At 67.7% G+C, this 54,977-nt stretch carries 55 protein-coding genes and 2 pseudogenes (2 of these 57 cut by a window edge); 30 read left to right on the forward strand and 27 right to left on the reverse strand.

What is annotated here, in order from left to right; genetic code table 11:
* Positions 1–1,180 (forward strand): annotated as a pseudogene (locus VXD91_RS01250) (erythromycin esterase family protein) (its annotated part extends 155 nt beyond the left edge of the window); the annotation flags it as partial.
* A gap of 101 nt (positions 1,181–1,281) precedes the next feature.
* On the opposite strand, the gene VXD91_RS01255 reads toward VXD91_RS01250, so the two are convergent.
* From VXD91_RS01255 to VXD91_RS01270, 4 genes are all read right to left on the reverse strand, one after another.
* Entirely contained in the window at positions 1,282–1,605 is a 324-nt protein-coding gene (locus VXD91_RS01255) for a CD225/dispanin family protein (protein WP_029105914.1), read from the reverse strand.
* A 206-nt stretch (positions 1,606–1,811) separates the two neighbouring features.
* A complete protein-coding gene (locus VXD91_RS01260) occupies positions 1,812–2,426 on the reverse strand; it encodes a hypothetical protein (protein WP_318985280.1) in 615 nt (204 codons plus the stop codon).
* 28 nt (positions 2,427–2,454) lie between these two features.
* Positions 2,455–2,799 carry a heme-binding protein gene (locus VXD91_RS01265; protein WP_212812209.1) on the reverse strand — a complete coding sequence of 115 codons (345 nt, stop codon included), beginning with the start codon at positions 2,797–2,799 and terminating at the stop codon, positions 2,455–2,457.
* A gap of 36 nt (positions 2,800–2,835) precedes the next feature.
* Entirely contained in the window at positions 2,836–3,129 is a 294-nt protein-coding gene (locus VXD91_RS01270) for a hypothetical protein (RefSeq protein WP_064860199.1), read from the reverse strand.
* Positions 3,130–3,369: 240 nt separating this feature from the next.
* On the opposite strand from VXD91_RS01270, the gene VXD91_RS01275 reads away from it, so the two are divergent.
* The 6 genes from VXD91_RS01275 (at position 3,370) to VXD91_RS01300 (ending at position 7,378) form a co-directional block, all read left to right on the forward strand.
* Positions 3,370–3,930, forward strand: a complete 561-nt coding sequence (locus VXD91_RS01275; RefSeq protein WP_346414418.1) for a hypothetical protein — start codon at positions 3,370–3,372, stop codon at positions 3,928–3,930.
* Positions 3,927–4,331, forward strand: coding sequence for a nuclear transport factor 2 family protein (locus VXD91_RS01280; protein WP_346414419.1), 405 nt, complete (start codon positions 3,927–3,929; stop codon positions 4,329–4,331). The genes VXD91_RS01275 and VXD91_RS01280 overlap by 4 nt, the downstream gene beginning before the upstream one ends.
* Positions 4,328–5,662 (forward strand): peroxidase, encoded by a 1,335-nt coding sequence (locus tag VXD91_RS01285; RefSeq protein WP_346414420.1) that lies wholly within the window; start codon positions 4,328–4,330, stop codon positions 5,660–5,662. Before VXD91_RS01280 ends, VXD91_RS01285 begins: the two co-directional genes overlap by 4 nt.
* A gap of 136 nt (positions 5,663–5,798) precedes the next feature.
* Positions 5,799–6,038 carry a CsbD family protein gene (locus VXD91_RS01290; RefSeq protein WP_318985278.1) on the forward strand — a complete coding sequence of 80 codons (240 nt, stop codon included), beginning with the start codon at positions 5,799–5,801 and terminating at the stop codon, positions 6,036–6,038.
* A gap of 27 nt (positions 6,039–6,065) precedes the next feature.
* Positions 6,066–7,052: a TIGR03557 family F420-dependent LLM class oxidoreductase gene (locus VXD91_RS01295; protein ID WP_318985277.1), complete on the forward strand. Its 987-nt coding sequence runs from the start codon at positions 6,066–6,068 to the stop codon at positions 7,050–7,052.
* 179 nt (positions 7,053–7,231) lie between these two features.
* Positions 7,232–7,378: a hypothetical protein gene (locus tag VXD91_RS01300; protein WP_318985276.1), complete on the forward strand. Its 147-nt coding sequence runs from the start codon at positions 7,232–7,234 to the stop codon at positions 7,376–7,378.
* 123 nt (positions 7,379–7,501) lie between these two features.
* On the opposite strand, the pseudogene VXD91_RS01305 reads toward VXD91_RS01300, so the two are convergent.
* A pseudogene (locus VXD91_RS01305) lies at positions 7,502–7,711 on the reverse strand (transglycosylase family protein); the annotation flags it as partial.
* A gap of 613 nt (positions 7,712–8,324) precedes the next feature.
* Between VXD91_RS01305 and VXD91_RS01310 the strand changes: the two are divergent.
* The 3 genes from VXD91_RS01310 to VXD91_RS01320 all read left to right on the forward strand — a co-directional run bounded on the left by VXD91_RS01310 (position 8,325) and on the right by VXD91_RS01320 (position 12,068).
* Entirely contained in the window at positions 8,325–8,555 is a 231-nt protein-coding gene (locus tag VXD91_RS01310; protein ID WP_318985275.1) for a hypothetical protein, read from the forward strand.
* A 69-nt stretch (positions 8,556–8,624) separates the two neighbouring features.
* Positions 8,625–10,127: an alpha/beta hydrolase-fold protein gene (locus VXD91_RS01315; protein ID WP_318985274.1), complete on the forward strand. Its 1,503-nt coding sequence runs from the start codon at positions 8,625–8,627 to the stop codon at positions 10,125–10,127.
* A 144-nt stretch (positions 10,128–10,271) separates the two neighbouring features.
* Positions 10,272–12,068: a hypothetical protein gene (locus VXD91_RS01320; RefSeq protein WP_346414421.1), complete on the forward strand. Its 1,797-nt coding sequence runs from the start codon at positions 10,272–10,274 to the stop codon at positions 12,066–12,068.
* Between the two features lie 14 nt (positions 12,069–12,082).
* Here the strand turns inward: VXD91_RS01320 and VXD91_RS01325 are convergent, their stop codons facing one another.
* The 3 genes from VXD91_RS01325 to VXD91_RS01335 are packed head-to-tail and all read right to left on the reverse strand — an operon-like array spanning position 12,083 to position 14,232.
* The gene (locus VXD91_RS01325; protein WP_318985272.1) at positions 12,083–12,454 is read right to left on the reverse strand and encodes a cupin domain-containing protein; all 372 of its coding nucleotides are present in this window, start codon (positions 12,452–12,454) and stop codon (positions 12,083–12,085) included.
* The gene (locus VXD91_RS01330) at positions 12,451–13,368 is read right to left on the reverse strand and encodes an alpha/beta hydrolase (RefSeq protein ID WP_346414422.1); all 918 of its coding nucleotides are present in this window, start codon (positions 13,366–13,368) and stop codon (positions 12,451–12,453) included. The genes VXD91_RS01325 and VXD91_RS01330 overlap by 4 nt, the downstream gene beginning before the upstream one ends.
* A gap of 54 nt (positions 13,369–13,422) precedes the next feature.
* Entirely contained in the window at positions 13,423–14,232 is an 810-nt protein-coding gene (locus tag VXD91_RS01335) for a helix-turn-helix domain-containing protein (RefSeq protein WP_318985270.1), read from the reverse strand.
* 117 nt (positions 14,233–14,349) lie between these two features.
* On the opposite strand from VXD91_RS01335, the gene VXD91_RS01340 reads away from it, so the two are divergent.
* From VXD91_RS01340 to VXD91_RS01370, 7 genes are all read left to right on the forward strand, one after another.
* Positions 14,350–15,375 carry an alcohol dehydrogenase catalytic domain-containing protein gene (locus VXD91_RS01340; protein WP_346414423.1) on the forward strand — a complete coding sequence of 342 codons (1,026 nt, stop codon included), beginning with the start codon at positions 14,350–14,352 and terminating at the stop codon, positions 15,373–15,375.
* A 5-nt stretch (positions 15,376–15,380) separates the two neighbouring features.
* On the forward strand, positions 15,381–16,280 hold the full coding sequence (locus VXD91_RS01345; RefSeq protein ID WP_346414424.1) for an alpha/beta fold hydrolase: 900 nt from the start codon (positions 15,381–15,383) through the stop codon (positions 16,278–16,280).
* 156 nt (positions 16,281–16,436) lie between these two features.
* Entirely contained in the window at positions 16,437–17,741 is a 1,305-nt protein-coding gene (locus VXD91_RS01350) for a saccharopine dehydrogenase NADP-binding domain-containing protein (RefSeq protein WP_346414425.1), read from the forward strand.
* Positions 17,738–19,024, forward strand: a complete 1,287-nt coding sequence (locus tag VXD91_RS01355; RefSeq protein ID WP_346414426.1) for an FAD-binding oxidoreductase — start codon at positions 17,738–17,740, stop codon at positions 19,022–19,024. Before VXD91_RS01350 ends, VXD91_RS01355 begins: the two co-directional genes overlap by 4 nt.
* A 2-nt stretch (positions 19,025–19,026) precedes the next feature.
* The gene (locus VXD91_RS01360) at positions 19,027–19,716 is read left to right on the forward strand and encodes a transporter (protein ID WP_346414427.1); all 690 of its coding nucleotides are present in this window, start codon (positions 19,027–19,029) and stop codon (positions 19,714–19,716) included.
* Positions 19,717–19,723: 7 nt separating this feature from the next.
* On the forward strand, positions 19,724–20,320 hold the full coding sequence (locus VXD91_RS01365; protein ID WP_346414428.1) for a TetR/AcrR family transcriptional regulator: 597 nt from the start codon (positions 19,724–19,726) through the stop codon (positions 20,318–20,320).
* 2 nt (positions 20,321–20,322) lie between these two features.
* The gene (locus VXD91_RS01370; protein WP_346414429.1) at positions 20,323–21,333 is read left to right on the forward strand and encodes a TIGR03617 family F420-dependent LLM class oxidoreductase; all 1,011 of its coding nucleotides are present in this window, start codon (positions 20,323–20,325) and stop codon (positions 21,331–21,333) included.
* A 56-nt stretch (positions 21,334–21,389) separates the two neighbouring features.
* Here VXD91_RS01370 and VXD91_RS01375 read toward each other — a convergent pair whose 3' ends face one another.
* From VXD91_RS01375 to VXD91_RS01385, 3 genes are read right to left on the reverse strand one after another with little or no spacing between them, the layout of a single operon-like run.
* Positions 21,390–21,860: a DUF5078 domain-containing protein gene (locus VXD91_RS01375; protein WP_020104387.1), complete on the reverse strand. Its 471-nt coding sequence runs from the start codon at positions 21,858–21,860 to the stop codon at positions 21,390–21,392.
* An 18-nt stretch (positions 21,861–21,878) separates the two neighbouring features.
* On the reverse strand, positions 21,879–24,791 hold the full coding sequence (locus tag VXD91_RS01380) for an MMPL family transporter (protein ID WP_346414430.1): 2,913 nt from the start codon (positions 24,789–24,791) through the stop codon (positions 21,879–21,881).
* Positions 24,788–25,219: an MmpS family transport accessory protein gene (locus tag VXD91_RS01385; protein WP_133425868.1), complete on the reverse strand. Its 432-nt coding sequence runs from the start codon at positions 25,217–25,219 to the stop codon at positions 24,788–24,790. Before VXD91_RS01385 ends, VXD91_RS01380 begins: the two co-directional genes overlap by 4 nt.
* 261 nt (positions 25,220–25,480) lie before the next feature.
* On the opposite strand from VXD91_RS01385, the gene VXD91_RS01390 reads away from it, so the two are divergent.
* Positions 25,481–25,816, forward strand: coding sequence for a DUF732 domain-containing protein (locus VXD91_RS01390; protein ID WP_053853988.1), 336 nt, complete (start codon positions 25,481–25,483; stop codon positions 25,814–25,816).
* A gap of 13 nt (positions 25,817–25,829) precedes the next feature.
* On the opposite strand, the gene VXD91_RS01395 is transcribed toward VXD91_RS01390, so the two are convergent.
* Positions 25,830–26,582 carry an SDR family oxidoreductase gene (locus VXD91_RS01395; protein WP_064860214.1) on the reverse strand — a complete coding sequence of 251 codons (753 nt, stop codon included), beginning with the start codon at positions 26,580–26,582 and terminating at the stop codon, positions 25,830–25,832.
* A 72-nt stretch (positions 26,583–26,654) separates the two neighbouring features.
* On the opposite strand from VXD91_RS01395, the gene VXD91_RS01400 reads away from it, so the two are divergent.
* Positions 26,655–27,185 carry a hypothetical protein gene (locus tag VXD91_RS01400; protein ID WP_212812189.1) on the forward strand — a complete coding sequence of 177 codons (531 nt, stop codon included), beginning with the start codon at positions 26,655–26,657 and terminating at the stop codon, positions 27,183–27,185.
* 12 nt (positions 27,186–27,197) lie between these two features.
* Here VXD91_RS01400 and VXD91_RS01405 read toward each other — a convergent pair whose 3' ends face one another.
* Positions 27,198–27,920: an FCD domain-containing protein gene (locus VXD91_RS01405; protein ID WP_346414431.1), complete on the reverse strand. Its 723-nt coding sequence runs from the start codon at positions 27,918–27,920 to the stop codon at positions 27,198–27,200.
* A gap of 117 nt (positions 27,921–28,037) precedes the next feature.
* On the opposite strand from VXD91_RS01405, the gene VXD91_RS01410 reads away from it, so the two are divergent.
* Both VXD91_RS01410 and VXD91_RS01415 read left to right on the forward strand, forming a co-directional pair.
* Positions 28,038–28,538: a gluconokinase gene (locus VXD91_RS01410; protein ID WP_346414432.1), complete on the forward strand. Its 501-nt coding sequence runs from the start codon at positions 28,038–28,040 to the stop codon at positions 28,536–28,538.
* Positions 28,538–29,935, forward strand: a complete 1,398-nt coding sequence (locus VXD91_RS01415) for a gluconate:H+ symporter (RefSeq protein WP_346414433.1) — start codon at positions 28,538–28,540, stop codon at positions 29,933–29,935. Before VXD91_RS01410 ends, VXD91_RS01415 begins: the two co-directional genes overlap by 1 nt.
* Here the strand turns inward: VXD91_RS01415 and VXD91_RS01420 are convergent.
* The 3 genes from VXD91_RS01420 to VXD91_RS01430 all read right to left on the reverse strand — a co-directional run bounded on the left by VXD91_RS01420 (position 29,932) and on the right by VXD91_RS01430 (position 32,785).
* Entirely contained in the window at positions 29,932–30,999 is a 1,068-nt protein-coding gene (locus VXD91_RS01420) for an SAM-dependent methyltransferase (RefSeq protein ID WP_346414434.1), read from the reverse strand. The genes VXD91_RS01415 and VXD91_RS01420 overlap by 4 nt on opposite strands.
* 77 nt (positions 31,000–31,076) lie before the next feature.
* Positions 31,077–31,700, reverse strand: a complete 624-nt coding sequence (locus tag VXD91_RS01425) for an MBL fold metallo-hydrolase (RefSeq protein WP_346414435.1) — start codon at positions 31,698–31,700, stop codon at positions 31,077–31,079.
* Positions 31,697–32,785, reverse strand: a complete 1,089-nt coding sequence (locus tag VXD91_RS01430) for an S-(hydroxymethyl)mycothiol dehydrogenase (protein WP_053853984.1) — start codon at positions 32,783–32,785, stop codon at positions 31,697–31,699. The genes VXD91_RS01425 and VXD91_RS01430 overlap by 4 nt, the downstream gene beginning before the upstream one ends.
* A gap of 113 nt (positions 32,786–32,898) precedes the next feature.
* On the opposite strand from VXD91_RS01430, the gene VXD91_RS01435 reads away from it, so the two are divergent.
* The gene (locus VXD91_RS01435; RefSeq protein ID WP_318985259.1) at positions 32,899–33,717 is read left to right on the forward strand and encodes a serine hydrolase domain-containing protein; all 819 of its coding nucleotides are present in this window, start codon (positions 32,899–32,901) and stop codon (positions 33,715–33,717) included.
* Here the strand turns inward: VXD91_RS01435 and VXD91_RS01440 are convergent.
* A complete protein-coding gene (locus VXD91_RS01440) occupies positions 33,714–35,132 on the reverse strand; it encodes an NCS2 family permease (protein ID WP_346414436.1) in 1,419 nt (472 codons plus the stop codon). The two genes, VXD91_RS01435 and VXD91_RS01440, sit on opposite strands and share 4 nt — an antisense overlap.
* 256 nt (positions 35,133–35,388) lie before the next feature.
* Between VXD91_RS01440 and VXD91_RS01445 the strand changes: the two genes are divergently transcribed.
* Complete coding sequence (locus VXD91_RS01445; RefSeq protein ID WP_318985257.1) at positions 35,389–35,904, forward strand: DUF3145 domain-containing protein; 516 nt, start codon at positions 35,389–35,391, stop codon at positions 35,902–35,904.
* 125 nt (positions 35,905–36,029) lie between these two features.
* Here VXD91_RS01445 and VXD91_RS01450 read toward each other — a convergent pair whose 3' ends face one another.
* The 3 genes from VXD91_RS01450 to VXD91_RS01460 are packed head-to-tail and all read right to left on the reverse strand — an operon-like array spanning position 36,030 to position 39,261.
* Positions 36,030–37,487 (reverse strand): NAD(P)/FAD-dependent oxidoreductase, encoded by a 1,458-nt coding sequence (locus tag VXD91_RS01450; protein WP_346414437.1) that lies wholly within the window; start codon positions 37,485–37,487, stop codon positions 36,030–36,032.
* On the reverse strand, positions 37,487–38,401 hold the full coding sequence (locus VXD91_RS01455) for a patatin-like phospholipase family protein (protein ID WP_346414438.1): 915 nt from the start codon (positions 38,399–38,401) through the stop codon (positions 37,487–37,489). The genes VXD91_RS01450 and VXD91_RS01455 overlap by 1 nt, the downstream gene beginning before the upstream one ends.
* On the reverse strand, positions 38,398–39,261 hold the full coding sequence (locus VXD91_RS01460) for an SDR family oxidoreductase (protein WP_346414439.1): 864 nt from the start codon (positions 39,259–39,261) through the stop codon (positions 38,398–38,400). Before VXD91_RS01460 ends, VXD91_RS01455 begins: the two co-directional genes overlap by 4 nt.
* Positions 39,262–39,397: 136 nt before the next feature.
* Here VXD91_RS01460 and VXD91_RS01465 point away from each other — a divergent pair, with 136 nt between their 5' ends.
* Complete coding sequence (locus VXD91_RS01465) at positions 39,398–40,036, forward strand: TetR/AcrR family transcriptional regulator (RefSeq protein ID WP_318985253.1); 639 nt, start codon at positions 39,398–39,400, stop codon at positions 40,034–40,036.
* A gap of 11 nt (positions 40,037–40,047) precedes the next feature.
* Here the strand turns inward: VXD91_RS01465 and VXD91_RS01470 are convergent, their stop codons facing one another.
* Positions 40,048–40,935: a diacylglycerol kinase gene (locus VXD91_RS01470; RefSeq protein ID WP_318985252.1), complete on the reverse strand. Its 888-nt coding sequence runs from the start codon at positions 40,933–40,935 to the stop codon at positions 40,048–40,050.
* Positions 40,932–42,545: an FAD-binding oxidoreductase gene (locus VXD91_RS01475; protein WP_346414440.1), complete on the reverse strand. Its 1,614-nt coding sequence runs from the start codon at positions 42,543–42,545 to the stop codon at positions 40,932–40,934. The genes VXD91_RS01470 and VXD91_RS01475 overlap by 4 nt, the downstream gene beginning before the upstream one ends.
* Positions 42,546–42,562: 17 nt before the next feature.
* Between VXD91_RS01475 and VXD91_RS01480 the strand changes: the two genes are divergently transcribed.
* The 5 genes from VXD91_RS01480 to VXD91_RS01500 all read left to right on the forward strand — a co-directional run bounded on the left by VXD91_RS01480 (position 42,563) and on the right by VXD91_RS01500 (position 48,604).
* Positions 42,563–43,147 (forward strand): helix-turn-helix domain-containing protein, encoded by a 585-nt coding sequence (locus tag VXD91_RS01480; RefSeq protein ID WP_346414441.1) that lies wholly within the window; start codon positions 42,563–42,565, stop codon positions 43,145–43,147.
* Positions 43,144–44,664: a glycerol-3-phosphate dehydrogenase/oxidase gene (locus tag VXD91_RS01485; protein WP_346414442.1), complete on the forward strand. Its 1,521-nt coding sequence runs from the start codon at positions 43,144–43,146 to the stop codon at positions 44,662–44,664. Before VXD91_RS01480 ends, VXD91_RS01485 begins: the two co-directional genes overlap by 4 nt.
* 258 nt (positions 44,665–44,922) lie before the next feature.
* Complete coding sequence (locus VXD91_RS01490; RefSeq protein ID WP_346414443.1) at positions 44,923–46,056, forward strand: LLM class flavin-dependent oxidoreductase; 1,134 nt, start codon at positions 44,923–44,925, stop codon at positions 46,054–46,056.
* A gap of 3 nt (positions 46,057–46,059) precedes the next feature.
* Entirely contained in the window at positions 46,060–47,259 is a 1,200-nt protein-coding gene (locus VXD91_RS01495; protein WP_346414444.1) for an acyl-CoA dehydrogenase family protein, read from the forward strand.
* Positions 47,260–47,323: 64 nt separating this feature from the next.
* The gene (locus VXD91_RS01500) at positions 47,324–48,604 is read left to right on the forward strand and encodes an MFS transporter (RefSeq protein ID WP_212812170.1); all 1,281 of its coding nucleotides are present in this window, start codon (positions 47,324–47,326) and stop codon (positions 48,602–48,604) included.
* Here the strand turns inward: VXD91_RS01500 and VXD91_RS01505 are convergent, their stop codons facing one another.
* Entirely contained in the window at positions 48,605–49,486 is an 882-nt protein-coding gene (locus VXD91_RS01505) for a LysR family transcriptional regulator (protein ID WP_318985246.1), read from the reverse strand.
* An 88-nt stretch (positions 49,487–49,574) separates the two neighbouring features.
* Between VXD91_RS01505 and VXD91_RS01510 the strand changes: the two genes are divergently transcribed.
* The gene (locus VXD91_RS01510) at positions 49,575–50,324 is read left to right on the forward strand and encodes an SDR family oxidoreductase (RefSeq protein WP_212812168.1); all 750 of its coding nucleotides are present in this window, start codon (positions 49,575–49,577) and stop codon (positions 50,322–50,324) included.
* Positions 50,325–50,335: 11 nt separating this feature from the next.
* On the opposite strand, the gene VXD91_RS01515 is transcribed toward VXD91_RS01510, so the two are convergent.
* From VXD91_RS01515 to kasA, 4 genes are all read right to left on the reverse strand, one after another.
* Positions 50,336–50,980 carry a dihydrofolate reductase family protein gene (locus VXD91_RS01515; protein ID WP_212812167.1) on the reverse strand — a complete coding sequence of 215 codons (645 nt, stop codon included), beginning with the start codon at positions 50,978–50,980 and terminating at the stop codon, positions 50,336–50,338.
* 97 nt (positions 50,981–51,077) lie between these two features.
* The gene (locus tag VXD91_RS01520; RefSeq protein ID WP_212812166.1) at positions 51,078–52,505 is read right to left on the reverse strand and encodes an acyl-CoA carboxylase subunit beta; all 1,428 of its coding nucleotides are present in this window, start codon (positions 52,503–52,505) and stop codon (positions 51,078–51,080) included.
* A 39-nt stretch (positions 52,506–52,544) separates the two neighbouring features.
* Positions 52,545–53,813, reverse strand: a complete 1,269-nt coding sequence (kasB, locus tag VXD91_RS01525; protein WP_212812165.1) for a 3-oxoacyl-ACP synthase KasB — start codon at positions 53,811–53,813, stop codon at positions 52,545–52,547.
* A 22-nt stretch (positions 53,814–53,835) separates the two neighbouring features.
* Positions 53,836–54,977, reverse strand: the 3' portion of a protein-coding gene (gene kasA, locus VXD91_RS01530; RefSeq protein ID WP_212812164.1) for a 3-oxoacyl-ACP synthase KasA. The gene runs 109 nt beyond the window's last position; 1,142 of the gene's 1,251 nt are visible here — the last part of the coding sequence; its start codon lies beyond the right edge, outside the window; its stop codon occupies positions 53,836–53,838.

Here is a 54,977-nt window from a genome sequence, read left to right on the forward strand (position 1 = left end):
GCGGTGGCTCATCCGGCAGAAGGGGTTCTGCGCCGTTGCGGCTGAGGCGGATTGGCCGGACTCCTACCGGGTGAACAGGTTCGTTCGTGGACTCGGTGACGATCGGTCCGCGGATCAGGCGCTGAGTGGGTTCGAACGATTTCCGGCCTGGATGTGGCGCAACGTCGTGGTCCGGGATTTCGTCGATTGGCTGCGCCGGTGCAATACCGAATTCGCCGATCGCAGCGGCAGGCCGGCCGGTTTCTACGGCTTGGACCTCTACAGCATGCACCGCTCCATGAGTGAGGTCATCGCGTATCTCGACAAGGTTGATCCGCGAGCCGCGGGCAGGGCCCGCGAGCGCTACGCCTGCTTCGACCATGTCGCGTCGGCCGAAGACGGTCAGGAATACGGCTATGCCGCGGCCTTCGGCGCGGGACGGACGTGTGAACGCCAGGCGATCGAACAGCTCTTGGATATGCAGCGCAACGCGGCGGATATCGCCAATCAGGACGGCCTGCTCGGTGAGGACGAGGCGTTCTACGCCGAACAGAACGCGCAGGCCGTTCGTGACGCCGAAGAGTATTACCGCACGATGTTCGGTGGCCGGGTGTCGTCATGGAATCTGCGCGACGAACACATGGCCCGCACGTTGAGCGCGTTGCTGGACCACCTGGACCGCGACGGCGCCAAAGACTCCAAAGTCGTTGTCTGGGCGCATAATTCGCATGTCGGTGACGCGCGCGCGACGGAGGTGGGTCGTGATGGACAGCTCACGCTCGGCCAGTTGGTCCGGGAACGGTATGGCCGTGAGTGCCGGTTGATCGGCTTCAGCACCTACGCAGGCACCGTGACCGCGGCGAGCAGGTGGGGTGGCGTCGCCCAACGCAAGGCGGTCCGGCCTGCACTCAGCGGCAGTGTCGAGGAGCTCTTGCACGCTGTGGGTGGCACGTCATTCTTCGTATCGCCCCTGCTCACTCGTCAAGCCGCCGAACCGCTTTCGGTGGCGCGCCTGAGCCGCGCCATCGGCGTCATCTACCGCCCCGAGACGGAACGGCAGAGCCACTACTACCACGTGCGTGCCGCCGATCAGTACGACGCGATGATCCATATCGACCGGACCCGGGCGCTGGAACCGCTCGAGCCGACCAGCGTCTGGCACGAAGGGGAAACTCCGGAGACGTATCCGAGTGGGCTCTGAACCGGTACCCGGATTCTGTTGTCGCCCAATGCTGTCAGCGCGGCTCCCCGCCGGTGGACCGCCGGCACCACTGTGGGTGCGGCGGCCACCGTCGAGTCGCATCAGGTGAACGCAGCCCCGTAGGACGCCGCGCCGATCACGAACGTGAACACCAGGTAGATCACGAGCACCACGGCGCCGGCGATCGCACCCCACGTCGCCCACTTCTTGGCCTCGTCCGCGGCAGTCTGCGCGGCTTGGAACTGGCCCTGGGCCCACAGACCCGACACTTGAGTCGCCTTGACGATCGACACGATGCCGAACGGTAGGCAGCAGAAGATCGTGACGAGGATGCCCAGCACCAGGTTGTTGTTGGGCGGTCCACCTGCGGGCGGAAGGCCGCCGGCGGGCGGCGGAGGGTAGTTCCCTGGCGGTATCTCAGTCATTGCAGCCTTTCGTTGTTCCGGTCACTACTCGGTAGGACGTCCGTCGTCGGACGCGGTCAGCGGTGACCGCTTCGGCACGCTACGGCGCACCGATTGGAATCCGTTTGGGACGCCTACCGGGCAAGGACACAACGCCGGGACGGCTACCGATCCCAATATTGCAGCGGTGAGCGGTGGCTGCGGTTACGGGAGCGGGTGGACGACCGTCAGCCGTGCAGCCCGTTCTTGATGGCCAGGGCCTGTTTCTGGCCGACGTCGAGCACGAAGTCGGACGGCGGGGTGGCGTCCTTGGGTCCGTCGAATTCGAGGGTGACGAACGCGCGGCCCTCGGTGAACAGCACGACGGTCACCGATTTGGAGTCGTCGGGCGAGTTGCCCGACACCGAAATGCCGCCGCTACCAATCTCGATCGGTGCGGGCGTACCGCCCACCACGCTGCCCCCGAGCGTGGCTTTGGCTGCCTCGAGCGCCGCGGTGGCGGCGGCGGGGTCCGGCAGGATCAGGATGGTGTCGCCGACGACGTGGGTGCGGTCGGCGTTGCCGAACGACGTTGCGACACCGGGTTTACCGCCCGGGTCCGGTACGGGCGGGGTTGCGATGAATTCCTCGGGTGCGACGAGGTCGGTCGCCTTGATCAGCAGCGCCGAGTAGTCGACGGGCTGGGCCGGAGTGGAGGCGGTCGTCGACGTGGCGGCGCTCGACGACGTCGCCGACTTCGACGCGGCGGGTGGCGCAGAATCCTTGCTGCATCCGGTGATCGTCACGATCACCGCCGCGCTGACCGCAACCGCGCCGCCGGCCACCCTCATGCGAGAGCTCATCGGTTTCACTCCTCTCCGGCCCCCGCCGTCAGTTCAGCGGACCGTCCGGCATCGGGGCGTTGCAGCGCGCGCGGAAGTCGGCCGCAGGCTGGCGGATACCCTCGATGTCGGTCTTCACCTGCGGGTTCGCATCCATGTACGCGGTGATATCGGTCCGCATCTGATCCCGAGTCTTGCCCTTGAGACCCGTGAAGAACGCATTCACATCGGGGTGCGTGAACAGGTACGACGCGGTTGCGGCGTTCACGCCGGACATCACGTTCGCGAGGTCGCCGGCAGTGCAGTCCGGCGGGTCGGCAATGGCGGTCGTGGCTGTGCCGATGAACGTCGCACCGGCGATCAGGCCGGCACCGATGATGTTGCGGATTCTCATGTTTGGTTGCTCCTCGAGGTTGTCGAAATAAAGGGATCAGCGACGCGGACCGATACCGCCACCGCCGCCGGGGCGCAGCGGCGGGCGCGGGGGCAGGGGCACGATGACGTCCACGCCCCAGCCGTCGTCGCAATACCAGGGATCAGCGCAGTACGACGGGTAGGCCGCGCTGGGCGGCGTGGGGCCGCCGCCACGAACGTCACCCTGTGCGCACACGGTGGCGTATCCGGCGCCGGTGCAGTCGGCCGAGGCCGGCGCTGCCGCACTGAGGCCGATGGGCACAAACGTGAGCGCCAGACCCAGACTCAGGGAGCGCTGCTTCAGTCGCATGGTCTTCTTCCTTCGAACGGCTGGCTCGCGGTGGTCGGCACGGTGCCGGTGCGCGGAACCGGTGTCGGCTGAGCATAATTGGGCGTTGCCGCTCAAGAAGCGGTTGCGCGATTATTGCGTTGTTTAGGCTGTGTTAATCCTTGGTGCGGTTTGCTGAGCGACCGGGCCACAATCGCCGCGCGAAGCATGGCGGCGGTGGTACCGTCCGTCCCGTCGAGTATGCGTGACGAAGGGGTCAATATGAGCGAGAACAGCCAGGATTGGACCAAACCGGCGGCCATGGCGATCCCCAAGGAGGGCTACTTCGAGGAGGTGCGGGGCCGCTACGGCCCGGTGTTCCCGAAGACGCCGGCCTGCTACGGCTTCTCAATCATCGCGAAGGTGAAAGAGGGCCGCGAGGAAACGGTCAGAGCGTACGGCAAGACCATCGAGGAGACCATCAAGGCGAGCCCGGATGCGTTGGCGCCGCTGCGCTTGCACTACCTGCGCTGGAACCTGTTCGACGTGGGCTCGGGTCTGCACTTTCAGTACATGGGCATCTTCGACACCGATTTCGACAAGTACACCGAGGACGCGGTGGCCTTGTTCAGTGCGACCGGCATCACGACGGTGTTCACCAATCTCGAAGGCTTCCCGGAGGATTGGAAGACCAATACCGAGGCATTCATCAAGTTCGTCCGGGAACACCAGCAGCCGAGCTTCCTGGAGTACGGCGAGTATCCCTACGTGACGGCGGACGAGATCAAGAAGGCGTTGCGGCTCAAGGCGGCGTTCTCGACGATGCTCGATCAGATGCAATGACCGATACCCCACTGGGTGCGGTCCGTGCCTACATCGATGCGTTCAACGCCAACGATCCGGATGCGATGTCGGCTGCCTTCGCTCCCGATGGGGCGATCCTCGATGGCATGGCTCCGCACCTGTGGGTGGGGCCGACCGCGGCGACGGACTGGCATCGCGATGTCGTCGCCGAAGGAGCCCATCTCGGAGCCGCGAACTACCGGGTCACCCTCGGCGACCCGCTGCACGACGAGACCTCCGGCGACAGTGCGTACGTGGTGGCCCCGGCAACCATGACGTTCGACCTCAACGGCGTCCCCGTGACCCAGACGGGAGCGGTGTTCACCGTGGCGCTGCGCCGACTTCCGGACGGCTGGCGAGTCGCGGCATGGGCTTGGGCGAAGGGGCAGCGCACACCGTGACGGGCACTCCCAACCTGGAATTCGACGATATTCAGCACATCCTGCTGACCCGGACCCCTGCGCTCACCGGGCGCTACGAGTTCCTGACGTTCGACACCCCTGAAGGTGGCCGGGCATGGCTGGCAGAGATGCAGGACAAGGTGCAGTCGGCGACCGACGCCAAGGCCACGATGGACGAGTCCGATCGTTGGGTCACGTTGGCGTTCACGTGGAATGGCCTGCGCGCGTTGGGCGTGCCCGAGGAGTCATTGGCGACGTTTCCCGATGCGTTTCGGGAGGGTATGGCATCGCGGGCCGCCATCCTGGGTGACGTCGGGCCCGCGGCACCGGAGCACTGGGTCGGCGGGTTGGCCGGTGACGACCTGCACGCCATCGCAATCCTGTTCTCCCGCACGGACGAACAGAATGCGAAGTCCATCGCGGCGCATGACGACCTGCTCGCACGGACCGACGGCGTGCGCAGCCTGTCGTATCTGGATCTCAATGCCACGCCGCCGTTCAACTACGCCCACGACCACTTCGGATTCCGGGACCGGTTGTCGCAACCGGTCATGAAGGGATCGGGGGAGGAGCCGACGCCGGGCTCGGGCGACCCGCTGGCGCCCGGGGAGTTCATTCTCGGGTACGACGACGAGAACGGGCCGGTGGTGGATCTGCCTCAGCCCGAGGTGCTTTCGCGCAACGGCAGCTACATGGCGTACCGACGCCTCGAGGAGCACGTCGCCGTCTTTCGCGAGTATCTGCGCCAGAACGCGGACAGCCCGGAAGGTGAAGAGCTGCTGGCCGCCAAGTTCATGGGCCGGTGGCGCAGCGGCGCCCCGCTGGTGCTGGCTCCGGACAAGGACGACCCCGAGTTGGGCGCGGATCCGATGCGCAACAACGACTTCAACTACAAGGAAGAGGATCCGTTCGGCTACGCCTGTCCGCTGGGGGCGCACGCACGGCGGCTCAACCCGCGCGATACTGCGCACTACATGAATCGCCGCCGGATGATCCGGCGCGGCGCGACGTACGGCCCGGCACTGCCCGACGGCGCACCGGACGACGGTGTCGACCGCGGTATCGCGGCCTTCATCATCTGTGCGGATCTGGTGCGCCAGTTCGAGTTTGCGCAGAACGTCTGGATCAACGACAAGGCGTTCCACGAACTCGGCAACGAGCATGATCCGATCTGCGGTACGCAGGACGGCACGCTCGACTTCACCGTCCCGAAACGGCCGATTCGCAAGGTGCACAAGGGACTTCCGGCCTTCACCACGCTGAAGGGCGGCGGTTATTTCTTCCTGCCGGGTATCGGCGGCATCCGTTACCTGGCGTCGCTGGGGGACTGAGACTTCTCCGCGGCCGGCGTGGGCCGATGTTGTGCAGCCACGTGGGCCCATGTTTCGCATCCGACGGTCGGGGAACCCATCCAGTGGCGGCTGGATGGCTCGGCCGTCGCGAAACCACGACCGGAAAGAGGAGCTCATGGGTAAGAGCGGTCCGGAAGAAGCTGCCAAAGGTCTCGTCGAAGGCATCAAAGGCAAGGTGAAGACGTTGCTCGGTGCGCTGATCGGCCGCGACGACCTGTTCCGTGAGGGCCAGGCGCAGCAGGACAAGGGCGAGGCTCAGCGCGACGCGGCGAAGCGGGAAGCCGAGGCGGAATCCGCCCGGGCGGCCGCAAAGGCGGCAGAGGCGCGGGAGCGCGCGAACCAGCAGGATCAGTAGTTGGCGCTACATCGGAGAGGCGCACGTATGACTTCATTCGGCTACACCTTGATGACTGAACAATGCGGCCCGAAAGAGCTTGTCAGACATGCTGTTCGGGCCGAGGAAGTGGGCTTCGACTTCGAAGTCTGCAGTGACCACTACTCGCCGTGGCTGGTCTCGCAGGGGCATGCGCCGAACGCCTGGGTGGTGCTCGGTGCGGTTGCGCATGCGACCAGCCGGGTGGAGCTCTGTTCCTACGTCACGTGTCCGACGATGCGGTACCACCCGACCGTCGTCGCACAACAGGCGGCGACGGCACAGATTCTGGCGGACGGCCGGTTCCTCCTCGGGCTGGGCACCGGCGAGAACCTCAACGAACACGTGGCGGGTCAGGGCTGGCCGGCCTACGAGCGCCGGCTCGACATGCTGTGCGAGGCGACCAAGATCATCCGCCAGCTCCTCGACGGCGCGGTCGTCAACCACAAGGGCGAGTACTTCCAGGTCGACTCCGCGCGACTGTGGGATCTGCCGGCCGATCCCGTCCCGATCGGCATCTCGATGACGGGGGAGAAGGCCGTCGGGCAGTTGGCTGACTTCGCCGACTTCATGATCGACGTGTCGCCCGACAAACCCATCGTCGACCAGTGGATCCATGAGCGTCGGGTGCAGGGCCTGGACACGACGGGACGCGCGGTGGCGCAGTTGCCGATCTGCTGGGACCGCGATCGCGACAAGGCAGTGGCGCGTGCGCACGAACAGTTCCGGTGGTTCGGCGGTGGCTGGCCGACGAACGCGGAACTGCCCAACCCCAAGGCTTTTGATGCCGCGACGCGGTTCGTGCGACCGGAGGACGTGGCAGAGCAGATTCCCTGTGGCCCGGACATCGACGCCGTCGTCGAGGCCGTCAGCGCCTATCGGGACGCCGGCTTCACCGATATCGCACTCGTGCAGATCGGCGGAGATTCCCAGGACAGCTTCTTCGATGAGGCGGCCCCGGCGCTGTTGGCGGCACTGCGCGCCGACGCCGCCTGACGGGCGTCGTGACGCGGGGCGCAGCACGGTCTCACGACGATCGGGCGCGACACGCGCACGGCGCGCCAACGTGCGCGACATGTGATGCAGCCGTATCCAAAATGTGACGCGTGTAGACCAGTGTGATCAGAGTGGCCTGAGGGCAGTCAGGCCATTCAGTTCGTGGTTGGGAGCGTCCAATGATGTCTACAGCTCGCAAGGTGGAACGCATCGTCGCGCAGGTCACCGCCGCCGTCACCCGTCGTCCGTCCGACGACCAGGCCTACCGGGCCGAGATGGAGCGCCTGGTCACCGAGCAGGAACTCGCGCTGCTGACCAGTAGGTAGTTCTCCTGGCCGTCAGCGGAAGACGCTGAGCAGCGTCCGGCACAGGAACGGCAGGTTCGACAGCGGGATGAACTGCACGAGAGTGCGGCACACGTTGGGCGCTTGAGCCTGTCCAGCCGCGCTACCGCATACCGGCCATGCGCCGATTCCCTGTGTCTTCATGACATTTCGGGCCACGCGGATCTGTTCTCCGCGGCTGGCCGCCGCCGGTGAGCCGGTGCCGCCGTTGGCGGTCCAGGTGCCGGGGCTGAATTGGAGCCCGCCGTAGTAGCCGTTGCCGGTATTGGCCGACCAGTTGCCCCCCGATTCGCACTGGGCGATGGCGTCCCAGTTGGGTTCGGCGTTTGCCTCGGAGATCGCCAACGACAGTTGGGAGATCGCGAGGACGCCGGAGATGGCGACCGCACGAACAAATAGGTGCCCGCTCATACCCACCTCGATCCTGTTGTGCGAACGGCCTGATTCCGCTCGCAAAAATGGTTCGCAATTGACGCATGGTGCTGTCTATACAGACGTTAAACCTGATAATCAGCTGTGCTAATGGGGTAATTGTTATTCTTCGAGTAATTTTAGTGTTTCTGCATATTTCTGATGCAGAAGCGACGGCACTGACTGTTGTTACTGGGCGTGTCGCTGCAGGTCAGTGAGTTGTTACGTGAGTAGTGTTTACCGTGTGGTTATAGGCACTGCTGGGGCCTGTGATTCTTTTGTTATTAGTGATTCAATCGCGCTCAGTGATGCAATTGTTATTGAAGTGATCTGAGTTACCAATCCACATTAGAGTTTCCTATGTGACAGCTGTGACTACTGTTACTAGAGTGAATTGGACTCCAACGTTCGTTCGGCATGGTCCTGGCGTCCCGAATCGGCCGGGCGCAAACTGGTCACAAGGCCGGAATCCGGCATGGCAACGAATGCCCGAGCAATGACGAGTGCAATGAACGCGATGAACAAGACAGCGCGGCTGGCCGCCGGACTGTCGGCGGCTCTCTGCGCCGGATTCCTCACGGCGCCGGCCGCGACCGCCGACCAGCCGGCCACCTGCCAGAGCCGGCACGTCGACGGCGTCGAGGAGGACGTCTGCGTCGGCATTCCGGGACAGGCCGGCGGCGCCAACCCGCGCGACCTCTATCCGGGCGTCGTGCCGGAACTGTATTTCGGGGTGGGGATCGGCTAGCCCGAAGCTCACGAGCCTCATGCGGTCAGCACAGCCGGCGCACAGCTACCGCCACCATCATCGAATTCTGTGACGACGACGCTCCTTGCCGACGCCTCCGGCGGCCCCGCCGCTCCGACTCTTCCGCCCGTTGTCGCCCCCAATCACCACGGACTGTCCCTGCTCTACGGCTGGCTGCCGGTCACCATTCAGGTGATCGCCGCGATCGTGTTGCTCGTCGCCATCGGCTGGCGGGGCCGGCGGTGGCGCTACCTGTGGCTGCCGGTCTGCGCAATTCTCGGCATCGCGGCCGCCGCATGGGCGAACTGGTTCACCACATCGCAAGGCCTGGCGGGGAACCCGGCGCCGCCGGCCCTGTGGATCTGGGTGGGCCTGTCGGGCCTGGCGCTGGGCGTGCTGATACTCGGCTGGCGCGGCACCCCGTGGTGGCGCCGCGGCGTCGCGGTCCTCGCCGTGCCGCTGTGTGTGCTCAGTACCGGCGTTGCCCTCAACGACTGGGTCGGCTACTTCCCGACGGTGCAGACCGCGTGGGGCGAGCTCACCGCCGGCCCGTTGACCGACGAGACCGAGATGTCCAGCGTCACCTCGATGAAGGCCGCCGGTGTCGTCCCGTCGCACGGCGCGGTGGTCGAGGTGGACATCCCGGACACCGCATCGGGCTTCAAACACCGCACCGAGATCGTCTACCTGCCGCCGGCATGGTTCGCGCGCAACACCCCGCCGCTGCCGGCTGTGATGATGGTCGCCGGCGAGTTCAACACCCCGGCGGACTGGCTGCGCATCGGCAACGTCGCCAGCCTCTTCGACAACTTCGCCGCGACCCACGGCGGCAACGCGCCGGTGTTCGTCTTCGTGGACGCGGGCGGTTCGTTCAACAACGACACCGAGTGCGTCAACGGCCCGCGCGGCAACGTCGCCGACCACCTCACCAAGGACGTCCCGCCCTATCTGGAATCCACGTTCGGCGTCAGCGCCAAACCCGCCAACTGGGGCGTCGTGGGCTGGTCCATGGGCGGCACCTGCGCGGTGGACCTCTCGGTGATGCACCCCGAGCAGTTCGGCACGTTCGTGGACATCGCCGGGGACATGGGACCCAACGCGGGTACCAAGGAGCAGACCATCGCCCGGCTCTACGGCGGCAGTGAAGCTCAGTGGGCGGCGTTCGATCCGCGCACGGTGATGGCCAAGCACGGTCCTTATCAAGGTGTTTCGGGCTGGTTCGCCATCTCGTCGGATGCCCCGACGCAGTGGAAGGGCGCCAAGGCGCACCCCGATGCCATCGGCCTCGGCGGCCGCGACGGCGCCGGCAACCCGGGCGACCAGACCGAGGCCGGGAAGACGCTGTGTGCCCAGGGGCGTCAGCTGGGCATCGACTGCGCCGTCGTGGCGCAGCCGGGCAAGCACGACTGGCCGTTCGCCGTGACGGCGTTCCAGACCAGCCTGCCGTGGCTGGCGGGACGCGTCGGCACTCCCGGTGTGCCGGTGACCGGGTTCCCGGCGGGATCGACGACCCCCGCACCGCCCGCCGGCCCGGCCGCGACCATCGCGGCCGGAACAAACCCGGGCAAGTAGACGTCGAATGTAACGCCGAGCCCGTCTAAGTAGATGGACTCGGTGAGACGTTGCGACACAGCAGGGAGTCGATGCGCGATGGGTACTCGAACCGATAAAACCGATAACAAAAATTCTGGCCAGGCACGCCGGCAGAGCCGGCTCGTGGGAGTCGTCGCCACTGGTGTGGTGACGACGTTGACCGCGCTCACCGTGGGCGCGGCGCCGGTGTCTGCCAAACCGAGCAGTGATTCAGACAGCTCGAGCACCACCACGCTGGTGCCGAAGCCGCCGCGGCAGGATTCGTCCGCTGCGCAGGACGGCTCCCGTTCCGGTGGCGGCTACGGGCAGGACGGCGGCCAGCGGGGACGCAAGCAGCGCGAGCAGCCGGTAGAGGCAGAGGCACCGAGCCGGCCTGTTCCCGCCGACGTTCCCGCCGTTCAGGCCAAGCCGCCGGCCGATCCGCCCGCGGCGCCCGTCACCCCGGTGGCGCCGGTGATCGCCGCTCCGGAGAACAAGGCTCCGGAGAACAAGGCCCCGGAGAACAAGGCACCGGAGAAGACGCCGCAGGCCCCGGCGACCACGACGCCGCCGGTCGAGACGCCTGTCGTCGCGGCCCCGCCGTCGCACACCGAAACTCCCGCGCCGACCACCAAGGTCACCAAGGCGCAGGAAGCGCCTGTCGACCCGACCACGCCGGCGCGGCCGTCGACCGCCGTCGCCGAGCCCGACAAGTCGGCGCCGTCCGCCACCTCGGTGACGCAGGGCCCGACCACCGCGCTCGCCGAGCGTCCGGCGCCGGCCGGTGCTGTCGATCCGGATAAGTCGACGGCACCCACGGATCGCACTGTGGCAGAAGGCAAGCCGGTCGCCGGTGTCGAGGGCCAGCTCGGTGAGCGCGTCGAGGCCGGGCCGGGACGGGTCGAAGCCTCGGCCTCCGCGTCGGCCACGGTGACGGCAGGTTCGTCGAAGTCGGCGTCGCCGTCGACCGCAGCGGCCCGCGAAGTCCGCGACGTGAAGCCGATCGAGCTGCTCAAGCCCGAGACGCTGACCGCTCCGGTCGAGGACATCGCCACCGCAAAGGCCGCCGCAGCGGTCGACGTGAAACTGCCTGCGCCGGCCCCGGTGCACGACGTGGCCGATCTCGCCAAGGTCGTCAACGTCGCCAACTTCCAGTTCGACAGCCGCGCCGACTGGAACCTTCGTGACAACCGGCGGGACTGGGACCGTCGCGACGACCGGCCCATGGGCCGGGACTGGGACAACCGCGTGCGGCAGTGGCGGCCGGACTGGGTGCAGTACGACGATTACTACCGTCCGGTGCTGTTCAACCCGTACCGCGACCCCGTGCGGGTGGTGTACGTCTACCGGAACGCGCCGCGCATCGTGTACATCCCGCCGCTGCAGCGCATCGTCATGGAGGTCGCCGACCTTGCGGCGTACAGCTTCACCGCGGTCGTGGTGAACGCCGTCAACACCGCCGTCAACGTGGCAGTCGGCAGCTTCTTCGGTGGCGGTTACTACCCGGGTGTCGGCGTGCCGCTGCCCCCGCCGCCTCCGCCGGTGCTGAGCTACGCGAATGTGCCTGTGCAGGTTCGCTATTCGGATGCGGTCTACCAGCCGTTCCGGGTGCAGCGCATCGTCGACGCCGGTGACGACGTGCAGTACGGCGAACGCCGCGTGCTGCTCGACGGTGTCACCCCGGCCTGGGGTCAGTGGACCCAGAGCCCCAGTGGCGAACGGCAATTCGAGGTGCACCGGACGCAGCAGTTCCCGGGCCTCGACGAGCCGCGTGAGGCACCCCTGCCCGGTGACTACAACCTGCAACTGGTCAACGACCAGAAGGGGCTGGAGAACCCGAACAAGGCGCTGACCATCGCCGCGGTGACCTGCGGCGTGCTGAGCCTCGGTGCGGTCGGCCTGGCCGTCTACATCGGGCGCCGTCGCCGCGAGGTGGTCTGACGTTGTCCCCGCGGTCAGTCGCGCTGCTCGAGCCGGCTGCCGCGGGGAAACGTGATCGACATGATGTCGCTGGGACGTGACAATGCGATGCGGTGCCACGTCCCACTCGGCACCACCATGGCGTGCCCCGTCGTCAGCGTGACGCCGGGGCCGTCTTCGGCAGCACGTAGGAACAGCCGAATCTCCCCGGCGAGGCAGACGACGAGTTCGTCTGCATCCGTATGGATTTCCCAATAGTCCGCATGCACCTCGGCGTCGGTCTCCGCGTGGAATGTCATGACGTGCCACCCCGGCTCCCCGGAGCCGAACGTGCGCTCGGCCGGTTCGATGCGGCCGTCGTCGTAGAGATGGACGAACGCGGCGAACAGGTCGACGGCGGTGGTCATGCGGACACCGGCCGCAGGCCCGTGGTCAGGCCGCGGCGCAGCGCGCCGCTGATCTCGGCGAGCTGGCGCGCGGAGACGTCGGCACCGAGGATCACCTGAGATCCGTGGAATGTGCCGGGCCACTGGTGCAGTTCGACGGACACGCCGGCCTGCAGCAGCCGGATCCCGAATTCGAGCGCTTCGTCGCGGTTGGGGTCGAACTCCGCGGTGGCGAGGTAGGTGGGCGGTAGCCCGGACAGCTCGTCGGCCCTGGCTGGTGCCGCGTAGGCCGTCGCCGGTCGGCCGCCGAGATAGTGCCGCCAACTGGCGGCGACCTTGGCGCGTGTCATGAAGACGGTGTCGGTGAAGGTGCGGGCCGACCAGCTGCGCTGACGGTCGTCGAGCGGTGGCTGGTTCAGCAGTTGAAAGGCGATCCGGGGACCACCCTCGTCACGTGCCCGCAGCGCGGCCGCGGCAGCCAGGTTGGCGCCCGCCGCATGACCCCCGACGGCGATGCGGCCCGGCTCGACACCGAGCAGTGACGCATTCGAAGCCAGCCAGGTCAGTGCCTCGTAGACGTCGTCCAGCGCTGCGGGATAAGGGTTTTCGGGTGCGCAGCGGTAGCCGACGGACACCACGACGGCGTTGGTGGCCTTGGCGATGCGCGCGGCCCAGGGGTGCTCGGTGTCGAGATCGCCCATGACGAATCCGCCGCCCCGCAGCCACAGGATCGCGCCGCCCGGTTCCGCGGGTTGGTACAGCCGTACCGGAACGTCGGGGCGGCCGGGAACACTACGGTCGCTGATCTGCAGGCCGGCGGTGTCGGGAGCGGGCACGGCGGCGGACAGTTCGGCGAGCCGCCGGCGGGCGGCCACCGGGTCGTCCAACTCGGCTTTCGGGAACAGCGACAGGAAGGGCTGCAGCTCGGGGTCCATGCCATCACGATGGCGGCCCGGTGGGGCGGTGTCTTGGAGGAATGTTCCCGCGGACTACTGCCACGCCACGGGGTCGACGTCGAGCCACGGTGCCTCGGCCACACCCGCCGGCGTCAACCCCGCGAACAACCGGGCGTCACGGTGCAGGTGGGACTGGTCGGCATAGCCGCAGGCGCCGGCCACCTCGGCGGGCGCGGCGCCGGTCGCAAGGCGGTGCGCGGCGTCGTCGAACCGGATCAGTTGCGCGGCCCGCTTGGGTGGCAGGCCGATCTGCGCGCCGAACCGATGCCACAGTCGCTTGCGGCTCCACCCGATCTCGTCGGCGATGTGCTCGATGCGGACCTGTCCACGGCTGCGCACCATCGCGTGCCACGCCGCGGCGACCTCGGGGTCCACGGCGGGCCCGGATTCGCGGCGCCGCGCCAATTCCGTTGTGGCGATGGCGAACCGCTCGTCCCACGACGCTGCCGTGTGCAGCCGGTCGCACAGCCGCTCGGCGGCGCGGCGGCCCCAGACCGCGTCGAGGGACAGCACACCGGTGGGGTCGCACTCACCGAACACCGTGTGGGCGAGTGTCGGCGACAGCCGGATCTGGAGGCAGTCGACGTTGTGGCCGACAGCGACCACGGTGCCGGGCGTCAGGCCGACGACCCCGCCGCCGGTCCGGCGTGCGCCTGTGGCGTCGACGAGTACACCGTCGCCGAACTCGATGAACACCGTCACCGCGGGGTAGGGCACGAGCTGCAGCGCGAGCTGCGACGGCGCCCGGCCGCGGAAGCCGGCCATGGCCAGCCCCGGCTGCCGATGCGCCGGAATTGCGAGGTCCCACACGGCGGCACTCAGCCGCAGCGTGCTCGCTTCCATGTCTCGATGGTAGGCGTGGCGCGGGCTTGCCGAGGGTTCTCGACACAGCCGAATCCGGACTCCGTAAGGTGACTCTGTAACAGCGTTACGGAACGCCGGATCAGCAGAGGTGGACAGTTGAGAACCGTATTGATCGACGCCCCCGGGAATGTCTACGTCGACACCGTGCCCGACCCGGCGCTGCCTGGGCCCGACGGCGCCGTCGTCCAGATCACCACGGCGGCCATCTGCGGATCGGACCTGCATTTCTACGAAGGCGACTACCCGTTGGCCACGCCGCTGGCGCTCGGTCACGAGGCCATCGGCACGGTCGTCGAGGTGGGTCCGGAGGTGCGCACCGTCAAAGTCGGTGACCCGGTGCTGATCTCGTCGGTGGCCGGTTGCGGCCACTGCGTGGGCTGCGACACCAAAGACCCGATCACCTGTGTATCGGGCCCGCTGATCTTCGGCTCCGGGGTGCTCGGTGGCGCGCAGGCCGAACTGCTCGCGGTGCCGTCCGCCGATTTCCAGTTGCACCGGCTGCCAAGCGATCTCAGCACCGAGGCCGCGCTGCTGCTGACCGACAACCTGGCCACCGGCTGGGCGGCTGCGCAGCGCGCCGACATCCCGCCCGGCGGCACCGTCGTCGTCTTCGGCTTGGGTGCGGTCGGCCTGTGTGCCGTGCGCTGCGCCATCGCGCAGGGTGCGGGTCAGGTGTTCGCCGTCGATCCGGTCGAAGGGCGCCGCGAGACGGCCGCGCGCAGTGGCGCCACCGCGATCACGCCGGAGCAGATCGGCGCCGTCCACGAAGCGACGGGCGGCAGGGGAGCGGCCGCCGTCATCGACGCTGTCGGCAACGACACCACCATGAACGCGGCGCTGGCCACCGTGCGCGCCGGCGGCACGGTGTCCGTCGTCGGCGTGCACGACCTCAACCCGTTCCCGTTCCCCGCGACCCTGTCACTCATCCGCAGCATCACGCTGCGCATGACCACCGCGCCGGTGCAGCAGACCTGGCCGGCATTGATCCCGCTGCTGCAGTCGGGCCGGCTCGACGTCGACGGCATCTTCACTCACGCCATGTCGCTCGATGACGCGCCGAAGGCCTATGCCGCGGTCGCGGCACGGACCGCGGACTGCATCAAGGTCACGCTGACCCCGTAGTGATGATGGCCAATCAGGAGACCCTGGACCTCGCGCTGCCGCGGCTGCGCATGCGGGCGCTGGCGTGGGGGCCGGCCGACGGACGATTGATGTTGTGCCTGCACGGTTTTCCGGACAGCGCACATGGCTGGCGCCGGGTCGCCCCGCTGCTCGCCGATGCGGGCTACCGGGTTGTGGCACCCTTCATGCGCGGCTACGCGCCGAGCGGTGTGCCCGCCGACGGCAACTACCACGTCGGCGCGCTGGTGTCCGACGTGCTCGACCTCTACGACGCGTTGGGCGGCGGGCCCGACGCGGTGCTGGTGGGGCATGACTGGGGCGCCTTCGCCGCCAATGCCGTTGCCGCGTATCAGGATTCGCCGTTCGCTGCGGTGGTGTCGATGTCCGTCCCGCCGCTGGCGGCAATGAGCCAGGCCAAGTTCGGCCCGGCCCGCACCGCCCGGATGGGCCTGATCCAACTCCGAATGAGTTGGTACATCATGTACTTTCAGCTCCCCAGCCTGCCGGAACGCACGCTGCACCGGGTCATCCCGCGACTCTGGCGCGACTGGTCGCCGGCCGGCACCGACGTCGCCGCGGATGTCGCGACGACGCTCGCGGCGCTGCCGACGCCCGAGCACCGTGCGGCCGCCGTCGGCTACTACCGGGCGCTGGTTCGCCCGGGCAGTGTCGGTGGGCCGTACGCCGAGTTCGAACGCTATCTGCGGGAGCTGCCGTGCGCGCCGATCCTGTACCTGCACGGTACGGACGACGGCGCCATGCAGGTGGGCTACACCGAGCAGCTGCTGACGGCGCTGCCGGCCGGTTCGGTGGTCCGAACCATCGACGGGGCAGGGCATTTCCTGCAGGTCGACCGTCCGGCCGACGTGGCCGCGGCGATCTTGAGCTACGTCGGGCGCAGCTAGGCGGCGCCGTCGCGGTGCTCGCGACCCTGACAACAGGGTGATTTTCTACGCCGGTTCCGCCACCTGGTCAGGGCCGCGGAACCGGCGGCCGGCATGTGCCCCCTTCAATTACATCGTGTCATTGACAACGCGTAATTATGGGCGCAAGCTGGTGCCATGACCACGACAAAGCGAATTGTCTTCATCGGTGCAGCCGGCGAGATGTGCCGCGTCGCCATCGAACGTTTCGCCACGGCGGCCGGCGACGGCGGCTGGGCGCTCGAGCTCTACGACATCCGGCCCGAACTCCTGCACGACTTCGCGGCGAAGCTGCCCGGCACCGCGACGGTCGGCTCGTTCGACCTCTTCGACGGCGGCGCGTTGCGCCGGGCCATCGAGGGTGCCGACCTCGTCGTCCTCGGCGCGGGGCCGTACAACCGCACCGCCGAGCCGGTGATGGCCGCCTGCATCGAGAAGAAGGTGCCCTACCTGGATCTCGACGACGACGAGGCGAGCACCCGCGCGGCGCTGGCACTCGACGCCAAGGCGAAGGCCGCGGGCGTGCCGATCCTGATCTGTTGCGGGGCCTCACCCGGATACACCAACGTGATGACGGCGGACGCCGCTCGCGACATGGATGTTGTTGAGCGCATTGACATCTGCTGGGTCACCGGCGACGAAGGACCGGTGCCGTATGGCCGCGCGGTGCTCGACCACGCGATCCGGGGCTTCGCCGGGCCGTGCTGGACCTGGGAAGGCGGCCGCGCCGTGCAGCATCAGACGTTCATCGAGAACGACGTCTTCGACGTCGGCAACTCACTCGGCGATGCCTACCGGTTCTACGAGTGCGCGCATCCGGAAGCGGTGACGTTGCCGCGGCGCTGGCCGGGCGCCGACCGGGTTCGCGTGCTGGGCGCGCTCGACCCGCCACCCACGAACGGCATCATGCGCGGCGTCGCAGTTGCCGTACAGGACAACAAGATCACCATGGACGAGGCCATCGACTTCGTCAACGACCTGCTGACCGACAAGACCGGCTCGGTCAAGGTGTGGCGGCACGCGCTGTCCGGGCTCTGGGGCACCATCCGTCGCGGCGAGATCGGGGCCGTCGAGGTGCTGAAGTTCATGGCGACATCGGCGGCCAAGAAGCACCCGCCGTTCCGGGGCACCAACTACGTGCGGGTGACCGGCACCCGCGATGGGCAGCCGGTGGTTTCCGTGCGGCGGGCGCCGGTGAGTGGGCCGGGCACCCCGTGGACCACCATGGCGTCGCTCACCGGATCGGCCACCGCGGCATTCATGCTGTTGGCACTCGATCAGTTGGGTGAACGGTCGGGAGTCCTGGCACCAGAGGACTGGGCGGACCCGGAGACGTTCTACCGCGCGCTGGCGGCGACCGGCCGGGCGCCGCTGCACCAGGTGGTCGAGGCAGTCGTCACGCCGAGCACCGCGGTGACCTCCCGCAAGGCGGTCTCGGCATGAACCTGTTGACGGAAACCGGTTGGGCCGAGGTACCGGTCGGCGAACCCGCGCTCGCCGGCGAGGTGACATGTGATGTCGCGGTCGTCGGGGGCGGCGTCGGCGGGATGACGGCAGCCCTGCGGCTCGCCGAGTCCGGTGCCGACGTCGTGCTGCTCGAGGCACAGACCTGCGGCTGGGGCGCCAGTTCGCGCAACGCCGGCTATGTCACCAACTCGATCGCCGCCGACCCGGCGCTCCTGGCACTGCTGTTCCGGCGGGAAAAGGTCCGCGCGCTGTTCCAATTCGCCGAATCCGCAGTCGAATTCACCGAGGAAGCCATTGCGCGCCGGGGCATCGACTGCGACTTCGAGAAGGTCGGCATCGTGCAGGCCGCCGTGTCGAAGGGGCAATTGCGCAAGGCTCGCCGCAACGCGAAGATCATGGCGGAGGCCGGATCGTCGGCCGAATTCGTCGAAGGGCCCGCGGCGGGCTTGCCGGACGGGTTCCTCGGCGGCATGCGCGAGGGCATCGGCGGCACCCTGAACCCGGGCAAGTACGTGCTCGGTCTCCGTGCCGCCGTCTTGCGCTCGGGGGCAAGGGTTTTCGAGCATACGGCCGTGCAGGACGTCGATGCGAACCCGGCCGGGGTGACGGTCCAGACCGCAGGCGGTCGGGTCCGCGCCAAGCAGGCGCTGCTCACCACCAACGCCTACGGCAAAGACCTCGCCGTCACGCCGCGGCGGCTGGTGTCGCCGGTGTGGACCTCGCTGGTGGAGACCGAGCCGGTCGCACCGGAACGGCTCGATGCCATCGGCTGGACGAGTCGTGCACCGCTGGTGACCGCCCACATGATCCTGGAGAGCTACCGCGTGACCCCCAGGAACACCATCGTTTTCGGCACCCGCCGGCTGGAGACCACCAACGGCCCGCTGCGCGCGCGGACGCCGTCGGCGCCCGTCGTCGACGACCTCGTGCGCGGCTTCCGGGAACGCTTCCCCGGACTGAGCGATGTTGCGCCGCGACGGGCGTGGGGCGGCTGGATCGGCATGAGCTCCACGTGGCTGCCGGTCGCCGGAGAAGCGGCGCCCAATGTCCTGTATGCGTTGGCGTGCAACGGACATGGCTTCGCCCAGGCACAGTATGTCGGCAGCATGCTCGCCGACAGGCTGTCCGGCGCACCCGTGCCGGACGACCTCGCGACCATCTGGCACGAGGGCCGATTCTGGCCCAGCTTCGTCAGCCAGCCGGCGCTGACCCTCGGCTGGTTCGGCGACCGGGTTCTCGACCGTCTGGCCCGGGTGTAGCCATGGACGTCATCGGCGCGCTGTTCGTCCTCGCGGACCTGCTCATGATCTTCGCCGGGTTCACGTACGGGTGGAAGTTCATCCGGGGCCATGGGAACTACCTGCTCGGCCTCGAATGGATCATCGTCGCGACCTCCGGGGTCAACTTCCTGCTCTACGCGGTGCTGCGGCTGAGCCAGGACAGCCCGAGTTTCCACGTCGCGATCTTCTTCGACGCGTTCTCCCGGTCGGTCGGCATCACCTTGATCCTCGTGTTGGGGTTGATGGCGGTGACCCACGGGTACCAGCCGTCGCGCGCCGTCGACATCGGTGTCTTCGCGCTCGCCGGTGCGGTCGGTCTCGGCCTGACGTTCTACGCGCTGCGGACGGCGTCGCCCGTCACTCACCACATCGGGTTGGCCGGCGCGGTGTTCCTGGTCGCGGTCAACGTCCTCACGAGCCTCTTCCTCGTCTATTTCGCGGCCCGGCTGTGGCGGGCGGGGGAGCGCAAACATGCGCTGCTCGTCGGCGCCGTCACGGCGATGGGAGCCGTCATCGCGGCGACGTACGACTTCTATGACGTCCCCGGTGATGATCCGAACCGGACGATCTTCTACACCGCGGCGTTGACGACGTGGGGGCTGCAGTTGATCGTCTACTACTACGCCTACCGCGCACTGGACAAACACAATCGAGCGGTTGTGATGAACTAGGGACACGATGAGCAGACGTCCGAAGCACGACCCCAAAGAGTCTGAACGCGAGATCCTCGTCGCCGCGGAGGAGTTCTTGCGGGAGCGGCCCTTTCGCGAGATGACGGTCGACGCCGTGATGAGCCGGACCGGGCTCAAGCGGCCGGCGTTCTACGTGCACTTCCGCGACCGCCACGACCTGGCCCTGCGCGTCGTCGAGCATCTGGGGATGGAGATCGGAGAGATGGTCGACCGGTGGCTCGTGGGAACCGATCTGGTCAATGACGCGCGGTCGGCTTTCCGGGGCCTGACCGAGGTCTACGCGCAGCACGGGCGCGTCTTGCGTGCGCTGTCGGATGCGGCGGGCTCCGACGAGAAGGTCGAGGCCGCATACGCACAACTGATTCAGCAGTTCATCGACGCCACCGCCAAGCGCATCGCCGACGACCAGGCGGACGGGAAGATCAAGGCCGGCCTCGATGCGGTGGAAACCGCGCGGGCCTTGGTGTGGATGGACGAACGCTATCTGACACAGTCGTTTTCGGTAGAGCCGCACCCGGATCCCGATGTCGTCGTCGAGGTGCTGTACAACATTTGGATGGCAGCGTTATACGGACCGCGGTAGTCATGCGGGTACAACTGCAGATCGACGGAGCACCGCAGCGGGCGGCCGACCACGCCCGCGAGCTGGCGGGTCTCGGTGCCGACGGCGTGTTCACCTTCGAAGGCCCGCACGACGTCTTCCTGCCGCTCGTCGCGGCGGCCGGCGCGGCGAACGTGGACCTGATGACCAACGTCGCGATCGCCGGCCCGCGCAGCCCGCTGCATCTCGCGCACGCCGCCTACGACCTGCAGGTGTACAGCGGTGGCAGGTTCCGGCTGGGCCTGGGCTCACAGATCAAGGTGCACATCGAAAAGCGTTACGGCGCACAGTGGGCCAAACCCGCCGAGAAGATGGCCGAGACCGTGACCGCGATCAAGGCGATCTTCGACTGCTGGGAAGGCAAGGCGCCGTTGAATTTTCGCGGCAAGCACTTCACCCACACCTTGATGCCGCCGAACTTCAACCCCGGCCCCAACCCCTTCGGACCGCCGGCGGTGCTCATGGGGGCGCTGGGGCCGATCATGACCCGCACCGCCGCGCAGGTCGCCGACGGGCTGCTGGTGATGCCGTTCCACAGCGCGCGGCATTTCGCCGACCGGACCCTGCCGGCAGTGGGGGAGGGATTGCAGCGGGCCGGGCGGGCGCCCGGCGATCTGCAGATCATCGCGCAGGCCATGGTGGCGGTGGCACGGACCGAGGCAGATCTGACCGCGGCGATCAACGGCGTCGCCATGCTGATCGCGTTCTACGGTTCCACGCCCGCGTACCTGCCGGTGCTCGAGACCGAGGGTTGGGCGTACCTGCAGCCCGAACTCAACGCGATGTCCAAGGTCGGTGACTTCGCGGGTATGCGCGCCTTGATCAGCGACGACATGGTGCGCACCATCGGCATCGTCGGCACCCCGGAAGAATGCGCTGCCGAGATCGGCCGCCGCTTCGGCGGGCACGTCGACGAAATCTGTTGCTATTTCCCGGGTTACGAACAGCGGCCCGAGGACGTACGGGACCTGGTCACGGCCCTGCACACCCAGTGATTTGTGCACGAAAATCCGCGGTCCGCGCGGAAAATCGTGCACAAATCGCTAGGAGACTACGGTGCCTGGACCCAGTTCCAGACGCTCAGGTCGCCCTTGGGGTAGTTCTGGCAGACATCGGTGGCCTTGGCGACGACGCCCTTGTTGTTGAAGAAGATCTTGGCCCAGTTGCCCCAGTGGGTGGCCACCTGCTCGTAGTAGACGTTGGTGGCGGTGTCCTCGGAGTACTGGCGGCGGCCGACCGGGTCGAGCGAGAAGAACCAGTGGATGCGGTCCTGGGCCATCTGCTGGATGTCGGCCGGGCGGTTGTGCATGTCGATCATGTACCGCGAGTAGTAGACCGGGCTGGTGTCGCGGGCGGCGGCCAGGTACTGCTCGGCATCACAGGTGGTGATGATGATGCGGTGGGGGATCGGGTAGTCGTCGGTGGCATCGGCGGCTGCCGGTCCGGCGAGCGTCGTCGCGACCGCGCCCAGGGCTGCGACCGCGGTACCGGCGCGCTTCAGGCCACGCTTGATCTGGACCATAGTCATTACTCCTGTTTCCTAGATACCTGTGCTGCTGGAGGCTGATTGCAGTTCGCCGGTCGGCTTGGGCTGGGGCCACGGCTCGGGCACCGGACGCTGACGCACCCGCTGCGGCCACCAGAACCACTTGCCCATCAGGGCGGCGATGGCCGGTGTCATCAGAGATCGGATGATCAACGTGTCGAACAACAGACCCAGACCGATGGTTGTTCCCACCTGACCGACCACGTGCAGCTCACTGACCGCCATGGACATCATGGTGAAGGCGAAGACCAGGCCGGCCGAGGTGACCACGGAACCGGTGCCGCCCATCGACCGGATGATGCCGGTGTTGAGGCCGGCGTGGATCTCTTCCTTGAACCGGGCGACGAGCAGCAGGTTGTAGTCCGCGCCGACGGCCAGCAGGATGATGACCGCCATCGCGATGACCATCCAGTGCAGGTTGAGCCCGATCAGGTGCTGCCACAGCAGAACCGACAGACCGAATGATGCGCCGAGTGAGAGCACCACGGTGCCCACGATGACCGCCGCGGCCACCACGGATCGCGTGATGATCAGCATGATGACGAAAATCAGTGCGAGCGCGGAGATTCCGGCGATCAGCAGGTCGTAGTCGGCGCCCTCCTGTAGATCCTTGAAGGTCGCCGCGGTGCCGCCGAGATAGATCCTGGAGCCCTCCAGGGGAGTGCCCTTGATGGCCTCCTTGGCGGCGTTCTTGATCGCGTCGATGTGCGAGATGCCTTCGGCACTCATCGGTTCGCCCTCATGCGAGATGATCAGCCGCACGGCTTTGCCGTCGGGCGAGATGAAGTTCTTCATGCCGCGCTTGAATTCGGCGTTGTCGAAGACCTCGGGCGGCAGGTAGAACGAGTCGTCGTTGCGGGAGTTGTCGAACGCCTCGCCCATGGCGCTCGCGTTGTCCTGCTGCGCCTGCATCTGATCCTGCAGACCCTTCTGGGTCTGGTACATGGTCAGCATGTACTGCTTCATGTTGGTCATCGTCGAGATCATCTCGGGCATCAACGCGACCATCTGAGGCATCAGCTTGTCGAGCTTCAGCATGTCCGGCATCAGGTTCTGGATGTCGTCGGTCATGGTGTCGATGCCGTCGAGGGTGTCGAAGACCGAGCGCATGGTCCAGCAGACCGGGATGTCGTAGCAGTGCGGTTCCCAGTACAGGTAGTTGCGGATCGGCCGGAAGAAGTCGTCGAAGTCCGAGATGTGGTCGCGCAGGTCGGCCACGTCCAGGGTCATGTTCACCATCTTGGCGACCATGCTGTGCGTGGTGGCCGCCATCTGGGTGGTGATGCCCTGCATCTTCTTCATCGTGTCGATGTTGATCTGCATGTCGTTGGCCTGCTTGAGCATGTTGGCCATCGAGTCCTGCGCGTACTTCTCGTTCATCTTCTGAGAGGTGCCGCTCATGCTCATCAGGAACGGGATCGAGGTGTGCTCGATCGGCTTGCCCTCGGGGCGCGTGATCGTCTGCGACCGCGAGACGCCGGGGACCTTGAAGATGGCCTTGGCGATCTTGTCGATCACCAGGAAGTCGGCGGAGTTGCGCAGATCGTGGTCGCTCTCGATGAGCATCAACTCGGGGTTCATCCGGGCCGGCGAGAAGTGCCGGTCCGCTGCCGCATAGCCCTCGTTGGCGGGGATGTCGGCGGGCAGGTACAGGCGGTCGTTGTAGGCGGGCTCGTAACCCGGCAGCGTCAGAAGGCCGACCAGGGACAGCGCGATGGTGCCGACCAGGATGGGAGCCGGCCACCGGACCACGACGGCGCCGATCTTGCGCCAGCCGCGCACGCGCATGGCGCGCTTGGGCTCGAGAGTCTTGCGGAACCGGCTGGCGAGCGAGATCACGGCCGGGCCGAGGGTCAGGGCGGCGAACACCACGGTGACCATGCCGATGGCCAGCGGGACGCCGAGCGACACGAAGTACGGCATGCGGGTGAAGTGCAGGCAGAACGTGGCGCCGGCAACGGTCAGGCCGGAGCCGAGCACGACGTGGGCGGTGCCCTCGAACATCGTGTAGTAGGCGTCTTCGCGGGATTCGCCCGCGCCGCGGGCCTCCTGATACCGGCCGATCAGGAAGATGGCGTAGTCGGTGGCCGCCGCGATGGCCAACGTGACCAGCAGGTTGGTGGCGAAGGTCGACAGACCGATGATGTCGTAGAAGCCCAGCGCCGCGACGACGCCCTGCGCCGCGGAAAGCTCGAGGACCACCATCAGCAACGTCAGCAGCACGGTGATGAACGACCGGTACACCAGCAGCAGGGTGACGATGATGACGAGGAACGTGACGCCCTCGATCATCTTGACGCTGCGGTCACCGGCGATGTGCTGGTCCGCCGCCAGTGCCGCGGGGCCGGTCACGTAGACCTTCAGGCCGGGCGGCGTCTTGATGCTCTTGATGATGTCCTGCGCGGCCTGAACGGACTCGTTGGCCAGCGCCTCGCCCTGGTTACCGCGCAGGTAGACTTGGACGTATGAGGCCTTGCCGTCATTGCTCTGGGAGCCGGCGGCGGTGAGCGGGTCGCTCCAGAAGTCCTGGATGTGCTCGACATGCGTGGTGTCGGCCTGGAGCTTCTTGATCATCTCGTCGTAGTAGGCATGTGCCTCTGCGCCGAGCGGCTGATCGCCTTCCAGCACGACCATGACCGAGCTGTTCGACTTGAACTCCTGGAACACCTCGCCGACGCGCTTCGTCGCGATGACCGACGCGGCCTGGTCCGGCGACATCGAGACCGAGCGCATCTTGCCGACCTCGTCGAGCGACGGAACGGCGCTGCCGAGGAAGACGATGACGCCGATCCAGAAGAGGATGACCGGGATCGCGAAGGTGCGGATCAGGCGGGCGATCAGCGGCCGGTGCGGCGGCTGCTCGGCCTTCGGGAAGATGACGGTGTCTTCGTCTGTTGGCTGTGTCATGCGGATTTCACCAGGCAGAAGGTCTGGGCGTGGACGCCCGTGGAGGTGCGGGTGTCTTTGAGTTCGTCGTCGACGTGGACGGTGCAGGTGATGGAGTCACCGTCGCCCTGGGCGACGATGTTCGGCGACGCTGCCGGTGCGGTGGTGGACAGGGTGAGCTTCCAGGGCAGGGGCGCGTGGTCGATGCGCTGGGGCTTGGCGTCCAGGTCGAGGTAGTTGATGTCGGCGTAGCTGCCGGTGCCGGTGATCTCGTAGGTGACGACCTTGGGTTTGAACGGTTTGGCATCGTCGGCGAAGTTGCGCGGGGTGACGATGACGGGGTTCTGGCCGAAGTAGGTGCGCACGCGCTGCACGGTGAAGCCGGCGACGAGGGCCACGGCGAGGATGAGCAACGGGATCCACGCCTTCTTGAGCGCATTGCCGATCACGCTGCGGACACCATGGTCGACTGCACTCGCTGTTCCCCGCTTCCCGTAGCCTGACCCCGACAGATTAGGTCATTTAAGTGTTAGATTAGACCAGTTAAGTTAATCATGGGAAACCTACGCTGCGGGTGGCTCGTATCACCGTAGCCGGTAACGCGCAGCAGATCGAACCAAATACGCAGCAGTTCAATGGGATTGAACAGGCGGCGACGACTGTTCAGGGAGCAGGGGCACATGGCAACCAGCACGAATAGACTCCGTCACATGAAGGCACGCACTCTGGTCGCAGTTGCGGGTGCCGTGGCGGCTGCCGTCACCATGGCGGCTCCCGCGCAGGCCGACCCCGACACCGATTTCGCCAACCAGCTGCACACCTACGGGATCTACGGCCCCAAGGACTACAACGCCTGGATCGGCAAGATCACCTGCCAGCGGCTCGACAACAACGTCGACCACAGCGCCACCGACTCGGCGGCGTTCCTGAAGAAGAACCTGCCCCGCAACAGCAGCTCGGAGCAGCAGGTGTACCAGTTCCTCAACGCGGCTTTCGACACGTACTGCCCCGAGAAGCACGACCTGCTGGTCGCGCTCGCGCACTAGTCGCCGGGCTCGGTCAGGCCGGGCCCTTCCCGTTGTCGACGCGGTACACCGAGCCGTGGATCGCGGCGGCGTCGTCGCTTGCCAGGAACGCGATGACGTTCGCGACGTCACGCGGCTCCATGAAGCCACGCGGCGCGGCGATCCGCATGATCAGATCCCAGTCGGCGTTCTCGGGCGCCGCGAACTCGGTGACCTGTGCTGTGAGCATGCCGCCCGGGCACACCGCGTTGACCCGGAGCTTTTCTTTCGTGTACTCGACGGCCAGTGCCCGCGTCAGACCGATCAGCCCGTGCTTGGCGGCGCAGTAGCCCGCCGAGTAGATCTCGCCCTCGACGCCGGCGATCGACGAGACGTTGACGATGTTGCCGCCGTTCTCCAGCAACTGCGGCAGTGCCGCCCGGGTCAGGTAGAACGGGCCGTTCAGGTTCACCGCGAGGTCGCGGTCCCAGTCGTCATCGGTCATCGACAGGGTGTGCCGCATGACGTGGAATCCCGCGACGTTCACCAGCACGTCCAGCCGCCCGAATTTCGCGATGCAGTCCTCGACCGCCTGCCGGCAGGCGTCGGCCGTGCTGATGTCCACCGCGGCGAACGCGCCGCCGGGCTCGTCGCCGTAGGCGTCGGCGAACACCGTCGCCATCCGCTCGGCGTCCCGCGCGATACCGAAGACCGATGCGCCGCGTTCGGCGAAAACCTTGACCGTGGCCGCGCCCAGGCCGGCCGAGGCCCCGGTGATCAACGCGACCTTCCCGCTGAGTGAACTCATACGGTGACTTTCTCACGCCGTGGGCAAGTCATTTGCGATACTCGGGCGGTGAAAATGAAACGTGTTCTCGCTATGGTTTCGAGTTTTGGCTTCGTCGCAGCGGGCGCACTCTTCGGCACGGCGGCGCCGGCGCAGGCCGACAACATCCGGCTGCCCGAAGGCATCTACACCTACATCCAAGAGGGCACGCCGATGAGCGTGTGGACCATCTGGCCCGTCTGCGCCCCGACCGTCGGCGATCTGCGCAACAACCTGGAACTGCCGGTGGGCTGCCTCGTGCACGTCGGCTCCGACCAGTACGGCGGCACGCTGGGCGGCGATGCCCGCCAGACCGGCGGTGAGGGACATTGGATGTTCACCCAGACCGACCTCCAGGGTTTCACGTGCCCGGACGGCACCAAGTCGAAGCTCGTAGAGACCTACGAGTGGGAGGACACCAACTGGACCGGTACCCGGACCACCACCAACAACGAACAGTGCGGCGTGCAGGCGGCCATGACGAAGAAGTCGTTCCGGCTGGAATTCCAGAAGCCGCTGCCGATTCCGGTGCAGCAGTTCCCGCTGTTCTGTGACCCCAACGACGGCCTCAAGCGCTGCCGCTGACGGCCGGGCCGGTCAGGCCGAGCCCTGCTCCTCGGCGACCGCGGCGGCGGCCTCGTCGATGATGGCGCGCATCGCGCGTTCGGCGCCGGCCTGATCGCGCATCCGCACGGCGCGGGCCACCTCGTCGTGCAGCGCGATGGCCGCCGGGTTGGGGGAGTCGGGCATCATGCCGTGGTGGGTGCGCCCCGCCAGGACCTCCGACACCACCGCGTTGAGCGCGCGGAACATCTCGTTGCCGCTGGCCTCCAGCAACGTCTGGTGGAAGATCTTGTCCGCCAGCAGGTATGCCTCGAGGTTGCCGTCGCGCCCGTGTACCGCCATGTCCGACACGGCGGCGGCCATGATCCGGCACTGGTGCGGGTCGGCACGCTCGGCAGCCAGCGCGGCCGCGACGGGTTCGAATCCGCGCCGCAACTCCGACAACGACACCAGTTGGGCGGCCCGGTCGCCGGACTCGAGTCGCCAGCGAATCAGCCTGGGATCGAACACATTCCAGTTGGCCGCCGGCTGAATCGTGATGCCGACCCGGCGGCGGGAGGCGACCATGCCCATCGATTCGAGGACCCGGATCGCTTCCCGGACGACGCTGCGAGAGACCCCGTGTTCCGCGCTCACTCCTTCGAGCGTGATCACCTCGCCGGGGGCGTACCTACCGGAGACCACCGCGGCCCCCAGCGCGCTCAGCACGTTGTCGTGGAGAGCGCCGACGTTTGACGGGGTGGACACGCATAACATCCTGTCATAACTACGGAGATCTAACTTAGAACCGATGTTTTTCTGTGACCTCTTGAAAAAGTATGACTTTTGAGTCACGCTGTGTGAGTCAAACCACAACAAGGGCGGGTGCAGAACATGCCATCACCCATCGTCGTCATGGGCGTTTCAGGATCCGGTAAGTCCACCGTCGGCGCGGCGCTCGCGCAGCGGCTCCGCGTGCCGTTCGCCGATGCGGACGACTTCCATCCCGCCGCCAACATCGCCAAGATGAAGGCCGGTCACCCGCTGAACGACGACGATCGCCGGCCCTGGCTCGAGACCATCGGCCGATGGCTCGGGGAGCACTGCGGCACCGGCGGCGTGATGAGCTGTTCAGCGCTGAAATACAAGTACCGCGTGCAGCTGCGCAGCCATTGCCCGGAGACGCGGTTTCTGCACCTGTTCGGCACCCCCGAGGTCATCGGTGCCCGGCAGGCCAGCCGGCCCGGCCACTTCATGCCGGCGTCGCTGCTCGCCTCACAGTTCGAGACCCTGGAACCCCTGCGAGCCGATGAGGCGGGCATCGTGATCGACGTCGGGCAGAGCATCGATTCGATTGTCGACGAATACATTTCACGTACCGGGGAGGGCATCTGATGCGCACCGCCGTCACCGTCCTCGCCGACGCACCCAAACTCATCGAACCGGTCTCCTCGGCCACTCAGCTGATCCTGGCCTTCGTGGCCGGCATCAGCGTCATCGTCGTGCTCATCACGCTGGTCAAGCTGCACCCGTTCCTGTCGCTGATCTTCGGTGGGCTGACGGTGGGGCTGACGGCCGGAGAGAACCTCACCGCGGTCCTCAAATCCTTCTCCGACGGGTTCGGCGCGACGGCGGCCGGCGTGGGCATCCTGATCGCGCTCGGCGCGATGTTCGCCAAGCTGCTCGCCGACTCCGGTGGCGCCGACGAGATCGTCGACACCATCGTCGGTGCCGCCTCGCCCCGCGCCCTGCCCTGGGCGATGGCGCTGGTCGGCGCGATCATCGGGTTGCCGATGTTCTTCGAGATCGGGCTCGTGCTGCTGATGCCCGTGATCTATCTGGTGGCCCGGCGCTCGCAGCAGTCGCTCATCACCATCGGCATCCCGGCGCTGGCCGGCCTGTCGGCCATGCACGGCTTCGTGCCACCGCACCCCGGGCCGCTGACCGCCGTCGGACTGCTCAATGCCGACCTCGGGGTCACGCTCGGTCTCGGCGTGCTCGTCGCGGTCCCGACGATCGTCGTCGCGGGCCCGCTGTTCGGCCGCCTCGCCGGCAAATGGGTCGTCGTCGCGGCACCGGACACCTTCACCACCGATCCGGAAGCCCTTCGGGCACATGGCAAACGGCCCCGCTTCAGCGTCACGCTGTTCTCGGTGCTGCTGCCCGTGGCGCTCATGCTGGGCAAGGCCCTCGTCGACATCTTCATCGACGACAAGACGCAGTGGTTCCGCCGGATCTTCGACGCCGTGGGCACTCCGCTGGTCGCGCTGCTCATCGCCGTCGTGGTCGGCACCGTCACCCTCGGTCGCGGCGCCGGCATGGACCGCACCGCGATCACCAAGTGCATCGAGTCGAGCCTGCCCCCGGTCGCGGGCATCTTCCTGATCGTCGCCGCCGGCGGTGGCTTCAAGCAGGTGCTGGTCGACACCGGCATCGGCACCATGCTGGCGCGCTGGGCCGAAGGCGTGCACATCTCGGTGCTCGTGCTGGCCTGGGTGCTCGCGGTCCTGATCCGGCTGGCCACCGGGTCGGCCACCGTCGCCACCATCACGGCGTCGTCGCTGGTGCTGGGTCTGGTGCACGGGATGGGCACCGGCGAACTGTCTCTGGTGGTGCTCGCCGTGGGCGCCGGCTCGCTGTTCTTCTCGCACGTGAACGACGCCGGCTTCTGGTTGGTCAAGGAGTACTTCAAGCTCAGCGTCGGCCAGACCATCAAGACCTGGTCGATCATGGAGACCGTGCTCTCGGTGTCCGGTCTGGCCATGGTCCTGATCCTGGATGTGTTCGTCTAGCTTTCGCGCTGCTGTTTCTCGACGACGATGTGCGCCACCGGAATCGGCATCGGGCGGGGCCCGGCGGACAGCAGCTCGACCAGTGCGGCGTCCAGGGCATCGGCGAGCTGACATCGGCGCGCCGGGTCGGCCGGCTCCAACGCTTCCAGAAGGGTGTCGAACACCGCCGCCCTGGTGAAACCGACCCAGCTCTTGGCGAAAGCCGTTGCGTCACCGTCGGTCTGGTATCGCTGCCAGAAGCGGTCGGGTTCGTCGGCGACCACGAGGTGGGTGATCCGCAGGCGCTCGAAGCGACCCGAAGGGGCGAACGGTGAGCGGAAGTCGGCTTCACTGCGGCCCACGATCGGCAGCCGCATGCGTCGCACCTCCTCGGCGGTGACGAGCCGTCGGTCCTGCAGGTCGGACAGCGCGTGCATCAGTCCGTCGAAAAGCGGTTCGAGGCCGGGCCGCCCGTCGTCGTGCTGGCCCATGGTCATGACCACGAGACGGCCGCCCGGACTCAACTCGCGGCCGCGGAACGCGATGAACTCATGCCAGTCGTGCGCCGCCTGCCGGGCGTACGCGGCGCGCACCTGCGCATCGGCGCTGAAGGACGGCTGAATGTGATCGGGGATGTCGGCCGGCATGCGGCTGAGCCACTGGATGGCCCACGCCGACCAGCCCAGGTGCACACCTTCCGACGGCAGAATCTGGCTCAGATACGACCGTCCCACCGCCGAGGCGAACGTCGCCCGATCGGTCCGCAGGTAACTGAACGCGTCGTCGCGCAAGGTGCGGAACAGGGCGCTGAAATCGTTGTCGGGGATGTCGGTGTGCGTCACCGCGATGGGGTGCTCGGGCCGGATGCGCTTGCGGAGCGCGGCGATGCCCGCGCCGATGGGCAGCAGGCCGTTGTGCGCATTGCCCGAGCCGTACTCGGCGATCACCACCGGCCGCGGCGCCGCCGGGAGCGGCACCTCGGCGGCGGCCTGTTCGAAAAGCTTTGTGGCCGTGCGGAGTCCGACGGTCTGCAGGCGCGCGCTCCCGATCGGGTCGGGCTGCACCACCACGCTGGACTCGGGCATGTCTCACGGTAGCGCCGCGAGCTGTGTGGCGCGCTCTGAACCAGCGTGGAATCAGTGGCCGGTGCTCGATCGGCAGCTCAGCTGCCGCGGGCCACCCATTCGTCGTAGTGGACCAGCTCGCCGCCGATGGTCGTGGTGTCACCGTGGCCGGTGTAGACGACGGTGTCGCCGGGCAGCTTGCCGAGCTTCTCCGATATCGACGCCAGGATGGTCGGAAAGTCCGAGTACGAGCGGCCGGTCGCACCGGGCCCGCCGTGGAACAGGGTGTCGCCCGAGATCACCGCATCGAGGTCGGGGATGTGCCAGCACACCGAGCCGGGGGAATGCCCGGGGGTGTGGATGGCCTTGATCTCCAGGCCGCCCACGGTGAGCATCTGGTCGTCGTTCACGGTGTGAAAGGGCTTGTCCGGGTGGACATCCCGCCACAGCATCTCGTCGGCCGGGTGCAGCAGCACCGGGGCGTCGAGGGCCGCGGACAGTTCCGGGGCGACGGTGATGTGGTCGTTGTGGCCGTGGGTGCAGACGACGGCGACGACGTTGCGGCCGTTCACCGCCGCGATGATGGGCGCCGCGGTGTGGGCGGCGTCGAACACGATGACGTCCGTGTCGTCGCCGACGATCCAGATGTTGTTGTCGACGTCCCAGGTGCCGCCGTCCAGGCTGAAGGTGCCGCTGGTGACGACGCGCTGGATGGCACTCACTTGAGGACCACCACCGAGCGCAGCACCTCGCCGCTGTGCATCTTGTGGAAGGCGTCCTCGATCTGGTCGAGCCCGATGCGCTCGGTGACGAACTTCTCCAGCGGGAGCCGGCCCTGCAGGTACAGGCTGATGAGGGTGGGGAAGTCGCGTTCGGGCAGGCAGTCGCCGTACCACGACGACTTCAGTGACCCGCCGTGGGAGAAGAAGTCGATCAGCGGCATCTCGAGGGTCATGTCGGGCGTCGGAACACCCACGAGGACAACGGTTCCGGCGAGGTCGCGGGCGTAGAACGCCTGCTTCCAGGTCTCGGGCCGGCCGACGGCGTCGATCACGACGTCGGCGCCGAAACCGTCGGTCAGGTCCTGGATGGTCTCGACGGCGTCGAGGTCGCGGGCGTTGATGGTGTGGGTGGCGCCGAACTCGCGGGCCCAGTGCAGCTTCTTGTTGTCGGTGTCGACGGCGATGATGCGCTTGGCGCCGACCAGGGCGGCGCCGGCGATGGCGGCGTCGCCCACGCCGCCGCAGCCGATGACCGCGACGGTGTCGTCACGCGTGACGCCGCCGGTGTTGATGGCGGCGCCGATGCCGGCCATCACGCCGCAGCCCAGCAGTCCGGCGACGGCCGGGTCGGCCTCGGAATCGACCTTGGTGCACTGGCGTTCGTGCACGAGGGTCTTGTCGGCGAAGGCCCCGATGCCCAGGGCGGGGGTCAGCTCGGTGCCGTCGGTCAGCGTCATCTTCTGGGTGGCGTTGAAGGTGTCGAAGCACAGGTGCGGGCGGCCGCGCTTGCAGGCGCGGCACTCGCCGCACACGGCGCGCCAGTTGAGGATGACGAAGTCGCCGGGGGCGACGTGGGTGACGCCCTCGCCGACCGACTCGACGGTGCCGGCGGCTTCGTGGCCGAGCAGGAAGGGATATTCGTCGTTGATGCCGCCCTCGCGGTAGGTGAGGTCGGTATGGCACACCCCGCAGGCGATGATGTCCACGACGACCTCACCGGGTCCGGGATCGGGGATGACGATGTCGACGAGCTCGATGGGCTGCTTCTTGGCCCGGGAAATCACACCACGCACTGTCTGACTCATGGCTATAACCTAATGCCTCCGGGAAGTGTTGGAATGGTGTCCATACAAATGTCTGGTAAACGGCGGCTCGGCCCCCGCCCATCGGCGCTGCGATGTGTGACAGGGTCGATGACGTGACCGCTCTCGAGCTGCTGGATTCCTGGCCGGTACCGAACGCCGCGGCGGCGGTCGTGTCGCCCGCCGGTGTGCTCGCCACGCACGGACCCGTCGACCGCGCGTTCCGGCTCGCGTCGGTGACCAAGCCTCTGGTGGCCCGCGCCGCGCAGATCGCGATCGAAGAGGGCGTCGTCGAGTTGGACACCCCGGCCGGCCCGCCCGGGTCGACGGTGCGCCACCTGCTGGCACACACCTCCGGTCTCGCGATGCAGACGCCGGACGCCATCGCCGTGCCCGGCACGCGCCGCATCTACTCGAATGTCGGGTTCGCGGTACTGGCCCAGGTGCTGCAGCACGAGTCCGGCATCGAATTCGCGCAGTACCTGCGGGAAGCGGTTTTCGAGCCGCTGGGGATGAGCGATTCCGACCTGCCGGGCGCGGCCGAAACCGCCGGCTACGGCGCCTGGTCCACGGTGGCCGACCTGGCGGCATTCGCCGGTGACCTGCTGCGTCCCGCCCTGGTGTCGACGCCCATGCATGCCGACGCGATCTCGGTGCAGTTCCCGGGTCTCGACGGGGTGCTGCCGGGATTCGGATCGCAGCGCCCGAACGACTGGGGTCTGGGTTTCGAGATTCGGGACGGCAAGCATCCGCACTGGACGGCGGCGGGCAACTCGGGCCGGACGTTCGGCCACTTTGGTCAGTCGGGGACGTTCCTCTGGGTGGATCCCGAAGCGGACCTGGCGCTCGTCGTGCTGACGGACCGCGATTTCGGCGACTGGACGCACGCCGTCTGGCCGGAAGTGTCCGCCGCGGTTCTGCGCGAGTTCGCCTAGCGGACGACCCCGATCATGCTGTCGATCCAGCCGCGTGCGAAGAACAGCAGGAACCCGGCGGCGACGACCCACAGCAGCGGGCTGATCTCCTTGATGCGGCCCGACGCCGCGCGCAGCACCGCCCAGGCGATGAAGCCGACGCCGATGCCGTTGGCGATCGAGTAGGACAGCGGCATGACGGCCACGGTCAGCACGACCGGCAGGGCCACCGAGAAGTCGGAGAAGTCGATCTCGCGGAGCACCGAGACCATCAGGGTGCCGACGATGACCAGCGCGGCGGCCGCGACCTCGGTGGGCACGATCTCCGTCAGCGGTGTCAAGAACATTGCGGCCAGGAACAATCCACCGGTCACGAGGCTGGCCAGACCGGTGCGGGCGCCTTCGCCGATGCCGGTGCCCGATTCGACGAACACCGTGTTGGACGATGCCGACACCGCGCCGCCGACCACGGCGCCGGTGCCCTCGATCACCAGCGCGGACTGCAGGCGCGGGAAGTTGCCGTGTTCGTCGGACAGACCGGCCTGCCGGGACAGGCCCGTCATGGTGCCCATGGCGTCGAAGAAGTTGGTGAACAGCAGCGTGAACACCAGCATGAGCGCGGCGATGGCGCCGATCCGGCCGAGGCTGCCGAAGTCCACGTGACCGATCAGGGACAGGTTGGGCACCGCGAACGGCGAACCGGACAGCGTCGGGACGGACAGGCTCCAGCCGCCGGGCTTTTCCGTCGCCGAGCCGAGGTGCCAGATCGCCTCGATGATGGCGGCCAGCACGGTTCCCGAGATGAGGCCGATGAGGATGCCGCCGCGCACCTTGCGGGCCACCAGCACACCTGAGGTCAGCAGGGTGAACACGAAGACCAGCGTCGGGATGGCGCGGACCGAGCCGGTGCCGCCGGCGCCCAGGCCCAGCGGCGGCGACGGATGCCCGGTCGACGCGACGAAGCCGGCGTTGACCAGGCCGATGAACATGATGAACAGCCCGATGCCTGCGGTGATGGCCAGTTTCAGCGGCATGGGCACGGCATCGAAGATCATGCGCCGCAAGCCGGTGACGGCCATCGCGACGATGATGAGGCCTTCGATGACCACCAGCCCCATGGCTTCCGGCCAGGTCAGGACGCCCACCACGGAGCTGGCCAGGAACGAGTTGATGCCGAGGCCGGCGGCGAACGCGAAGGGGAGGCGGGCGACGACGCCGAACAGGATCGTCATGGCGCCGGCCGCCAGTGATGTCACCGCCGAGACCTGGCCGAACGGGAGCTTGTGCCCGGCGATGTCTGCCGTGTTCGACAGGATGATGGGGTTCAGCACGATGATGTACGCCATCGCGATGAAGGTCACCGCGCCGCCGCGCAGTTCAGCAGCGACGGTCGAGCCGCGTGCGGAGATCTCGAAGAACCGGTCCAGGGCAGTCACGGCTTAGAAGATAGATGGCGCGCTGGTGCGCTGCGCGGGTGTTGGCGTCTGTTCGGCAATTGCCGGGATCGTCGACACCGAGTCGGCAACGCCCCTGATCGCGGTGCGATTCTGTGGCCGTCCTGAGAGATTGCGCGACAGACTAGCGCAACAGGGGTCTCAGGCGGCACAATAGACACGCACTAAACAACTGCAACATTTCAGCAACACCAGGTCGTTGGGGAAGACGTCCCTCGTGTAGCTGAAGGAGCAGATGATGCGTGCGTCGAACCAACTCGCCGACGCGACGACGGGCGTGGTGTATATCCATGCCTCTCCCGCGGCGGTATGCCCGCATGTGGAGTGGGCACTTTCGTCGACTCTGTCGGCGCGGGCGAACCTCAAGTGGACGCCCCAACCCGCCATGCCCGGTCAGCTGCGCGCCATCACCAATTGGATGGGACCCGTCGGCACCGGAGCTCAACTCGCCAGCGCATTGCGCTCGTGGTCGGTGCTGCGCTTCGAGGTGACCGAGGATCCGAGCACCGGCGTCGACGGCCACCGCTGGTGCCACACCCCGACGCTGGGCCTGTGGAGCGGATCGATGAGCGCCAACGGCGACACCATGGTCGGCGAGCAGCGCCTACGCGCGCTGATGGAGGGCGGCGCCGACATGCTCGCCGCTGAACTCGACACCGTGCTCGGCACCGCCTGGGACGAGGCTCTCGAGCCGTATCGCGGCGGCGGCGCCGAGGTCGGCGAGGTCAGCTGGCTGAACCGGGGCGTCGGCTAGTTCGACCGGTCCACGCGGCTGTCGCATCGACGCGAGCGTGCACACAGCTCACCGAACCGGCGAGATTCGCGATCCACGTGCACCTTCGCGGTCGATTGAGTTCTACGCGCCGGAACCATTCGCGGCTAGCTGACCCGGTAGTGCTCCAATTCCGGCTCGCTCAGCATGCTGGTGATCGTGGCGACGTCGAACGGCCACAGGTCGATGGTGCCGCCTTCGCTGAAGTACCAGGAATTGCAGCCGGTGTTCCACACCGTCGGCTCCATGGCCTCGACTGCCGCGGCGTTGAATTCGTCGGTGGCCGCCTCGGTCACCTCGACCTCGTTGATCTCGCCACGCTCGAAACGCTTGAGCCACTTCACGATGTACCGCGCGGTGAGTTCCGCGGTGTACTGCAGTGAGATGGACCCGGTCGGAGAGTTCGGGCCCAGCACGGTGAACAGATTCGGGAAGCCGGGGATCGCGGTCATCCGGTAGGCGCGCGGGCCTTTGACCCAGGCGTCGTCCAGGGTGACGCCGTCGCGCCCCACCACCTGCATCGGACGCATGTAGTTGTGCGCCTGAAAACCGGTGGCCAGCACGGCGATATCGATCCGGTGGTGCTCGCCCTCCGTGGTGCGGATGCCGGTGGGCGTGAACTCGGCGATGCGATCGGTGATCAGTTGGGCATTGGGAGCCTTGATCGCCTGGTAGTACGTCCCCGACAACACCTGCCGTTTGCACAGCGGCTGGTAGTCGGGCGTCAGTTCGGCACGCAACTTCGGGTCGCGGACCTGGGCCCGCAGGCTCAGTCGCGCGTACTGCTGCACCAGCTTGCGACGCCACGTCGGCTTGGTCACGATGTCGACGAGAACGCTCGAACCCCATAGTGGAATGCGTTCGGCGACAGCCTGATACAGCTGCGGCATGGCGCGCAGCAGCGCCGTGACGGCACCCAGCTGCGGCAGCTTCATCGGTGCCCACAGCATCCACTGCGGCGACCGGGCGAAGTGCAGCAGCCTGCTGGCCTCGGGCTGCAGCGCCGACACCACCTGCACGCCGGTCGATCCGGTGCCGATCACGGCGATGCGCTTGCCCGCGGTCTCGAGTTCGGGGTTCCACCGGGCGGTATGCACGACGGTGCCCTCGAAGGAGTCCATGCCGGGGATGTCGGGTGTGAAGGGGTGGTGCAGCACGCCCGTGGCACAGATGACGAAATCGGCTGTCAACGTCTCGTCCTCGGTCGTGACGGTCCAGGTGTGTTCGTCCTGGTTGTAGTGCAGCGCCGTGACCTCGGTGTTGAGGCGCAGGTGCTTGTCGAGCCCGAAGCGCTCGACGACGTCGCGGTGATACTCCTGAATCTCCTGGCCACCGGCCCAGATATGGCTCCAGTCGGGCTTGGGGGCGAAGGCGAACTGGTAGATGTGCGACGGCACATCACACGTCAGCCCGGGGTAGCGGTTCCAGTGCCACACCCCGCCGACGTCCGAACCCTTCTCCAGGATGGTGAAGTTGGTGAAACCGGCCTGCTGGAAGGTGTACGCGGAGGCGATCCCGGCGACGCCGGCGCCGATGATGACGATGCGCGGATCACGTGTGTTCATCAGGACTCCCAAGCTCGACGCACCGTGTTCGGTGCGGTGGTCATGGCGGATTCGAACGCCGCGCGCCGCTTGCTGCGCAGCATGAAGTTGGCACCCAGGCCGGCCAGATCGGCGGCGTCCGGTTGGAGCACGACGACCTCGATGCCGCGGGCCCGCGCCGTGGCGACCTCGGCGTCCAGCACGGTGGACATCGGGCGGCGGAGCAATCGGTGTTCGAGGATGCCGCCCAACCCTGGTGCGCGAACGCCGCTTTCGGAGGCCATCGGCGTGATGACGTAGATGAGGTCGGCATCGTCAGGGCTGATGAGGTCGACCGACGCGGTGGATGCGGCGCCGCCGTCGACGAACGTGCGGTCGCCGATGCGGACCGGGGGCATCCAGCCGGGGACGCCCCATGACGCCCGGAGTGCTTCGCCTGCCGTGGCTTTCGGCGCGCCGGGCGCCCCGAAGGCCACCCGCTCGCCGCGCTGGTAGTCGAATGCCACCATGCGCACGCCCGGGTGATCCAGCCACCCGGACTGGTTCGCGAATCCAGATGCCAAGCGCTGCAGCCACGTTGCGTCGGCGCGCCCGGTCGGCGCGATACCGGTCGCCGCGGCCAGGCCTTTCTGGCTGCGCACCAGAGCCGGGTTCAGCAGTCGCGGCGACGGCAGGGGCGGCAGGCTCGGTGGCGTCGCGTCGACGTGCCGGCGCAGGCGCTCGTCGGTGCTCGTGCCGCGGTGCATCGCCACCAGGTCGTCGACGGACGCGCCGCCGCCGAGCATCGTGACGATCTCGGCGCCCGCCGAGGTGCCCTGCAGTACCGAGGCTTCTCGCGGGTCCCAGCCCGTCTGCTCCTGCAGTGCGTGCAGGGCCGCGACGATCCACGCGCCGCCGATGGTCCCGCCGCAGCCGATGACGAGCGCCCGCTTCATCGTCCTGCTTCCGAGTGCGACTCGGCGTCATGGTCTTTCGACTGCCGTTCGATCCGGTCCAAGTAGGCCGAGCGGCCGACCGGGTCCAGGGCGGTCAGGGCGCGGCGGTCGTCGATGAGCGAGCGGCCCGCGCGCTGGATGAACTCGGGGACCAGTGCGTCGATCAGGGCCCAGCCGGATGCCACCCACCCAGGTACCGAGGTGCGGGCGGCCTTGGTGCGCAATGTCTTCAGGATGGCCTGCGCGACATCTTCGGGGTCGACCGTCGGCATGCCGCCGCCGAGTTGGACGCCGGATGTGAGTTCGGTGCGTACCGCCGAGGGCAGCACGGCACATACGGTGACGCCGGTTCCGGCGTATTCGGTGCGCGCCGCCAGTGACGCGCCGACCGCGGCGAACTTGCTGGCGTTGTAGGTGACCATGCCCGGGACGGGAATCATGCCGGCCATCGATGCCACGTTCACGACGTGGCCGCTGCCGCGCGTGATCATCAGCGGGATCACGGCTCGCATGCCGTTCAGGACGCCCCGGACGTTGACGTCGAGGATCAGGTCGGTCGTGGCCTCGGCCTCGGTCTCGAAGGCGCCCAGCGGCATCACACCGGCGTTGTTGATGAGGACGTCGATGCGACCGGACTCTTTGAGTACCTGTCCGACGAATTTGACCCAGGATTCGCGCTGGGTGACGTCGAGGCGCGCGCTGCGACAGCGGGGGATCTCGCGGGCCGTCTGCTCGGCGACGTCTGCGTCGACGTCGCCGATCCACACGTTGGCGCCATGCTGCGAGAACAGTTCGGCGGTCTTGGCGCCGATGCCCCTGGCGCCCCCGGTGACGATGACGGTCGCGCCGTCGAGTGACATGGAACGTCGTGCTAGCTGCATTGATAGCCTCGTATCTGCTGGTAGGAGCCTTTCTGACTCGTTCGAATACCCACGGTATCCGAATTCTTCGAGTAAATCTAGTACTCCCGGTATTGCAACCCACTAATATCGACCTATGCCGCGATTGACCAGGGCTCAGCGTCAGGAGCAGACGCGTGCCGAGCTGCTCGACGCGGCCAAGGCCCGGTTCCTCAAGCACGGCTACGCCTCGACGAGCCTGGAGGACATCGCCGACGACGCCGGTTACAGCAAGGGCGCGGTGTATTCGAACTTCGGCAGCAAGCCCATGCTGTGCCGGGAGGTGCTCGAGGCCATCCACCGCGAGAAGTTCGCCGAGATGTCCGAGTTGGCGATGACCGATGCCGATATCCCGAGTCGCGTCGAAGCGGTGAACGGCTGGCTGGAACGGACCGCCGGCGACGTGGGCTGGACGATGCTGGAACTCGAATTCGTGGTGCTGTCGCGAAACGATGTTGAGTTGAGCGAGATAATCGCGACGCTGCGCAATGACATGGCTGAGAAGGTCGTCGAGGTACTGCGGTCGCTCGCGGCCGACTTGGGATTGACCGAGGAGCAACTCGTAGCCGCCGGGGTGATCGATAGTTTCGACGACATCGGCAACTTTTTCCTCAGCGCCGGCATCGGGCTCGGAATTCAGCGTGCAATCGATCCATCGCTGCCGGCCCGTCCTGTCACCGGATCTCTCACCCGGTTGATGAATCTGCTTGCGCTGCTTGCCGCTACGCAGGACTGACGACCGCCGGACTACGGAACCAGGACCCGCAGCGCGTTCGGCACCGCGGACACCGTCACCGGCAGCGGGCACACGTATTCGCCGTCGGCATAGGCGTTGATGCCCGGCACGTCGATGGTGACGGTTCGGGCCCGCCGCGTGGTCACCTCGTCGAGGTGGACATGCGTGCCCTTGAACACGGTGGGGAACAGCCGGATCAGTTTGGTGCGCGACGCCGAGGCCGCCATCGTGACATCGAGCAGGCCGTCGCCCAGGTCGGCGCCCGGGCAGATCAGCATGCCGCCGCCATAGCTCTTGCCATTGCCGAAAGTCGCCAGCGTGACGGGGATTTCCTGCTCGGGACCGCCGTCGAAACTGACCCGTGCCGTGTGCAGCCGCAACTGCGACAGCTCGACGAGCATGGCCGCGTTGTAGCGCATCCGGCCCCGCGGCCACGTCATCCGGTTGGCGCGATCGGTGACCAGCGAGTCGAAGCCCGCCGACATCACTGTGCCGAACCAGCGGACGGTGCCGTCGGCGCCTTCGATCCGGCCGAGGTCGATGGTGCGGGTGCGGCCCGTCGCGATGATGTCGGCGGCGGCTTCCGGGTCGTCCCGCGGAATCCCGAACTCGCGGGCATGGTCATTGCCGGTGCCGGCGGGGATGATGCCGAGCGGCACGTCGCCCTGCGCAAGTGCCTGCAGCGCAAGGGAGATGATGCCGTCACCGCCGGCCACCACGACCGCGTCGGTGCCGTGGTCGAGTGCCTCGTCGAGCAGTTGGCGGGCATGGGCGGCGTCGGACCCGATCAGCTCGACCACGTCGACTCCGCGGCGTTGCAGCCGCACGACGGCGCGCTGCGCCGCCGCCGAGCCGCGTCCCTGGCCCGAGGCGGGGTTGGTCAGCAGGGTGACTCTCACGGGATCAGCTTGCCCGGGTTGAGGATTCCGCCGGGGTCGAGCACGTTCTTGACGGCGCGCAGTACCTCGACGCCCAGGTCGCCGACCTCGGCCGTCATCCACGGCTTGTGGTCGGCGCCGACGGCGTGGTGGTGGGTGATGGTGGCGCCGCAGCGCACCATGGCCTCGGACGCCGCGGTTTTCGCCGCGCGCCACTGCTCGATGGGGTTGCCGCGCTGGCCGGCCACGACCGTGAAGTACAGCGAGGCGCCGGTGGGGTAGACGTGCGAGATGTGGCACATCACCAAAGCCGGTGTGCCGCTTTCCTGTAGCGAGCTGGTGAGGGCCTCGGTGACGGCCGCCTTCAGCGCCGGCACGTTGGACCACGTCGTCGCGGTCTCCAAGGTCTCGCACAGGGCGCCGGCCGTGAGCAGTGAGTCGCGTAGGTACGGGGCGCCGAACCGGCCGTGCTGCCAGGCGCGGGCCGGGGCCTCGCCGAGCGACGTGCCACCCTGAGCGGCCAGCAGCGCACGCGTCTCGTCGTGACGGCTCTCGGTGTGCGCGGCCGTGCCTTCGAACAGCGTGATGGCCAGGCAGCCACCGGTGATGGTCTGCTCGCCGATGCTGTCGGTGGTGGCCAGGTTGATGCCGGTCTCCACCTCATCGGACAGGCGGATGACCGTCGGGCCGGTCCCGGTCTGCACGACGGCGCGCAAAGCCGCTGCGCCGGTGGCGAAGTCGGGGAAGGACCACGCCTCATAGCGGGTGGTCTCGGGCACGGGGTGCACGCGCACCCGCACCCGGGTGATGACGCCGAAGGTGCCCTCCGAGCCGACGATGAGCTGTCGCAGGTCGGGCCCGGCCGCCGACGCGGGGGCGCGGCCCAGGTCCAGGACGCCGGCCGGGGTGACGACGGTGAGTCCGCGCACCATGTCGTCGAACCGGTTGTAGCCGGCCGAGTTCTGCCCCGACGACCGCGTCGCGGCGAACCCGCCGATGGTCGCGAATTCGAAGCTCTGCGGGAAGTGGCCGAGCGAGAAGCCCTCGGCGCCAAGGAGTTCCTCGGCCTGCGGGCCGGTGACGCCGGCCTCGAGCTCGGCCTCGCCGGATTCCTTGTCGAGTGCGACCAGGCGGTCCAGGCGGCGCAGGTCCAGCGATACGACGGCGCTGAAGCCGTTCCGGATCGGGTCGAGTCCGCCGACGACACTGGTGCCACCGCCGAACGGGACGACCGCGATGCGGTGTTCGGTGCAGTGCTGAAGCACCCGGGCGATCTCGTCCTCGGAGCCGGGCAGCAGGATCGCGTCCGGTGCATCCTGCTCGCCGGTGTCCTTGCGGCGCAACAGGTCCAGCGTCGACTTGCCGCCGGCCCGCAGCAGGCGGTCGTGATCGTCGGTGCGGCAGAACTCGTCGCCGACGATCGCCGCGAGTGCAACGCGGTCGCTGTCCGCCAGGGCGGACGGGCGCAACGTGACCTGGTCGGCTTCGAGCTCGTCGGCCGGCGTCGCGTCGATGCCCAGGGCCGCCGTCAGTAGGCCGCGGATGCCGTCGGACAGGGGCTTGGCTGCAGCGGGGTCACCCCAGGCGTTCCACTTCATCGGCGGTTCGAGGTGGTCACGTGTCGCGGTCATGCGTTACAGTATTACACATGATGTCAATCAGTAACGATGAAGCTCGGGATTCCCTGGATGCCCGAATCATCGACGCTGCGGCTGACTGCGTGATCGCCTTCGGGGTGGATCGCGTGACGCTGGCCGAGATCGCACGTCGCGCCGGTGTCAGCCGGCCCACGGTGTACCGCCGCTGGCCGGACACGCAGGCGATCCTCGCGGCACTGCTGACGGCAAGAATCACCAACGCGCTCAACAAGGTTGCCGTCGATGGCGCTGACCGCGAGGCGATCGTCAAACGCATGGTCGGCATGGCCGAGCGGCTGCGCGCCGACGAAGTCATCATGTCCGTCCTGAGCAGCGCACCCGCGCTGGCGATGGTCTACATCTCGCAGCGCATGGGTACCAGCCAGCAGATCCTGCTGGAAGTGCTGGCCGGCGCGCTCGTCACGGCGCAGGCCGACGGCAGCGTCCGCCCCGGAGACCCCAGGCAACTCGCCGCCATGTGTCTGCTGATCGTCCAGTCCGCCATCCAGTCGGCGCAGATGGTCGCGCCTGTCCTCGACGTTGCCGCGCTGGACATCGAACTTGCTCACTCCCTGAACGGATACCTGAAGCCATGACCAGCAGTGCCCTCAATGCCGCCCGCCGCAGCGCCGAGCTGACGGCGCTGGCCGACGGCGAGACCGTCGACGTCGTTGTCATCGGCGGCGGCATCACCGGCGCGGGCATCGCGCTGGACGCCGCAACCCGGGGACTGTCGACGGTGCTCGTCGAGAAGCACGACCTGGCGTTCGGCACCAGCCGGTGGAGTTCCAAACTCGTGCACGGCGGCCTGCGCTACCTGGCGACCGGCAACGTGGGCATCGCCCGGCGCAGCGCCATCGAGCGCGGCATCCTGATGAGCCGCAACGCCCCGCACCTCGTGCACGCCATGCCGCAACTCGTGCCGCTGCTGCCCGAGATGAACCGGGCCTCAAGGGCTTTGGTGCGTGCCGGATTCATCGCCGGCGACGGCCTGCGCCGGCTGGCCGGTACATCGGCGTCGATCCTGCCGCGGTCGGGACGGGTCGACGCGGCCCGCGCGGCGGAGTTGGTGCCCGCGGTGCGCCGCGACGGACTCGACGGCGCGTTGCTCGCCTACGATGGCCAACTCATCGACGACGCCCGTCTGGTCACCGCGGTGGCGCGCACCGCCGCCCAGCATGGCGCCCGCATCCTGACCCGGGTGGCGGCGTCCGACGCCACCGGCACCTCGGTGCGGCTGACCGACCAACTCACCGGGGAAACTTTCGATCTGACGGCGCGCGCGGTGATCAACGCCGCCGGCGTGTGGGCCGGTGAGCTCGACGGCGCGATCAAGCTGCGGCCCAGCCGCGGCACCCACCTGGTGTTCGACGCCGCGGCGTTCGGCAATCCGACTGCGGCGCTGACGGTTCCGATCCCGGGCGAGCTCAACCGGTTCATCTTCGCCATGCCCGAACAGCTCGGCCGCGTCTACCTCGGCCTCACCGACGAGGACGCGCCCGGCCCCATTCCCGATGTGCCGCAACCGACTCCGGCCGAGATCACGTTCCTGCTCGACACCGTCAACACCGCGCTGGCGACGAGCCTGGGGCCGGACGACGTCCTGGGTGCCTACGCGGGGCTGCGGCCATTGATCGATACCGGTGAGGGCAACACCGCCGACGTGTCGCGCGATCACGCCGTCGTCGAGTCCGGCAGCGGTGTGCTCAGCGTCATCGGTGGCAAGCTCACCGAATACCGGTACATGGCCGAGGATGTGCTGAATCGGGCGGTGTCGCTGCGTGGGCTCGGCGCAGGGGAGTGCCGCACCCGGAATCTGCCGCTGGTCGGCGCTCCGGAGAACCCGGTGCCGGTGGATCGTGTTGCGGCGCTGCCGGAGTCGCTCGTGGCGCGCTACGGCGCCGAGGCGCCGAACGTGTTCGCCGCCGCCACGTGTGACCGTCCCGCCGAGCCGGTGGCCGATGGCATCGACGTCACCCGCGCCGAGTTCGAATACGCCGTCACGCACGAAGGCGCGCTGAGCGCCGACGACATCATCGACCGCCGGACCCGGATCGGGCTCGTCGACGCCGACCGCGACCGCGTCGCTGCCGTGGCGCAGGAGTTCATCTAGCTGCCGGGTCGGGGCGTTGGAATCAGCATGATTCTGACGGAATCGCAGCCACGTCCGGTGGTCACGCCTGTCGCGGCACCGGGAGCCGAGTCAACGGCAGTTCCCGGTGACGGCGCTTGGCTCTAGATTCCGGAGAGAAGTCTGCATTCGCCACTGCTCTTCTCTTGTGGTGGCATCACGTTCCCGGGAGTTGAGAAATGCCTGTTCTGACCACGACCACTCGCAGCGACAGTCGCGTCGAGTTCTCGCGGTAGACCGATGGCAATCACCCTGCACTGGTTCCTGCCGACCAACGGTGACTCGCGCACCGACCTGAGCCTCGGCAACGCGGTCGGTGGCGCAGGCAGCCGGGCCGACGCCTTCGGCGCGGATCGGGCTCCCGACCTCGACTACCTGAGCCTGGTGGCCGGCGCCGCGGAGAAGCTCGGGTTCACCGGGGCGCTGACCCCGACGAGTAGCTGGTGTGAGGACGCCTGGGTGTTCACGGCAGCGCTGACGCAGCGGACCGAACACTTCAAGTACCTCGTGGCCTTCCGGCCGGGGCTACAGGCCCCGACCCTGGTCGCCCAGGCCGCCGCCACCTACCAGCGCATCTCGCGAAACCGATTGCTGCTCAACGTCGTCACGGGTGGTGATGACATCGAGCAGCGCCGTTTCGGCGACTACCTCGGCAAGTCCGAGCGCTACGAGCGGGCCGCCGAGTTCCTCACGATCTTCCGGCAGCTGTGGTCCGGCGAGCCGGTCACCTTCACCGGCAAGCACCTGTCCGTGGAGAACGCGACGATCATCCCGGCCGAGACCTGGCCGGACATCTACCTCGGCGGCTCGTCGGCCGAAGCGCTGGAAGTGGCCGCCGAACACGCCGACGTGTACCTGACGTGGGGTGAGCCACCCGCTCAGGTCGCCGAGAAGCTCGACGCCGTGCGCCACCAGGTCAAGAACCTGGGCCGAGCGCGGCGCGCGGCCGGGGAACTGCGGTTCGGGATTCGGCTGCACGTCATCAGCCGGCCCACCGAAGAAGAGGCGTGGGCGCAGGCCGACAAACTGCTCGCGGGCCTCGATCCCGAGAGCATCAAGCGCGCCCAGCAGGTGCAGCGCAGCTCGCAGTCCGAGGGGCAGCGCCGGATGTCGGCCCTCCACGGCGGTCGGACCGACAACCTGGAGGTCTCGCCCAACCTGTGGGCCGGTATCGGTCTGGTCCGTGGCGGCGCCGGCACGGCACTGGTCGGCAGTCATGAGCAGGTCGCCGACCGCATCGCCGAGTACCACGAGCTGGGCCTCGATGAGTTCATCCTGTCCGGGTATCCGCATCTGGAAGAGGCCTTCAGCTTCGGCGAGGGCGTCATCCCGATCCTGGCGGAGCGCGGCCTGCTCACTGATCGGCACGCCTGAGACATGGCCCGCACCCGGGCTCCCCGGAGCCACGCCGACGTCGTCGCCGTCGCGGAAGAGTTCGCGGCATCGGTGAAGCCCGGTGCGGCAGAACGTGATCGGGCCGGTGCGGTACCCCGCGCGGAAGTGGCCGAGTTCGACAAGCTGGGCCTGCCGGCCGTCACGGTGCCGATCGACGACGGCGGAGACGGCCTCGGCCCGCGGACGCTGGCCGAGGTCATCAGGATCGTCGCGGCCGCGGATCCGGCGTTGGCACAGACTCCGCAAGGTCACTACCTGGCCGTGGACATCCTGCGCCTGCTCGGCACACCACTGCAGCGGGCCCGAATCCTGCCGGCTGTCGTCGACGGTGCGCGCATCGCCCCAGTGCTCGCCGAGCGCGGCGGTCACCATGCCCAGGACCTCAAGACGCGCCTGGTCAAGGACGGTGCGCGGTGGCGACTCGACGGCACCAAGTACTACTGCACCGGTGCCATCACGTCGCGGTGGCTGGCGGTCAGCGCGCTCGATCCCGCCGACCGTCTCGTGCTGGCCTTCGTCGAACGTGACGCCCCCGGGGTGTCGATCGACGAGGACTGGGCCGCCATGGGGCAGCGCTCGACCGTGAGTGGCACCACCGCGCTCGACGGCGTCGCCGTCGACGGCGACCTGGTGGTGCCCTACTGGTCGGCATTCGAGAAGCCGCAACTGCTCGGTGCCCGCGCGCAGCTGGTGCACACCGCCATCGAAGCCGGCATCGCCGAGGGTGCCCTGGCCGATGCCGCCGAGTTCGTCCGCACCCGCAGCCGCCCGTTCTTCGAGGCGGTGCGCTACGGCGGCGCCAAGGCCGCGAGCGACGATCCGCACATCCTGCTGCGGTTCGGTCAGCTCGCCACCCGGACGCGGGCCTCGACCCAGCTGTTGCGTTGGGCCGCAGGCGAACTCGACGACATCGGGCTCGACGTCGCCGATCCCGACGCCGCTGCGCACGGCTCGATAGCGGTCGCGCAGGCCAAGGCCTTCGCCAGTGACGTGGCCGTCGACGTCGCCAGTCAGCTGTTCGCGTTGACCGGCGCGAGCGGCACCGACCGCCGCCATGACCTCGACCGGCACTGGCGCAATGCGCGGACCCACAGCGTGCACGACCCCGTCGACTGGAAGTACCACCACATCGGCGCGTGGGAGCTCTCCGGTGTCGCGCCGCCCAATCACGGGCAGATCTGAACCACTTGCGATCCGGGCGATTCTGAATCTTCGGACGCCGCCCGGTGCCCGATACCGTCGACAGATGTCCGCGAATCTGGAAGAGACACAGGTCGATTCGCCCCCGCGGAAGTCGCAGCCGTTCAAACCGGCGTTGTTCGTGGCGGTGACGGCGGGGCTGGGGTACGGCTTCGACTCCTACGCCGTGAACATCTACGGCCTGGTCCTGCCCGAGATCAAGAAGACCCTGCAGATCACCGAGGCCCAGGCCGGGTACATCGGGTCGATCTTCCTGGTCGGCTACACCATCGGCACCATCGGTTTCGGTATCGCCGCCGACCGGTGGGGCCGCAAGACCACGCTCGGTGCGTCGATCCTGCTGTACGGCATCACCACGGCACTGGCGGGCATCACCACCAATCTGGCCGCGTTCACCGGCCTGCGCTTCCTCACCGGTGTGGGCGGCGCCGGCGAGCTGGCGGTGGGTGCGCCCTATACCGCCGAGGTGTGGCCGACCAAGACCCGGGCGATCGGGGTGGGCGGGGTGATCTTCTCGTTGTTCTCGCTCGGTTACGTCCTCGCGGCCGCCGTCGCGCTGGTGCTGGTGCCGCGGTTCGGCTGGCAGGCGTCGTTCATCGTGGCGATCGTCCCGGCCATCATCTTGTTCCTTGTCCGCCAGGGCATTACGGAATCACCGCGCTACACCGAGGTCAACGAGACACGGAAGCGCGACGGCATCCCGCGAGCGAAGCTGTGGCAGCTACCCGGCGTACGGCGGCGGCTGGTCGTGGGCTGGCTGATCTACACGGCCAATGCGGTCGGCTACTGGGGCTCGACGCTGTTCCTGACCACCTACATCGTCAAGCGCTTCCATGCCTCCACCACCGATGCGATTCGCTACGCCCTGGTGTTCTTCCTGCTGCAGGTCGTCTTCGTCTTCATCGGCACCGCGCTGGCCGACCGGTTCGGCCGCCGGCCCTCGGCGATTCTCGGCGCCGTCATCGAGGCCGGTTCGGCGATCCTGGCGGCGACGTCGGATTCGCTGGCCGAATACCAGGTTTACGGCGCCATCTCCATCGCCACCCTGGGCTGGCTGTGGGGTGTCGGGGACGCGTACATCTCCGAGTTGTTCCCAACCGTGCTGCGCGGCACGGGATTCGGTGTCGCGGTGGGTGGCGGCCGCATCGTGTCGATCGCCGCGCCGACCGTCGTCGGCTGGGCCATCGGGCATTACGGCGTGCAGACGCCCTATCTGGCGCTGTCCGCCATCTGGCTGCTGACCGTGATCGGTTACCTGTTCGGGCCCGAGACCAAGGGCAAGGAGCTGGACGACCTCGCCGACGAGGCGCTGCTGGCGCGCGCCTGACTACGCCTGCTGGGCGAGCAGCAGGTCCCGGATCGGCGAGCGCGTGTGTCGCTGCCACATGGCCTGCACCGGCACCAGCAGCGGCGGCTGGAGGTCGACGACCGTCACCCGGCCGTCCAGCACCGGCCCCACCGGATGCGTGACGAACGCCACCGCGCCCGTCGTCAACGGCGCGGCCACGGTGGCCGCGCCCTGTACGCGGCTGACAACATAGTCCGGCTCGAATCCGGCGCGGCGGCAGGCGCCGAGCAGCAGGTCGCTGTAGTACGACGCGCCGGGCGGTGCCCAGAGTGCGATGCGTTCGTCGGTCAGGTCGGTGAGGTCGACGGCGTCGCGCCCCGCCAGGGGGTGCGAACTCAGCACCGCCACGCGCACCGCGTGATAGCCCAGCACCGCGGTGGCGAGGTCGCGGTCCGGCACCACGCCACGGCGCAGGGCGAGCTGGATCGAGCCGTCGAGCAGCGCGGGGGACAGCTGATCCGGAAACATCTGGCGGAACGTGAAGGACACGTCGTGGTAGGCATCGATCACCGGCTCCAGCAGTGCGTACACCTCGACGCTCTCGAGCGCCGGAGTGTGCCCGACGACGTAGTTCTCCCGCGCGGCGCTGGCCGCGCGCTGCACGTGGTCGGTGACGGTGTGGGCGGCGGCCAGGAGGGTGCGCGCATCGCTGTGCAGTTGCCGGCCTGCCGGCGTCAAGGTGACCCGGCGGCCGTCCCGGTCGAAAAGCGTTGCGCCCAGCTCTTTTTCGAGCTGGCGGATCGAGCTGCTGAGCGCCTGCTGGCTCAGGTGCAGCTGGTCGGCGGCACGGGTGAAGCCGCCCGCGTCGGCGACCGCGAGAAAATGCTGCAGCCGGCGCAGATCGGGGTACGGCCTGGTCATGCCGACCACCCTAGCTACAACCATTGCTTGTGGATAGGTAGAAAAGTTTCGTTTCTAATTGTGGTCCGCCGTGGCTAGCGTGGGCCACATGAGCAATCTCGAAGGTAAAACAGCAGTCGTCGCCGCTGGAGCCAAGAACCTGGGCGGCCTGATCAGCACCACCCTCGGCGCCCGCGGCGTCAACGTCGCGGTGCACTACAACAGCGCGGCCACCGAGGCCGACGCCGATCAGACCGTTGCCGCCATCGAGTCCGCCGGCGCGAAGGCCATCAAGGTTCAGGGCGACCTGACCGTTCCCGGCAACGTGGAGAAGCTGTTCGACGCGGCGGTCGAGGCGTTCGGCGGCGTCGACATCGCGATCAACACCGTCGGCAAGGTGCTGCGTAAGCCGATCGTGGAAACCACTGAGGCCGAATACGATTCGATGTTCGACATCAACGCCAAGGCCGCGTACTTCTTCCTGCAGCAGGCGGGCCGCCGGCTCAACGACGGCGGATCGGTGATCACCATCGTGACGGCGCTGCTTGCGGCGTTCACCGACGGCTACAGCACCTACGCCGGCGCCAAGAGCCCCGTCGAGCACTTCACCCGCGCCGCCGCGAAAGAGTTCGCGGCGCGCGGGATCAACGTCAACAACGTGGGTCCGGGGCCCATGGACACGCCGTTCTTCTACGGCCAGGAGACCCCGGAGCGCGTGGCGTTCCACAAGTCGCAGGCGATGGGCGGCCGGCTGACCCTCATCGAGGACATCGCCCCGCTGGTCGTGTTCCTCACCGACGAGGGCCACTGGATCACCGGCCAGACCATCTTCGCCAACGGCGGCTACACCACGCGGTAGTGGCCGAAAGCTCAGCGGCGCCAGAACAAGTGGTGGATGACGCCGCTGGAGCTGGGCACCACGTCGCAGTGGTACCGGTCGAGCAGCTCGTCGGGGGATTCCCAGAGTCGTGAGCCCTCGCCGAGCGTCACGGTGGGGGACACCACGATGTGCAGGGTGTCGATCAGGTCGGCGTCGAGGAACTCCCGGACCGTCGTGGCCCCGCCGCCGATGCGAATGTCCTTGCCCTGCGCGGCCTCTCGGGCCAGTTCCAGCACCTCGGCGGGGGTTGCGTCGACGAAGTGGAATGTGGTGTCCGACAGCGTGAACGACGGCCGCAGGTGGTGCGTCATCACGAAAACCGGGGTGTGGAACGGCGGTTCGTCGCCCCACCAGCCCTGCCAGTCGAGCCGCGCCGGCCCGCGGTAGGGGCTGAACTTGCCCGCGCCCATGATCTCGGCGCCGATGTTGTGGTGGAAGTCGCGCACGAGGTGGTCGTCGAGGCCGCGGGTGCCGCCCGGATCGGTGCGGTTGGGCCAGCTGGCGGTGGCGCCGGCCCAGGCGAACATGGTGCCCGGGTCGGCGTGGCCGAAGGGTCGCTCGAAACTCTGCCCGACACCGGCACCGAAGCCGTCCGCCGAGACGTTGAAGTTCTGCACTTTCACCAGTTGCGTCATGTGCGTGTTGACCTCCGGGGTTGGCGAAATTCATCGCGGACAAACAAAACTGCCCCTCGTCCTAAGGAGAGGGGCGGTTTTGTGGTTCGTCGTGTGATTACAGCGCGATGTTCTTGTGGCGACCGCGGCGGGCCGGGGCCTCGGCGAGGGCCTGGGTGATCTTGGACCGGGTGTGGGCCGGGTCGATCTTCTCGTCGACGACGCCGATCTCGATGGCCGAGTCGACGCCACCGGCGATCTTCTCGTGCTCGAGGGCCAGTTCCTCGTGCAGGGCCTCACGCTCGGCGGCGTCCTCGACCGCGGCCAGCTTGCGCTTGTGCAGGATGCCGACGGCGGCCTTGGCGCCCATGACGGCGACCTCGGCGTCCGGCCAGGCGAAGACCTTCGTCGCGCCCAGCGACCGCGAGTTCATGGCGATGTACGCGCCGCCGTAGATCTTGCGGGTCACCAGCGTGACGCGGGGGACGACGGCCTCACCGAACGCGTGCAGCAGCTTGGCGCCACGGCGCACGACGCCGCCCCACTCCTGGTCGACACCGGGCAGGTAGCCGGGGACGTCGACCAGAACGATCAGCGGGATGCCGAAGGCGTCGCACAGCCGCACGAAACGTGCTGCCTTCTCGGCGCTTTCGGAGTTCAGGCAGCCGCCCAGACGCAGCGGGTTGTTGGCGATGACGCCGACGGAGCGACCGGCGAGGCGGCCCAGGCCGACCACGATGGACGGCGCCCACTTGGACTGGAACTCTTCGAACGGCACGCCCTCGTCGAGCAGGGCCTCGACGATCGGGTGCACGTCGTACGCGCGACGCGCCGACTCGGGCATGAGGGCCTTGATGTCGGTGTCGCCGGCCTCGGCCTTGGTGCGGTCGAAGTGGCCCTGCTGGCTGAACAGGCCGACCAGGCGACGGCCGCGCTCGTAGCAGTCGAGTTCGTCGTCGGCGACGATGTGGCACACGCCGGACTTCTTGTGGTGGGTGTCGGGGCCACCGAGCGAGACCATGTCGACGTCCTCACCGGTGACGCTGCGGACGACGTCCGGGCCGGTGACGAAGACGCGGCCCTCGGGGGCCATGACGATGACGTCGGTCAGGGCGGGGCCGTAGGCGGCACCACCGGCGGCGAAGCCGACGACCAGCGAGATCTGGGGGATGTAGCCCGAGGCCCGGATCATGGCCTCGAAGACCTGGCCGACGGCGTGCAGCGCGCGCACACCCTCGGCGAGGCGGGCACCACCGGAGTGCCAGATGCCCACGATGGGGGCCTGCTCGTCGATGGCGGTGTCGTAGGCGCGGACGATGTGCGCGCAGCCGTCGACGCCCATGGCACCACCCATGACGGTGCCGTCGGTGGCGAACGCGATGGTGTGCACGCCGTTGACGGTGCCGGAGGCGGCCAGGACGCCCGACTTGTCGCGCTCGTGCAGCGGCTTGACGCTGCCCGGGTCGAAGAAGGTCGAGAGCCGCAGCAGCGGGTCGCGAGGATCAAGTGATTCGGCGGCCGTCGCCTCAGGTGCCAGGGTCGTCATTCTCTAATCTCCTTGATCTCGCGGTATGCGCTTCGTCGCTCAGTACCGGCCGAATGCGAGTGCGACGTTGTGTCCGCCGAACCCGAACGAGTTGTTGATCGCGTACTTGTAGTCGCCCTGCCGCGGAGCCTTGGAGACCACATCCAGATCGATCTCCGGATCCAGGTTGTCCAGGTTCAGTGTGGGCGGAATTACGCCGTCGCGCAGCGCGAGCACGGTGAGGATGGACTCCACCGCGCCAACTGCACCCACCGAGTGGCCCAGCGCCGACTTGGGGGCGTACACCGCCGGCCGGTGGCCCTTCATGGCGTTGTTGATGGCCACGCCCTCGGCGACGTCACCGACGCTGGTGCCGGTCGCGTGCGCGTTGACGTGGTCGATGTCGGACGGCACGAGCCCGGCCAGTTCGATGGCCCGGGTCATGGCGTAGCCGGCCTGCTCACCGTTGGGGTCCGGCGCCACGATGTGGTAGCCGTCCGAGGTGACGCTCGCGCCCATCAGGCGGGCCAGAATGTTGGCGCCGCGGGCCTTGGCGTGTTCCTCGGTCTCGAGCACCAGCATGGCGCCACCCTCGCCGAACACGAAGCCGTTGCGGTCGCGGTCGAACGGGCGGCAGGCACCGGCCGGGTTGTCGTTGGTGTTGGACAGCACGATGCGCATCTGGGCGAACCCGGCGATCGGCACTGCCTCGATCTTGGTTTCGACACCGCCGGTGATGGCGACGTCGGCCTCGCCCAGCACCAGCTGGCGCCAGGCGTTGGCGATGGCTTCGGACCCGGACGCGCAGGCCGAGATCAGGGTGGACACCCCGGCCTTGGCCTTGCGCTCCAGTCCGACAGCGGCCGCCGCCCCGTTGGGCATGTACATCTGCACGACCAGCGGCGAAACCGCTCGCAGGCCGCGCTCGCGCATGCCGTCGTAGGCGAAGACCAGTTCCTCGGTCGAGCCGAGGCCGGTGCCGATCGACACCATCAGTCGTCGGGGGTCAACGTCCGGCGAGCCTGCGTTTTCCCAGACTCGCCGGCCGATGACCGTCGACATTTTCTGCAGATATGACAGCCGACGCAGTTCGACGCGCGTCAGTTCACTGTCGAAATCCTCGTGCAGATGCCCACCGATACGGACGGGAAGGTCGTACTTCTCGATGAAGTCATCTTCGAGAAGACGGATCCCGCTCTGCCCGTCAAGGAGCTTCTGCCACGTGGTTTCGGCATCGGTCGCCAGGGCAGTCGTCATGGCTACGCCAGTGACGACCACATTGGGGAGACCATTCCCCGTTGACAACCTCTGTGCGGTTACCCCTGCCATTACTGCTCAATGTCCCTTCGACTTAATAACGCCCAAAGGCCAGGGCGACATTGTGTCCACCGAACCCGAACGAGTTGTTGATGGCGTACTTGTAGTCGCCATAACGAGGCTCGCCCGCAACAACATCGAGATCGATGGCGGGATCCGGCGTCTCGTAGTTGAGCGTCGGGGGGATGACCCCGTCGCGCAACGCGAGCACCGTCAACACGGACTCCAGCGCACCGACCGCACCGATGGAGTGGCCGAGCGCCGACTTCGGCGCGTACACCGCGGCGTTCTGACATCCGGCGACGCGGATGGCATTGGCCTCGGCGGTGTCACCGATCGGGGTGGCAGTGCCGTGGGCATTGACGTGGTCGATGTCCTTGGCGTCCAGCCCCGCGGTCTCCAGTGCACGCTTCATCGCGGCACCGGCGCGCACGCCGCCGTCTGCCGGGGCCACCATGTGGAACGCGTCCGAGGTGATACCGGCACCCAGCAGGCGGGCGATCGGCTTGGCGCCACGCGCCAGCGCGTGCTCTTCGGTCTCGATGATCATCATCGCGCCGGCTTCACCGAACACGAAGCCGTCACGATCCTTGTCGAACGGCCGCGACGCACCCGCGGGATCGTCGTTGCGGGTCGACATGGCGCGCATCATCGAGAACGCCGCGATGGGCAGTGCCTCGATGCCGCCTTCCACGCCACCGACGACGGCGAAGTCCGCGTCGCCCATGACGATCTGACGCCAGCCGTGGGCGATGGCCTCAGAACCCGACGAGCACGCCGACACCGGGGTGATGACCCCGGCGCGGGCGCCCAGCTCCAAGCCGGCGACCGCAGCCGCGCCGTTGGGCATGATCATCTGAACGGCGAGCGGGCTGACCTTGCGGATGCCGCCCTCGTTCATGGCGTCGTAGGTTTCGACGATCTTCTCGCCGCCACCGAGACCCGTGCCGATCACGACGGCGAAACGGTCGGGATCGACCTCGGGCGCACCCGCGTTCTTCCACAACCGTCGCGCCAGCACGAGCGACATGCGCTGCACGTACGAGTTACGGCGCAGTTCGACGCGGGTGAGCTCGGCCTCGAGATCGTCGACCAGGTGGCCACCGATACGCACCGGAAGGTCCCACTTGGTGACGAAATCGTCGGTCAACTCACGGATGCCGCTTTCGCCTGCCA

Origin of the sequence: Mycobacterium sp. SM3041, assembly GCF_039668335.1 — a bacterium.
Lineage (GTDB): Bacteria > Actinomycetota > Actinomycetes > Mycobacteriales > Mycobacteriaceae > Mycobacterium.

What these genes read in the sequence shown, in the direction of transcription:
- VXD91_RS01325 (WP_318985272.1), bottom strand. Translation starts at nt 12,454, where the DNA reads ATGACCACCGCCGTCGACCTGTTCGCCGCGTTCGTCCATCTCTACGAC.
- VXD91_RS01485 (WP_346414442.1), top strand. Translation starts at nt 43,144, where the DNA reads ATGACCAGCAGTGCCCTCAATGCCGCCCGCCGCAGCGCCGAGCTGACG.
- VXD91_RS01345 (WP_346414424.1), top strand. Translation starts at nt 15,381, where the DNA reads ATGGCCAATCAGGAGACCCTGGACCTCGCGCTGCCGCGGCTGCGCATG.
- VXD91_RS01395 (WP_064860214.1), bottom strand. Translation starts at nt 26,582, where the DNA reads ATGAGTTCACTCAGCGGGAAGGTCGCGTTGATCACCGGGGCCTCGGCC.
- VXD91_RS01515 (WP_212812167.1), bottom strand. Translation starts at nt 50,980, where the DNA reads ATGACGCAACTGGTGAAAGTGCAGAACTTCAACGTCTCGGCGGACGGC.
- VXD91_RS01265 (WP_212812209.1), bottom strand. Translation starts at nt 2,799, where the DNA reads ATGAGAATCCGCAACATCATCGGTGCCGGCCTGATCGCCGGTGCGACG.
- VXD91_RS01450 (WP_346414437.1), bottom strand. Translation starts at nt 37,487, where the DNA reads ATGAACACACGTGATCCGCGCATCGTCATCATCGGCGCCGGCGTCGCC.
- VXD91_RS01375 (WP_020104387.1), bottom strand. Translation starts at nt 21,860, where the DNA reads ATGGTCCAGATCAAGCGTGGCCTGAAGCGCGCCGGTACCGCGGTCGCA.
- VXD91_RS01505 (WP_318985246.1), bottom strand. Translation starts at nt 49,486, where the DNA reads ATGACCAGGCCGTACCCCGATCTGCGCCGGCTGCAGCATTTTCTCGCG.
- VXD91_RS01370 (WP_346414429.1), top strand. Translation starts at nt 20,323, where the DNA reads ATGCGGGTACAACTGCAGATCGACGGAGCACCGCAGCGGGCGGCCGAC.
- VXD91_RS01500 (WP_212812170.1), top strand. Translation starts at nt 47,324, where the DNA reads ATGTCCGCGAATCTGGAAGAGACACAGGTCGATTCGCCCCCGCGGAAG.
- VXD91_RS01360 (WP_346414427.1), top strand. Translation starts at nt 19,027, where the DNA reads ATGGACGTCATCGGCGCGCTGTTCGTCCTCGCGGACCTGCTCATGATC.
- VXD91_RS01510 (WP_212812168.1), top strand. Translation starts at nt 49,575, where the DNA reads ATGAGCAATCTCGAAGGTAAAACAGCAGTCGTCGCCGCTGGAGCCAAG.
- VXD91_RS01350 (WP_346414425.1), top strand. Translation starts at nt 16,437, where the DNA reads ATGACCACGACAAAGCGAATTGTCTTCATCGGTGCAGCCGGCGAGATG.
- VXD91_RS01380 (WP_346414430.1), bottom strand. Translation starts at nt 24,791, where the DNA reads ATGACACAGCCAACAGACGAAGACACCGTCATCTTCCCGAAGGCCGAG.
- VXD91_RS01295 (WP_318985277.1), top strand. Translation starts at nt 6,066, where the DNA reads ATGACTTCATTCGGCTACACCTTGATGACTGAACAATGCGGCCCGAAA.
- VXD91_RS01355 (WP_346414426.1), top strand. Translation starts at nt 17,738, where the DNA reads ATGAACCTGTTGACGGAAACCGGTTGGGCCGAGGTACCGGTCGGCGAA.
- VXD91_RS01290 (WP_318985278.1), top strand. Translation starts at nt 5,799, where the DNA reads ATGGGTAAGAGCGGTCCGGAAGAAGCTGCCAAAGGTCTCGTCGAAGGC.
- VXD91_RS01480 (WP_346414441.1), top strand. Translation starts at nt 42,563, where the DNA reads ATGATGTCAATCAGTAACGATGAAGCTCGGGATTCCCTGGATGCCCGA.
- VXD91_RS01330 (WP_346414422.1), bottom strand. Translation starts at nt 13,368, where the DNA reads ATGGACCCCGAGCTGCAGCCCTTCCTGTCGCTGTTCCCGAAAGCCGAG.
- VXD91_RS01520 (WP_212812166.1), bottom strand. Translation starts at nt 52,505, where the DNA reads ATGACGACCCTGGCACCTGAGGCGACGGCCGCCGAATCACTTGATCCT.
- VXD91_RS01260 (WP_318985280.1), bottom strand. Translation starts at nt 2,426, where the DNA reads ATGAGCTCTCGCATGAGGGTGGCCGGCGGCGCGGTTGCGGTCAGCGCG.
- kasB (WP_212812165.1), bottom strand. Translation starts at nt 53,813, where the DNA reads ATGGCAGGGGTAACCGCACAGAGGTTGTCAACGGGGAATGGTCTCCCC.
- VXD91_RS01410 (WP_346414432.1), top strand. Translation starts at nt 28,038, where the DNA reads ATGCCATCACCCATCGTCGTCATGGGCGTTTCAGGATCCGGTAAGTCC.
- VXD91_RS01335 (WP_318985270.1), bottom strand. Translation starts at nt 14,232, where the DNA reads ATGGAAGCGAGCACGCTGCGGCTGAGTGCCGCCGTGTGGGACCTCGCA.
- VXD91_RS01420 (WP_346414434.1), bottom strand. Translation starts at nt 30,999, where the DNA reads ATGCCCGAGTCCAGCGTGGTGGTGCAGCCCGACCCGATCGGGAGCGCG.
- VXD91_RS01365 (WP_346414428.1), top strand. Translation starts at nt 19,724, where the DNA reads ATGAGCAGACGTCCGAAGCACGACCCCAAAGAGTCTGAACGCGAGATC.
- VXD91_RS01255 (WP_029105914.1), bottom strand. Translation starts at nt 1,605, where the DNA reads ATGACTGAGATACCGCCAGGGAACTACCCTCCGCCGCCCGCCGGCGGC.
- VXD91_RS01415 (WP_346414433.1), top strand. Translation starts at nt 28,538, where the DNA reads ATGCGCACCGCCGTCACCGTCCTCGCCGACGCACCCAAACTCATCGAA.
- VXD91_RS01390 (WP_053853988.1), top strand. Translation starts at nt 25,481, where the DNA reads ATGAAGGCACGCACTCTGGTCGCAGTTGCGGGTGCCGTGGCGGCTGCC.
- VXD91_RS01430 (WP_053853984.1), bottom strand. Translation starts at nt 32,785, where the DNA reads ATGAGTCAGACAGTGCGTGGTGTGATTTCCCGGGCCAAGAAGCAGCCC.
- VXD91_RS01270 (WP_064860199.1), bottom strand. Translation starts at nt 3,129, where the DNA reads ATGCGACTGAAGCAGCGCTCCCTGAGTCTGGGTCTGGCGCTCACGTTT.
- VXD91_RS01490 (WP_346414443.1), top strand. Translation starts at nt 44,923, where the DNA reads ATGGCAATCACCCTGCACTGGTTCCTGCCGACCAACGGTGACTCGCGC.
- VXD91_RS01280 (WP_346414419.1), top strand. Translation starts at nt 3,927, where the DNA reads ATGACCGATACCCCACTGGGTGCGGTCCGTGCCTACATCGATGCGTTC.
- VXD91_RS01400 (WP_212812189.1), top strand. Translation starts at nt 26,655, where the DNA reads ATGGTTTCGAGTTTTGGCTTCGTCGCAGCGGGCGCACTCTTCGGCACG.
- VXD91_RS01495 (WP_346414444.1), top strand. Translation starts at nt 46,060, where the DNA reads ATGGCCCGCACCCGGGCTCCCCGGAGCCACGCCGACGTCGTCGCCGTC.
- VXD91_RS01300 (WP_318985276.1), top strand. Translation starts at nt 7,232, where the DNA reads ATGATGTCTACAGCTCGCAAGGTGGAACGCATCGTCGCGCAGGTCACC.
- VXD91_RS01475 (WP_346414440.1), bottom strand. Translation starts at nt 42,545, where the DNA reads ATGACCGCGACACGTGACCACCTCGAACCGCCGATGAAGTGGAACGCC.
- VXD91_RS01465 (WP_318985253.1), top strand. Translation starts at nt 39,398, where the DNA reads ATGCCGCGATTGACCAGGGCTCAGCGTCAGGAGCAGACGCGTGCCGAG.
- VXD91_RS01310 (WP_318985275.1), top strand. Translation starts at nt 8,325, where the DNA reads ATGAACAAGACAGCGCGGCTGGCCGCCGGACTGTCGGCGGCTCTCTGC.
- VXD91_RS01275 (WP_346414418.1), top strand. Translation starts at nt 3,370, where the DNA reads ATGAGCGAGAACAGCCAGGATTGGACCAAACCGGCGGCCATGGCGATC.
- VXD91_RS01405 (WP_346414431.1), bottom strand. Translation starts at nt 27,920, where the DNA reads ATGTTATGCGTGTCCACCCCGTCAAACGTCGGCGCTCTCCACGACAAC.
- VXD91_RS01460 (WP_346414439.1), bottom strand. Translation starts at nt 39,261, where the DNA reads ATGTCACTCGACGGCGCGACCGTCATCGTCACCGGGGGCGCCAGGGGC.
- VXD91_RS01455 (WP_346414438.1), bottom strand. Translation starts at nt 38,401, where the DNA reads ATGAAGCGGGCGCTCGTCATCGGCTGCGGCGGGACCATCGGCGGCGCG.
- VXD91_RS01445 (WP_318985257.1), top strand. Translation starts at nt 35,389, where the DNA reads ATGCGTGCGTCGAACCAACTCGCCGACGCGACGACGGGCGTGGTGTAT.